We start from the raw sequence: 57,426 nt of genomic DNA, 5'->3' as shown, positions 1-57,426 counted from the left end.
CTTTATAAACTCCATACGCAGTTACAGGAGATGGATTTCCTGAAGAGCCAAATTCTGGTGAAATTCCAGTAACAAAATCAGTTTCCATGTGAATGGTATCCATATCCTCTACTGTAGTCCCAACATCTTCAGCAGTAATATAGCGACCATTTAACCCTTGAATGTAGCGTCCAAATGCACGGAACATTTCAGGATTCTTATCTTTTCTCGGGTCACCAATAATAACTGTTTTTCCTCCACCTAAATTCAATCCAGCTGCAGCATTTTTATACGTCATCCCTCTTGCTAAACGCAATGCATCTTCAATTGCTTCTTCTTCTGAATTATAGGTCCACATTCTAGTCCCACCAAGCGCAGGCCCTAACGTAGTATCATGAATAGCAATAATTGCTTTCAGTCCAGAATTTTTATCTTGACAAAATACTAATTGCTCATAATCATATTTCTCCATATAAGTGAAAATTTCCATATTGTATTCCTCCTAAAATGTTTTTGATGATACTAAAGCTAAAGATAAAGAATATAATTTACTCTCTGCTGAATCAGCACGAGAAGTTAAAACAATAGGTGCTTTTGCACCACTAACAATAGCGGCTACTTTTGCTTGCGAAAAATACATAAATGATTTATATAATGCATTTCCAACATCAATCGTTGGTACTAATAAGACATCTGCCTTACCAGCAACATCAGAAGTGATCCCCTTTTGTTTAGCTGCCTCAATTGATACTGCATTATCAAATGCTAATGGTCCATCAACAAGACACCCTTGAATTTGTCCACGCTTTTGCATTTGCGTTAAGATGGCAGCATCAATTGTAGATTGCATGGCTTCATTTACAACCTCTACAGGAGCTATTGAAGCAACTTTAGGCAAATCCAATCCAATTGCGCTAGCAACTTGAACCGTATTTTGTATGATCTCGACCTTTTCTTGAAGAGAAGGATCAATATTCATTGCAGCATCTGTCAAAAAGATCAATCTATCTTGTGATGGTACTTCAAATAAAGCCACATGCGACAACACACGCCCTGTACGCAAGCCGTATTCCTTGTGTAACACAGCTTTAAGAAGGGATTTAGTTGATACATTCCCTTTCATCAAAATCTGTGCTTGTTTATCATGAATTGCTTTGACTGCAGCAAGACTTACATCTGACGTTTCATGCTGTATTCTTATAGCTGATGAAGTTAAGTCTAATTCAACCTGTTTAGCAGCAGTTTTAATATCTGCTTCATTACCAACTAATAAAAAACTACATAGTTCTTCCGAAACAGCAGTTTTAACCGCTATAAGCACTTCAGTATCTGCAGCGTTTGCAACAGAAACAACTTGTTTCTGTTCTTGATGTACTTGGTTCTTTAAAGCTGCTAATGTTTTCATCTTGTTTTATACACCGCCTCATTTATTCCTTGCAAAAATCATGCCAACTCAATTATTTTGAAAGCGCTTTATTTTACTGTGTTTTAACTATGCAATTATTTGCATATTTGCAAGTTATTGCAGGTTTCTTTTTTCAATATTATATTTTTCTAGTTTGTAATATAAATTTCTAATTGAAATATCCAATTTTTTTGCTGTTTTAGTTTTGTTAAACCCACTTTGTTTATATACATTGGTTATTAATTCTTTTTCATATTGCTCTACCGCATCTTGAAGTGGTAGGTTCACTTCAAGTTCTTTGTCTTGTTGTAATGATTTAGGAATTGGCTGGAGATTAGGAATATGCTCCTGTTGAATAATCTCTTCATTCATTTCCATATAAATCATTGCTCGTCCAATAACATTTTCTAGTTCACGAACATTACCAGGCCAATGATAACCACTTAATAGTGATAAAGCTTCATCAGAAATAGCACGTACATTACGCCCATAATCCTGATTCATCTTTTGTATAATGTGATGCACTAAATCAGGTAAATCATTAATTCGCTCACGAAGAGATGGAATAAAAATTGGTAATTTATTCAATCTATAATACAAATCTTCCCGAAACGTCTTATTCATAATAGCTTTTTCTAGATTCACATTGGTTGCTGCAATAATTCGAACATCAATCATAAAGGGGTCCGTACCACCGACACGAACTATTTCGTTTTCCTGTAATACTCGCAATAGCTTTGCCTGCATATGTAATGATAATTCACCAATCTCATCTAAAAAGATACTACCCATGTTTGCTTCTTCAAATAACCCTTTTTTTCCGCCTCTTTTTGCGCCAGAAAATGCACCTTCCTCATATCCAAATAATTCACTTTCTAAAATGGACTCAGCGATTGCTGCACAGTTAACACGAATAAACTTATTATGTTTACGGTTGCTCTCATTATGTATCGCATGAGCAAACAGCTCTTTCCCAGTCCCTGATTCTCCTCTGAGTAATACGGTTGCTGGCGTCTTAGCTCCTACCTTAGCTTGTTCTAAAGCTAATTGCATTTCTGTCGATTTCCCAATGATGTCATCAAATGTGTATTTCGCTTCCAAATTACGAATGATCTGTCGTGCCCGTTTTAATTCGCTCGTTAAAGACTGAATCTCCGAAACGTCATGCAGCACTCCGACACTACCTTTAATTTTCCCATCAACAATTACAGGAGCAACATTAACTAACACTTCACGCTTCGCAGGTCCCACCCTCATTCGAACACCTCGAACTGGGCGACGGGTCTGCAACACCTTCATATGCATACTTTCTCCTTCAGAAATATCAACTGTTGCAGGCTCCCCAATAACATCGGATTCCTTTAACCCTGTTATTCTAGTGTAGGCTGGGTTGATCATTAATCCGATTCCATTTTCATCAACTACACTAATCGCTTCATCTGAAGACTGAATAATCGCTTCTAGCATTATTTTAATTTCCTTGAGGTCTGTATTCTCCTCAGCTAAGTTTAGTACCTCTGTAATATCCTTAAAAACTGCAAACGCACCAATCAGTTCATCATTAGCGTTAATTATTGGAAGCCTAGTAGTAATAACCATCTTCCCGTTTTCAAGTAATAATTTTTGATTAACCTCTTTCCTTCTACTCCGGAGAACCTGTGGTAACCTTGTATTAGGAATAACTTTTTCTATGTTTTTACCAACTAATTCGTCCTTTTTATAGCCAAGGATATGTTCAGCACTCTTATTTACAAATTGGAGTACTCCCATGTTGTTTATTACAATCATTCCATCTCTAATATTACTTAAAATTAGTTCTTGATTATTTGTTTGTTCGGTTAACTTATTAAGTAATGTTTCCTTTTCATCCAATAACTCTGCGACTACATAGGCAACCGTCCCGGGAATTACAACCGTTTCTTTCTTACGTCTATGTAGGATTTCTTGTAATACTTTCTCATTACCAGTTGCTTCTATAATGATGTCAACCTTCTCATAAACCCATTCCTTCCAGTTACTTCCAGTAGCAACATTATGATTAGCTGCTAACGTTAGTCCTTTTGCATTTGGATTATGATCGACAACTGCAATGACCTTCATCCTGTCCATTGGATATAACAGTTTAAATAATGCGCTTCCACCTTTGCCTGCCCCGACAATTAAAACACGCTTCATCTCATCCCACCTTGCAACATTCTGCATAATCACATCATACGTTAATCTGCACGATTTAGCAAATAATTTTAAAGTACCTATTTTCTTTATATTTTGATATACTTATTAAAGTTATAAATATGAGGAGAATTACACCATGTTTAGGTTAATAGCAGTATTATTTTTATTAATACCTGGGATCATTGCTGCATTCGGTATTAAACTGATGAGAGACACATTATTTAATGATTTTTACCCAATATTTTTCCATACTGGCATTCAATTTACAGTGGGACTAGTTCTATTTTTAGCTGGTTTATCATTTATTGCGGGATTCATCGTTTATAGAGACCGGAAGCGTCAACAAATTAAAGAAGATAAAACAAAACAAATATCACAAGATTAAACAACATTGGGGAGATCGTTATGAAAGTAGCAAAATTTGGAGGAAGTTCAGTAGCAAATGCAACTCAACTAAAAAAAGTAGGCGAAATTATAAAAAAAGATTCTGGACGAAAATTTATTGTTGTATCAGCACCAGGTAAAAGAAATAAACAAGATTTTAAGGTTACCGATATGTTAATTAATTTAGGTAATGCGTATGTCAACCATGAATCCTATGATGAGTTTTTATCTATTATTATCGGTCGTTTCCGTGAAATTACAACTGAACTTGGAGTTTCAGAATATATTCTAAAAGATATTGAACAAACCATCTATTCCGTATTAGAAAGAAATGAACCAAGTGATCAAAAGTTGGATGCGATCAAAGCGATTGGTGAAGATAGTAGCGCTAAAATTCTAAGTGAATATCTTAGAACAATTGGTTTAGAAGCAAGCTATTTAAATCCGAAAGATGCTGGAATAATCGTTAGTGATGAACCCGGTAATGCACAAATATTACCTCAAAGCTATTCGAAATTATATACACTTCGAAATCGACCTGAAATTTTAGTGATTCCTGGGTTTTTCGGATATACAATTGACGGAAAATTAATGACATTCTCTCGAGGTGGTTCAGATATAACCGGTTCAATCGTCGCTGCTGGTGTTCAAGCAAGTTTATATGAAAACTTTACGGATGTTGATTCTGTTTATACGGTTAATCCAAACATTGTTCATCAACCGAAAGAAATAACCTCACTTACGTACAAAGAAATGCGTGAGCTTTCCTATGCTGGATTCTCGGTCTTCCATGATGAAGCACTAATACCAGCGTTTAAAGAACGTATCCCAGTTTGCATCAAAAACACCAACAATCCCGATGCCCCAGGAACGTTTATTGTTGCAGAAAAAGAATCGAAAGAAAAATGTGTTGTTGGAATTGCTAGTGATACAGGATTTTCTACATTATTTGTAAGCAAATATTTAATGAACCGTGAACTTGGTTTTGGTCGTAAATTATTTGAAATTTTAGAGAGAGAAGATGTTTCATTTGAACATACACCATCAGGAATTGATGATTTATCTGTTATTATCCGTGATAATCAACTAACCCCTGAAAAAGAGTCTAAAATTATTTCTCGAATTAAAGAGGAATTAAAACCTGATACAGTAAAAGTTCATTATAATCTAGCAATGATTATGATTGTTGGTGAAGGCATGATGAATACGGTAGGAATTGCACAAAAAGCAACAACGGCATTAACAAAAGCAAATGTAAACATTAAAATGATTAACCAAGGTTCTTCCGATGTTTCCATGATGTTTGGAATTCAAGCTGATGATATTAACAAAGCAATTCAATCACTATACCACGTGTTTTTTGAAGATAATAAAAGATGAGATACAATATCCAAATTTTTAAAAGCGTATAAAAAAAGATTACTGTAAAATTACAGTAATCTTTTTTTATTTAACTTGCTTTATGATCTAGCCTTAACCTATCGGCTACCATTGCGATAAATTCACTATTGGTCGGTTTTGCCTTCGAAATACTAACTGTATAACCAAATAAAGCCGAAATAGAATCAATATTTCCTCTACTCCATGCAACCTCAATTGCATGACGAATTGCTCGTTCAACTCTAGAAGATGTTGTATTGTATTTTTTGGCAATGTCTGGATATAAAACCTTAGTAATCGAACCTAATAATTCAATATCATTGTACACCATTGTAATAGCTTCTCTTAAATACATATACCCTTTTATATGAGCTGGTACACCTATTTCATGAATAATATTAGTAATGCTTGCTTCTAAATCTTTTTTCCTTCTTTCCTTTTTATTACCAGTATTTCCTCTGCTCGATACAATTGGACTTCCTTTAACCTGACGAATTTGATCAGCCAAATTATCCAAATCAAATGGTTTAAGAACAAAATAAGATGCACCTAAATCAACTGCTTTTTTCATCACTTCTTCCTGTCCAAAAGCGGTTAACATAATAACGCTTGGATTATTCGTATCGCGACCCATATCACGAAGCTTATTAAGTACTGCTAAACCGTCCACATGAGGCATAATAATATCCAATATTAATACATCCGGGTTTAATTCGTTTAGCATAGCTAAACAATCTTTACCATTATAGGCCGTACCAATTACTTCAATGTCATCTTTTTCATCAAAATATTCTTCCATTAGTTGGACAAGTTCTTTATTATCGTCCACTAAACAAACCGATATCTTTTCCACGAAAGTTCCTCCTTTTATAATTCGAGCTTTTCCACTACTATGTATTCGACATAAGTTCGAAATATCCTTCTTTTATTTAAAAAACTTTGGATTTTTTTATTTTTTCTTTGATTTCCTTCGATTTACTATATATTTCGATGTGATTCGATTTTTTATGACAAATAATCAAGTTGCTTTGTCGAAAAATATTTTTGTTTATTATATCATGTAATTTACAATAATTCTTTAGATTTGATTAACTATTAGAAAACTTCTACTTTTTTATATTCAAAAAATAACTTGTAGTGTTTCCACTACAAGTTATTTTTAACTAGCTATATCATCTTTTTCTTGATAAATATCTACTCCTGCATCCTGTAACATCCATTCAATATGAACCCCATATCCTGATGTTGGATCATTAACAAATACATGAGTTACTGCACCAATTATTTTATCGTCCTGTATAATCGGGCTACCACTCATCCCTTGAACGATTCCACCTGTTGCTTCTAATAGCTTCGGATCTGTAATTTGAATGACCATCCCTTTTGTAGCTGGAGATTTTTGTGGAATACTACTTACTACTTCTACGTCAAATTCCTCCACTTTTTCTCCATCAATTACCGTTAATATTTTGGCCGGACCTTCTTTAACTTCATGTGATAATGCTATCGACATCGGTTTATCATAATTTCCGTTTGTAATTCCATTATCTAATTTACCGAAAATACCGAATGGGCTATTTTTAGTGATTGACCCTATCTTATTATCTTTCATCGAAAATTTAGCTTGTTTTTCACCAGGTGTTCCATTATTTCCCTTTTCAATAGAAGTAACGGAAGAACGAACGATTGTTCCATTATGAATTTCGATCGGCTTTTTCGTATCCATATCTGAAATCACATGTCCAAGTGCACCATATTTTTTTGATTCCGGTTCATAAAAGGTCATTGTTCCAATACCTGCTGCGGAATCACGAATATATAAACCAATTCGATATTCTTTTTCTTTTGGATCATAGACAGGCTTTAATTTGGTTTCAAATGTTTCTTCGCCTCTTTTGACTTTCAATGTTAAATCTTCACCATTATTGCCTGCTTCTTCTACTAATGGTTTTACATCTTTCATTTCCTTAATTTCATTGCCATTGATTTCTAAAATAACATCACCAACTTCAATTTTTGCATCTTCTCCAGGAGAAAGTGAACCATTTTCTCCGTTTACAATGTGATGACCAACAACAAGTACGCCTAGTGTATGAAGTTGAACACCAATAGATTGACCACCAGGGATAACCTTAATATCTTCAAGTACAGATACATCTACTTTCTTAATTGGAACTCCAGCAACTGAATACGTTAATTCACTTTCACCAGTATTTTCTGCGTAAAATTTTGTTGCATTAACTGCTTTAACATTATTAGATGCACTGACCTCAACTGAATCGCCTAATGTAGGTACATCAATAGGAGATTGGTTATTTACGGTTACAATTTCATTGGGGATCGAGATATATTTTTGAACTGGGGGCATAAAAGGAACTGCAAACAAAGCAATAAGGAGCACAACGCCCAATATCATTCGAATATTATTTGTCTTTTTCACGCAATTCACTCTCCTCGTTCCTAACCCATACCATTTTTATTTCTGTACTTCTAATTTTACCTTTTGGGCATTTTTTAAACTGGTGAGAGATTAGAAAAGATGGTAACATTTCCTGATTAATATTAAATCTTATCTATGAATAATGAATCGCATCATCAAAAACAGCTACATATATACTTCTCTTCTAAAAAAGCCAGATAAATCTGGCTCTTAAAGAATACTTATACATGTTGATTTTTAAAAGCAGAGGCTAAATCAAGTAATTCTTTTGCATGTTCTTTAGCTGTATCTGTTAGCTTTGTACCAGTTATCATCCTACTTAGCTCACTTATTTGCTCGTTTACAGTTAGTTCTGTTACCGTTGTAGAAGTTCGCTTATGATCATCATCTTTTACAATCAACTTATGTGTGTCTGCCATTGCTGCAACTTGAGGCAAATGTGTAATACAAAGGACTTGAGATTGCTTTGAAATTTGAAAGATCTTTTCTGCAATAGCCTGAGCAACTCGACCACTTACTCCTGTATCTACTTCGTCAAAAATAACACTTGTAACACCGTGGTGCTTTGCAAAAATCTTTTTAAGAACAAGCATAATACGAGAAAGTTCTCCACCAGAGGCTACTTTATTTAATTCTTTTAACGGTTCTCCTGTATTCGTTGAAATCATAAACTTTACGTGGTCAAATCCATTCTTATGTAATTGAACAGACGGATCCATTTCATCTTTTCGCAAATGTTGACTCTCTAGATCGGGATCAAAGGATATGGAAAATGAAGCCTTTTCTAAGTACAAGTCTTTTAACTCTACATGGACATCCTCTACTAATGACTTGGCTGCTTTCTTCCGTAAGTCGTGTAATTGGATTGCTTCTAAATAGGCATCGTATTCCAATTCTTTAATTTGTTCAGCTAAAATAGAAAGGTGAGAATCCTTATTTTTTAATTGCTCGATCTCTTCTTCTATCCTACCCATATAGGATAGTATTTCATTCACTGAACTTCCATATTTTTTTTTCAATCGATTAATTTCATTTAATCTAGACTCTATTTCATTTAGTCGGTTTGGATCGAATTCTAATGTCTCAAAAAAATTACGTAAATCCATGCTTATTTCTTCAATTAAATAATAATAATTAGATAATTCTTCAGCTTTTTTATCGATAGATTCATCATAGGAACAAACATCTTGTAACGACTGTTGCGCTAAATTTAACCAATCTATTCCCCTTTGTTCACCATATAATGCATAATATGCATCATGAACACCTTTGTAAATTCGTTCAAAGTTAGCTAATTGATCTCGTTCTTTTTCTAATTTAAGATCTTCATCCGGTGATAAATTTGCCTGTTCAATTTCATTATATTGAAATTCTAATAAATCCAATCTATGTGCCATTTCCTGCTCATTTTCATTTAAGTCTTTATACCGTTTTTTTAACGCCTGTAATTTATCAAATAAATATGTATACTCCTCTTTAACCTTCTCAATATGAACAGGATCATAAAGGTCCAGTAAATCAACATGAGCATCAGGGATCATAAGAGATTGGGTTTCATGCTGACTATGGATATCAATTAAAGTTTTTCCAAATTCCTTTAAAATAGCTAAGGTAACTAATCTCCCATTTACTCGGCAAATGCTTTTACCACTAGAAGTTATGATCCGCTGTAAGACCACTTGACCATCTTGGACTTCAATTCCAAATTGCTTTCCTACAGCATAAATCGGATGGTCGTGGGGATCGATAGAAAATAATCCTTCCATCTCAGCTTTTTCCTGTCCATGCCTTACATATTCTACGGATGCACGTCCGCCAGCTAATAATTGTACAGCATCTATAATAATTGATTTTCCAGCACCTGTTTCACCTGTTAAAACGGTAAGACCTTCATTGAACGTAATTGTTATTTGATCGATAATTGCAAAATTACGTATCGAAAGTTCTGTTAACATGTAATTTCACACCCCATCATATTAAGGATCATAGCATATGTAAAAAACGATCTTTAATATTTATTGTGTCTTCTTCTGTTCGGCAAATAATTAAGCACGTATCATCGCCACAGATTGTCCCCATTATTTCATTCCAATCAAGATTATCAATTAGAACACCAATAGCATGAGCATTACCTGGTAGAGTTTTAAGAACAATAAAATGACTAGTGTGCTCAATTTTAACAAAAGCGTCCATTATTAAACGCTTTAATTTATCTAATGGATTAAAACGTTGGTCTGCTGGCAAACTATATTTGTAATTACCACTAGGTGTAGGGACTTTCACTAAATGTAGTTCTTTAATATCACGTGAGACCGTCGCTTGTGTCACGTTATATCCGAGGTTCTTTAAACGATCAACAAGGTCATCCTGCGTTTCAATTTCATTTTCTGTAATTAATTCCCGTATTTTAATATGTCGTTGTATTTTACTCATAATAAACACCTCCATAGCCTTTATACTGTGTAATCTCCCAATAAAAGAAGGACTACAAAAGTTGCAGTCCATACTCATTTTTTCTCAGGTGATTTTAATGTACGATGAGCTTCTTCGACTACTAGGTCTATTTCGACATCGGACATCGAAATTCCTTCTTTTTCTTTTCTCCAACCAAAATAAGCTAAAAATTCAACATTACCTTCGCCACCTGTAATCGGTGAAAATGTCAATCCATACAATTCAAAACCTTCCTGAAAAGCAAAGCTAATAATGGTTTCTAGTACTTCTCGATGTACTTTTTTATCCCTTACAATTCCTTTTTTACCTACTTGGTCTCTTCCAGCCTCAAATTGTGGTTTAATTAATGCTATGACATCACTATCAACTACAAGTAATTGTTTTAGCACTGGTAAGATTAATTTTAAAGAGATAAACGAGACATCAATCGTTGCAAAATTTGGAAGTCCCTTTGTTAGCATATCCTTGGTTACATAACGAAAGTTTGTACGTTCCATCACAATTACACGCGGATCATTTCGTAATTTCCAATCCAATTGATTATAACCAACATCGATAGCATAGCATTGTTTCGCACCATTCTGTAATGCGCAGTCAGTAAAACCACCTGTCGATGATCCAACATCTACCATTATCTTATTCTCCACTTCAATAGGGAAGTGTTGTAAAGCCTTTTCAAGCTTAAGTCCACCTCTACCTACATAAGGAATTAAATTCCCTTTTACAGTGAGTGGAATATCTTCATCTATCTTCATTCCAGGCTTATCTAACCTAGTCTGTTCTGAATAAACAAGTCCAGCCATAACAACTCTTTTAGCTTTTTCTCTTGTTTCAATTAATTCTCTTTCTACTAATAAAACATCCAACCGTTTTTTACCCATAGTATTAATATCCTTTGTAAGATTAGAATTAACTATCTTTTTTTATTATCACCATTATTGGCAAATGAAAGTATTTTTATTTTTAAATTCTCTTCAATAAACGCAATTACTTTAGCTACGAAGAAGATAATAGTTGTTGAAGAATGAATTGCCAAAAATTTACCGACAGCTTTTCCACCTACGGTTAATGCTGCAACTAAGCTAGTCAATACAACACTTAACGTAATATGAATAGAAGATCCATCACCTTGTCCCATCAAGTTTGCTATTTGTAATACTACAATTGCAGAAGCTGTTCCACTAACAATTCCCGATATATCACCTATTACATCATTACAAAAACTGGCAAATTTGTCGGCATTACGAATAATATAGACAGCTTCTTTGGCACCTGGAACTTTTTCAGCAGCCATTGCATGAAATGGCACCTCATCTGCGGCGGTTGCAGCAATTCCAAGCATATCAAAAAATACACCTATAAAAACAATAAGTAAAACTATAAACAACCCTATTAACCACATTACTTGATTTAATAAGGAGGATGATACAACTGAAAAAATAGCCGCTAACACAAAAGTGATAACGGCAATCGTTAAACTAAATTTTATCGAACCTTTTATTTGTGATTTCATTCTTAACTCCATTAAGTTTATATTATTACTAATTATACATAGTATTATGTAAGAAGGAATGGTCAATTAAATGGTAAAAACTGTGGCTTAGGTCCAGTAGGTTTTCCCAAGTGAGTACCCCGTGTTGCCACGAGGGCGGTTCCCCTTTAAACCCACCTTAGCTTCGTCGCCGAATACTAGACTGGATTACCACTTAGTCCACACTATAATCCCATTTAATTGTCCATTGAACAGTCTAGGAGATTTCCTCAGCAGTCTTTAACCATTCCCTAGCCTCTTTTGCAGTACCGATTTCATAGAAATGTAATAGAAAATCTAGTGGCCACCTAGAAAGACTATTATTGCCTCTAATCCCCTCGAATACCACTCAAGGCAGGCTACGCTGCACGTTAGGTGTCCCTAACCACTTCATGCAGGTTCATACCCCATTCCATAATAGTTCCTAGGCTTAGCAACCACTACAGAGATGGGCCTCCGCGGTAATCGGGTCAACGCCCACATGCCTTTGTGGATCGCCCAAAAACCTTAACTCCCAGCATCGACCCAAGGCTGGGCGCCTCAAGCCAACACAAGGAACTTCATCGATGTGCCCTTTGGCGGATTTTTAGGCCCGCCTTCAGGAACGGAGGACTGACTAGAATACTGCACCATTCCTTTTGACTTTATTATAACACATTTTAGATAAAAAAGCATGTAGACTAGTGATCTCGTTGGCTAAAATAATCAGTTAATGCACTTAAAACTGATATATCTGCATCAGCCTTAGCTAATGCTTCTTTTGCACGATTAACATATTCATCTTTTCTACTTATTGCTCCATCTAAGCCTAAAAGCTTAGGGTACGTGCTTTTTAGGTTGTTTTCATCACTTCCTACCGCTTTCCCTATTTTATTCTCATCACCAATTACATCTAAGATATCATCTTGAACTTGGAAGATAAGACCAAGATAATAAGAAAATTCCTCTAAAGCAGTTAATTGTTTTTTGGTTGCATTACCTAAGAAAGCACCTGTCGTGATAGCAAACTTTAATAATTCTCCTGTTTTTAAATCATGTATAGTTTCCAATTCCTCTAAAGTAACCGCACGATCTTCAGCATCCATATCTAATATTTGGCCTGCTACCATCCCTTTAGGACCACTACTTTTGGAAAGCTTCTTAATGACTTCTACTTTTTCCGAATCACTTAGCAAGGGGTCATTGGAAATAATTTCAAAGCTATAAGTGAGTAACGCATCTCCAGCTAAAATTGCCGTAGCCTCATCAAAAGCTTTATGATTAGTTAACTTCCCTCTGCGATAGGTGTCGTCATCCATTGCGGGAAGATCGTCGTGAATTAAAGAGTAGGTATGTATCATTTCCAATGCTATTGCAGAAGATAAGGCTTTAGATACGTCATCTCCATAAGCTTCATAACTAGCCATCAATAAGATTGGTCTTAGTCTTTTGCCACCAGCCTCCATGGAATAGATCATGGATTCCTTTAGCTTTTGTGGAACTTCCAACTTATCGAAGTACGTCTTAATCTCCTCTTCTACCCTACTTTGTTTGGATGAAATATAATCGTTTAGTTTTACTTCCACAGTTAATTATCCCCCTGTAATTCAAATGGTTCTAGTTCTCCCTGTTCATTCATTATTTGGACCATTTTTTCTTGCACATTACTTAATTTATCGCTACATAATTTAGATAACTTCATACCCTCTTGATAGTAAGAAATTGCTTTTTCAAGAGGCACATCACCTTCTTCTAATTTTTCCACAATTGCTTCTAACTGTTCCATTGCTTCTTCAAAGGTTATCTCTTTCTCATTTTTTTCAGTCATTTCTACTCCCCTCCTCTATCTGTAAAACTTGACACTCTAACTTCCCGTCTTTCATCTCAATCGAAATTTTATCGTCAATAGAGACCTGGGTAGTTGTTTTGATAATATTTCCATCTGTATTATAAGGGATAGCAAATCCACGTTTCATAATTTCTAAAGGATTAAGTAAGCTTAATTTTTCCATCGATTGTTTGAGATTGATTGAATTCTTCTCAACGATTTGTGACATTCGACTTATGCTTTGCTTACGTAATTGAAGAAGATCCTTTTTAGCTTGTTCAAGTTGCTTCTTAGGGTGTTGATTGTGTAATCTAATACTCAGCTGTTTATATGCATCATGTAGTTGGCTTACATGATTTCTGCTGTACTTAAATAAGTTTTCTTGAAGTTTATCCAGCTGCTGCTCTCTTTGTTGAATCATTTGTTTAGGATAACGGAAAGCATAGGATTGCACCAGACGTTGTAGCATTTTATTATGATGATCTAGCTTTACGTTTAAAGCTCTAGTAAGTTGACGTTTTTGAGTTGTAACTTTATCTCTTAACTCAACGATAGAAGGAACTGCAAGCTCTGCTGCTCCTGTTGGGGTTGGCGCTCTTAAATCCGCAACATAATCACTTATCGTAGTATCCGTTTCATGACCAACCGCTGAAATAATTGGGATTTTAGAACGAAAAATTGCATCTGCAACCACCTCTTCGTTAAAACTCCATAATTCTTCAATCGATCCTCCACCACGTCCGATAATTAATACATCAAACACCACCTTTTCATTTGCCACCTCTATTGCATTCCGGATCGATTCAGCGGCACTAGATCCTTGAACTAAAACGGGAATTACCGTCGCCTGTACTACTGGATAACGTCTCTTTATCGTTGTAATGATATCTCGTACAGCAGCACCTGTTGGTGACGTAATAATCCCAATTGATTTCGGAAATAATGGAATTGCCTTTTTATGCACTTCTTCAAAATAACCTTGTTTACGTAACTTCTCCTTTAATTGTTCAAAAGCTAAATACAAGGAACCAATTCCATCCGGCTCCATTTGTTGTATGTAAAGCTGGTATTGACCATTCGATTCAAAAACACTGATTTCTCCTCGCAAAAGGACCTTCATCCCATTTTCTGGAGTGAATTTCAAGCGTCGATTATTTCCCGCAAACATGACAGCTTGGATTCGAGTTTGATCATCTTTAATCGTCAAATACATATGTCCTCTACTATGATGTTTAAAATTTGATATTTCACCTTTTAGCCAAACATCTCTTAAATGAGGATCCGTATCTATTTTTCGTTTTATATATTTTGTAAGAGCTGTAACCGTTAAATATTTTTCGCTCAATTACGTCAGTCCTTTTGCCGCTTTTATCGTATTATGTAATAACATTGCGATGGTCATCGGCCCTACTCCACGTGGCACAGGTGTAATATGTGAGGCTTTTTCTACAACACTATCAAAATCTACGTCACCTGTAAGTGATCCATCCTGCAATCTATTAATCCCGACATCAATTACAACAGAACCCTCTTTTACATGCTCTTCATTGATAACATTTGGCCGACCAACAGCAACAATCAATATATCAGCTTTTGTAGTAAATTCTTTTAAATTTTTTGTTTTGGAATGACAGTATGTTACCGTCGCATTTTCATTTAATAGTAGTTGTCCTATTGGTTTCCCAACGATATTACTACGGCCTATGATAACTGCATGCTTTCCTTCTATTGAAATATCTTTAGAGTGAAGCATCGTCATGATCCCAAAAGGGGTACAAGGAAGAAAGGTGTCTTGTCCAGTCATCATTCGACCAATATTCACTGGGTGGAAACCGTCTACATCCTTAGACGGAGAAATGGTCTCAATTACTTTCTGTTCTTGAATATGCTTAGGTAACGGAAGTTGAACTAAAATACCATGAACAGAATTGTTATCATTCAGCTCATTAATCAGCTGTAATAGCTCTTCTTCAGATACTGTACCAGGTAATTCAATCACTTTAGATTGGATACCTACTTCGGCTGAGGCTTTTTCTTTACCTTTTACATAAGATCTGGATGCTGGATTATCTCCAACTAGGACAACTGTTAAATGTGGAGTAACTCCATCTTTTTTTAACGCAATAACTTCATCTTTCATTTGATTTCTAAGTTCTTGTGCTAAATCTCTCCCATTGATTAACTCAGCAGACATTTCCATCTCCCCTTGTAATTTTTTATATGTTATTTATTGATAATTTTTGATAGAACGCCATTGACAAATTTCCCCGATTTTTCATCACCGTATCTATGAGCTAATTCGATCGCTTCATTGATTGAAACATTTGTGGGAACATCCTCTAGGAAGTTAATTTCATATGTTGCAATTCTTACGATCGTTCTTTCTACGGAGGCAAGTCTTTGGATAGTCCAATTTTCTAAATGATTGGATATCGTTTGATCTATATCATTTTTATGAGAAAAAACTCCCCTAACAAGCGACTGCAAAAACTCATCTTGTTCTTCCGCATCTAACAGTTCGTTAATTAATTCAGTTGGGTTCGTATCATTAATATCTAGTTGAAATAAAATTTGAAAAGCTTTTTCTCTTGCTGCGTGACGTTTCATCTACCATAACTCCTTTTATCTTATCTACCACAAATAATAACACGAAAATAATTGCAAAGCCACAAACAACCAATTTTATACACAATAAAATCAAGGTCAAAAGACAGTATGTCTTTTGACCTTGATTATTATTCGTTCGTATCTTCTGATTCTTCTTTTTCCATTTGAATTCCGACTACGTGAATATTAATTTCTGCAATCTCTAGTGCAGTCATCGTTTTTAATGTTTGTCTGATGTTTTCCTGTAGCTTTTGTGCTACCTCTGGGATTGAAACCCCAAAATCTAATACTACAAACAAGTCAATAACTATTCCGTTATCACCTAACTCAACCTTAACACCTTTACTATGTGTTTTCTTTCCAAATCGTTCTACAACACCCGTTGCAAAATTACCTCGCATCGAATATAAACCATCTACTTCTGATGCAGCAATACCAGTTATTACTTCAATTACTTCTGGAGCAATTTCTACTTTGCCTAATCCAGTATTTTCACTAACATTTACTAATGGTTGATCAGCCATTCTCTCACTCCTTATCTATTTTCACAAACATACAAACTCTTAGCATCTTATTCTTTTGCTGATTCGACAATTGGATGCTCTTCTAAAAAGTTTGTATTAAAATCCCCTTCAACAAATACATCATGATCCATAATGAGTTGATGAAAAGGAATTGTTGTGTGAACCCCTTCTACCACGAACTCACCTAGAGCTCTCTTCATACGATCAATCGCTTCTTCACGAGTAGGAGCATACGTAATTAATTTGGCAATCATGGAGTCATAAAAAGGTGGTATTTTATAACTAGGATATGCAGCAGAATCTACTCTTACCCCAAAACCACCTGGTGGTAAGTACATCTCTATTTTTCCTGGAGATGGCATGAAGTTTTTAAAAGGGTCCTCAGCATTTATTCTACACTCTATTGCCCAACCTTCAAATGTTACGTCTTCCTGATTAAAAGAAAGCGGTTCATTATTAGCAATTTTAATCTGTTCTTTTATTAAATCAATGCCTGTAACCATTTCAGTAACTGGATGTTCAACCTGGATTCTTGTATTCATTTCCATAAAGTAAAACTCTTTTGATTTTCGATCGAAAATAAATTCAATTGTACCTGCACCTCTATAATCTACAGCTTGGGCTGCTTTAACAGCTGCTTCTCCCATTTTTGCACGAATTTCTTCGGTTAATGCAGGTGAAGGGGTTTCTTCAACTAATTTTTGCAACCTTCGTTGAATCGTACAATCTCTTTCTCCTAAGTGGACAACATTTCCGTGGTTATCAGCGAGAATTTGAATCTCCACATGTCGGAAATCTTCAATGAATTTTTCAATGTATACACCTGGATTTCCAAAAGCTGTTTCGGCTTCTTGTTGGGTTACACGGATTCCTTTGATCAGTTCTTCCTCTGATCGAGCAACACGAATCCCCTTACCACCACCACCAGCAGTAGCTTTAATAATTACTGGATATCCAATATCATTAGCAATTTTAATTGCTTCTTCTTCATTTTTAATGATTCCTTCCGAACCTGGAACGATAGGGACATTCGCTTCCTTCATCGTTTCCCGAGCCACATCTTTTATCCCCATTTTTTGGATGGAATGTGGTGATGGACCAACAAAGGTGACATTACATGCTTTGCATATCTCTGCAAAATCAGCATTTTCCGCTAAAAATCCATAACCAGGATGAATTGCATCTACTTGGGTTAGTGTAGCTACACTCATAATGTTAGTAAAATTAAGGTAGCTATCTTTACTTAACGTTGGACCAATGCAATATGCTTCATCAGCTAACTGAACATGCAATGATTCTTTATCTGCTTCTGAATAGACGGCTACAGTCTCAATGTTCATTTCTTTACAAGCTCGTATTATTCGAACTGCAATTTCTCCTCTATTTGCTATTAACAGTTTTTTAATCATTACGCTCGTCCCCTTATTTGGTCTTTACTCTAAATAATGGTTGTCCGTATTCCACTAATTCACCATTCTCAACTAAAACTTCTACAATTTCACCTGAAACTTCTGCTTCAATTTCATTAAATAATTTCATTGCTTCAACAATACATACAACCGAATCTTTCGTTACATTACTTCCTACATTAACAAATGGATCACTTTCAGGGTTTTGTGCACGGTAAAGCGTTCCAACCATTGGTGAAGTGATTTCATAATCGTAGTCAACAGATTTCTGAGTAGGCTCTTCGTTTGATTCTGGTTTCACCTCAGGTGTAGTTGGAGCAGGAGCCTCCTGCGTCTGTACAGGCTGTTGTACTTGCTTCACTTCCTCTACTGGGTTTACTGGTGTTACTTGAACGGTATTTGTTTCCGTTGATTTTTTCATACTAACTGTAGTTCCATTTGTTTCATAAGTAAATTCATTAATAGTAGATTGATCTATTAATTTAATAAGTTCACGGATTTCTTGTACTTTTAACATATAGTTAGCACCCCTTTACTTTATACATTTATTATTAGGTCTTAATAACTCCTCTTAACATTTTACGATAAGTATGAGGTAAACATCAACAGTTAAGATAAAACTCTAAAGATTTCAATCGCTTACATTCTTATTATACCAATCTTGAATAGGCAGTGCGAATAGTTTTATAGTAGTTTCATTACGATTCATTCATAAGGACTCTTTTTGCAATGTTAAACTTCGTAGTTGATATAGAATGCGCAGTAACTTTCGCTTAAATTTAATTTCTTTCGTTCCTTACGAATCTAGTACTATAACACCGCTCCGGCAGAATACTTCGCTTTCCGCGGGCACATAAATAAAAGGCTGTCCCAGTTTTGAGATAGAGATCAAGATAAATGATCTTACTCCTTTGGGGCAGCCCTATTATTTCTTATTCATTAGCTTTCAGTAGTTGGTTGAAAATTTACATCTACAGGAATTTCACCAAACTCATCATATACCATACGCATGATCTGAACAGTTTCTTCTTTTGATAATTCATCTGCTTTTACATGAACGTGAACTACATCCCCATCATTTCTAACTAAAACATCCTGATATTCAGCATTTGCTAAAATAGATTCTTCAATAATTGTTTCCTTCGTAGTAATTTGATCAATGACATCCATGTCTTTTAAGGCTTGATTTTTTTCTTCTGTAGAAGCATTACTAGATGCTACAATTTCTTCTAATCGGCTTTTTTTCTCACTTCGCTCATCTTGCAAATCCATTCTAATAGTAGTAAATAATTCATCTCGACCAAGATTAGTCATGTCCCCTACTTCAGTATCATCCGTAGTTTCAGCAGTATCTGTGGAAGCTTCTTCCGTTCCATTCTCTGTAGCATCTTGTCCAGTGTCAATATAAGCTAGATCCTCATTATCAGGTGAAGTCATGTAATATACACTCAATACAATCATTAAGCTTAGCATTGTCAATAGCCATACTGTTTGTTTTTTTAACATCTTTCATCCTCCTTAATTTTTAGGCATTACGGAAACTCTATGTGTTGGAACATCCAATACTCTTGAAACAGCTTCGACGACCCATTGTTTTACAGTTGCATGGTCAACCCCTTTTGCTACAACCAATACGCCTCTTACCTCTGGTCGTTTCGTTTGTACAAGTAGTGGTGCTTCCTGATCTCCTTGCCTAATTGTAACCACTTGGGCTTCTTCGGTATTCTCCTCAATTTGTCTTGTTCCACCATTTTGGTCATTTTCATCAGTATGTTGCTGTCCAATAATTAGATTTTTCTCATAGACTTTAACATTTGTAGAATCAAGATTTACCATTACTTCTACTTCGGATACTCCACTAATCGCTTCTAGCATCATTTCTAGATCTTGTTTATAACTTCTTTCTAATTCATCTACATCAGCTGTAGCGGTATTTACTTCTGGATCAGAATCATTATCCTTTGCTGTTTGCTCTAATTTCATTTGCATTTCCTGATTTGTTGAATCTTCCTGGGATGAGGTACTAAATATATTTCCAACAAGAAGTAGTAGTAAGCTAACTAGACCAATTAAAATTAAATATGAAGTTTTCTTCGATGAACTAATCCTTGATTGAAAGAACTCTTGTAGTTTATTAATCAAGATGACCCTCCCTCCCAAAAAACGCTTAATTTCTTGTCTTTTAGTTCCCAAATCTCTTCTAAAAATCCTGAAATTTCCATTAGGTCTTCGTTATTCTCATCTACTACTGGATCTTTTGTATTAATTACTACATCATCAACTGCATATATTGCACCCTCCCCTTCTTCAGATTCTTGAATATAAACAATGACCTCTTCCAGATTTTCGAATGAGTAACTCGATTCAGCAGCAAACTTAAAATCAATATCTGAAATTTCTACCTGATGCTTTTCTATTAGTGGAGTATTCGCTAAATCTTTGAATTGGACAGCCATCTGTTCTAAAATATATGCATTCTGTGATGATTCTATTTCACTTTTTTGAATATCAATTAAATTTTCCATATTTTCTTCCCCATAATCATCTTCAAATATCTCCTGTAAAGACGTATTAAAAGCGTGTTGGAGGTCTATATTAAACAAGCTAAAAAATGGTTTTAAAAAAATTAATATTAGTAACAAACCAACCACAAACTTTATATATTTTTTCATAGATGATGCTGGTACTAAGAGGTCAATGATAGCTGCTAATATTATAAAAATGATAATTTGCGTAACCCATTCAATAAGTAAACTCATTTTTAATCATCCTATCGCAGTAGCAACGTAATATTACTTGCAATTACTATAATGGCAATAGCTAGAAAGAACATAAATGATACAGCCAACAAACAAGCTAACATATATATAATATATTTACTGATCGTATCCAGACATGTTATTAACGGTCCATCACCAATCGGTTGCATTGCTGCTGCTGCTATTTTATAGATTAATGCAATAGCAAATATCTTCAGGGCAGGAAATAGTGCGATAAAAATAATAATAGCTACCCCAACTATACCAACCGCATTTTTTAACAATAAGGAAGCACTTAAGACTGTATCAGCTGCATCGGTTATTGTTCTTCCAACTACTGGAATAAAGTTACCAGTAATAAACTTGGTGGTCTTCATAGCTACACCGTCTTGTATAGCGCTAGCAGCTCCTTGAACCGACATTACTCCTAAAAATATCGTTAGAAATGCTCCAAGTACTCCTAAGCTTACGGATTTAAATAGATCAGCTAATTGAGTAACTTTGTAATTTTCATTTAAACTACTTACGATAAGTAGTAACGCAGATAAAAATAGTAAAGGCAAAATAAAATTAGAAACGAGCACCCCGCTTAAATTAATTAGGAATATAATAATAGGGTGAAAAAAAGAAACGGATATAAAATTTCCAAACGTTGCCATCAACCCTAATACTAATGGGATCAACGCAATCATAAATCCACTCATCATGTCGATCGTTTCCTTCGTGTAGGACACGACAACATAAAAGCTATTTAACGCGATAAATATTAGTACGATATAGACTACAAAATAGGCAATCTTACTTACGGTACTTTGTTCAAATGCCGTATGCATGGTTTGCAGGAATACTGAAAAAAGTATAAGCAGTAACAACGTTCCGAGTAATTTACCATTTATCAATACTTCATGAAAAAGAAATTCCAATGCTCCTAATAATGTATTTTTAATAGAAAATGAATCTTTACTTTTAATAAATTCATATACATTTGTTTTTTGTAATTCCGGTAAGTAACCACCATAATCATTGACAAGGTCGTTCCAATACCGTTGCATGCCATCTAGAGAAATTTCTTCCATGATCATTTCCTCTAATGACTCTTCATCAAGTTCCTCTTCTGCTGAAACAACTGCTTGTACCAAAAAGAATAGCGGGATAACAAGAAGAATTATTCGACTATATCGTTTCATTCACTCCAATTACTCCCTTCCTTGAACACAAGCTTTATCAGCTGTTACGTAGATGGTATGAAATTTAATATTGCTTCAATTACTGCAGTTATAATCGGAATAGCTAATAAAAGAATAAAAACCTTACCAGCCAACTCAATCTTAGCTGCTACTGCTCCAAGCCCAGCATCCTTTGTAATGTTGGCACCTAGCTCAGTTATATAAGCAATACCTATAATTTTCAGAATGGTATTGATGTACATACCATTTATTGTCGCTCTTTGTCCGAGTGTTTCAATTAATTGAATAATTGCACCCAGTTGTTTGATGACAACCAGGAATATAACAATTCCTGTAACTAATATAATGAGAAAAGCAAAGGGGCCTTTTAAGTCTTTTAATACGATATAAAGGATGCTAGCGATAATTCCAAGCGTAACAATTTGTATAATATCCATATAGCACTACCCTTGGAATAAAAATACGGATCTGATCTGCTGAAATAAGTCAGAGAGTCCATTTATTACAATTACTAGCACAATAATAAAACCTACTAATGTTGCAAATTGCGCAATTTCCTCTTTACCCATTTGTTTTAAAATGGTGTGAATCAGTGCAACAATTATGCCTATTCCTGCTATTTGAAATAAAATGGATGCATCCATCTGCATAAAAATGCCCCTTCCCTTTTAGATAAGCAATAATACAATAAATAAACCACACAGAAATCCTAAACTCTTAGCCATTTTCCCATATCTATTTTGATCATCTATTGCATCCTCTAGCTCTCGTTCCAAATGACTAATTGTTAATTGAATATGTTTTTGCTGTTGCGAAAAGTCATGTTGGCCAAGTGTTCTTCCAAATTGATTTAATATTTCCTTTTCATTTGAAGATAAGGATGATGTTTCCATTAGATTTTTGACAGCATTTTCCCATGTTGCAAACAAATCAATTTCTCTTTTTTCCAAAGAAGCTGCTAAGTAGGAAAAAAAAGACTTACTTGGCTCGGGAATTTGTTTTGCTATCGTTGCAAATGCATCCTGTAACGGGAGCTGACTATATAAAATTTCAGCTTCTAATATTTGAAGCGCATTTTTAATTTGCCTTATCTGTTTTGGACGTTTGGTTAGATTTTGACTCCATTCAAAGCCAAACCACGTTGTAATTCCAATAAATAGAAGAGCACCAATCCATTTCATCTGGTTAGCACCCCAGTTTTCAGTAAAATATTTTCTTCTTTCTCGTTATATACTTTATGAACCATCCCAGGATTCCTATTGTTATCTAGTAGGATAATTCGCTTAAATACTCTGTGCTGTAGTAGAGGTTGTATAGACGGTCGCTTTTTAAGTTCATCTAATGATTGTCCATGAATTGTGCAAATAACAACTACACCTGCATTAATGGCTTCAAGTAATGCTTCTACATCTTTTTCACTACCAATTTCATCTACGACTAGAATTTCTGGGGACATGGAACGGACCATCATCATCATCCCTTCTGCTTTTGGACATGCGTCCATCACATCTGTACGAATACCTACATCATGCTGCGGGATTCCCTTAATGGAGGCAGCTATTTCTGACCTCTCATCAATTACTCCAACTTTTCTTGGAGAAACGTTTTTCCACCCTGATGCTATTATTCTTGTAATGTCACGAATTAAGGTAGTTTTACCTGATTGAGGTGCCCCAACAAACAACGTGCTTAAATATTTTCTCTCATATAGGTATGGAATAATAGACTTGGCTACCCCTATTTTTTGTTTTGCAATACGAATATTTAGAAACGAAATATGCTGAATTGCTTTAACGGATCCACCTAATGTATTTACCTTCCCAGATAATCCTACCCGGTGACCACCTTCTATAGTGATATATCCCTCTCGAAGCTCGTCCTCTAAGCGATATAACGAAAACTCACTTAATTGATTCACCATGTACATGCCATCTTTTCTACTAGGCTTAAACGTATGAAGCCATTCAACACCATCATCAAAGATGAATTCAATTGGTTGATTTAGACGTAAGCGAATTTCTTGTAGCTTGTCCCACCTGTTTTCGAGCTTTGTTTGTATTCCATACTGTATTTCATTGGGAAATAAGCGTAAGATCTCCTGCATATAACAGTCCTCACTTTTTTGTTGTTCCTTTATAGTAAAATGTATGTTTAGGAGTTAAATTTATGACATAGAAAAAAGATAGAATATAAAAAGCAGCCCTAGTTAGGACTGCTTTTTGAATTATATATATAATTATTTAGTTAGCTCTTGATACGTATTTTCCATCTGTAGTGCTAACAACTAATACATCACCCTGGTTAATAAAGAATGGTACCTGGATCGTAAGACCAGTTTCAAGAGTGGCAGGCTTTGTACCTCCACTAGCTGTATCACCTTTAATTCCTGGTTCAGTTTCAACTACCTCTAGTTCAACATTATTAGGTAACTCTACGCCAAGAATTTCACCTTCATAGGTCATAATAGAAACTTCCATATTTTCTTTAATATATTTTAATTCATGTTCAATTTGATTAGATTGTAATTCAATTTGTTCGTACGAGCTCGTGTCCATAAATGCATGTGAATCCCCTGAAGCATAAAGATATTGCATTTTTTTGTGTTCAACATGAGCTTTACTTACTTTTTCACCACCACGAAACGTTTTCTCTGAAATATTTCCATTACGTAAATTACGCAGTTTGGAACGAACAAACGCTGCACCTTTTCCTGGCTTTACGTGTTGAAAGTCCATTACCTGCCAAACATCATTATCCACTTCAATTGTTAATCCTGTTTTAAAATCGTTAACTGAAATCATTCATTTTCCTCCTTCTAACAAAAACCGTCACACTAATACTATAATTGAATTAATTCTTTTGGTGAAGTAGTTAATCGTTCATTACCGTTTTCTGTAATTACAATATCATCTTCAATTCTACAACCGCCAACATTTGGTACATAGATACCTGGTTCTACCGTAACTACCATACCTTGCTCTAGTTTTCCTTCGTTACGGTATGATAATCCTGGACCTTCATGCACTTCCATTCCTAATCCATGTCCAGTGGAATGTCCAAAGTATTCTCCATATCCTTTTTCCGTAATATAATCTCTAGTTAAAGCATCCGCTTCTTTACCAGACATTCCCGGTTTAATACCGTCCACTCCACGCAATTGTGCTTCAAGCACTGTATTATAAATGTTTCTTAATTCATCACTAATTTCTCCGACAGCAAATGTACGGGTGATATCTGAACAATATCCTTGATATAATGCCCCATAATCTAATGTAACTAGCTCACCAGATTGAATTTCCTTTGTGGATGCAACACCATGAGGCATAGCTGAGCGAAAACCAGAAGCAACGATAATATCGAAGCTTGAAGATGTAGCACCTTGTTTTCTCATGAAAAATTCAAGTTCATTCGATACATCAATCTCTTTAACTCCCGGCTTGATAAACCCTTGGATATGTTCAAATGCCTGATCCGCAATTTGAGCAGCTTTTTTCATGATGGATAACTCATCTTCGGTTTTGATTAACCTAATATTTTCAACTATCTCACTCGTTGGAACTAATTCTGCATCAATTACTTTCTTATAATTTTCATAAGTCGCATATGTCATATGGCTTTTTTCGAATCCTAAGCGCTTAACATTTAACTGCTTTAACTGATCCGCAATTTCTAACTCGATCAATTGTTTATGTTCGATTACGGTAAAATCTTTTGCTTGTTCAGTAGCTTGACCAGTATATCGAAAATCAGTTATAAAACGAGCATCGTCTTTGCTTACAATGGCAACCCCTGCTGTCCCCGTAAAACCTGTTACATACCTTCTATTAATAGGACTTGCGATTAATAGAGCATCTAAATCATTCTCTTGTAAAGCAGTTCTCAATTTAGTTAGTTTCTCCATCTTTTCATCCCTTTCCCTGTTTCTATTCCAATTCTCTATTGCGAATACCAAGTACTCCATTACTGTTCAGGCAATAGTGCTAATGCCGCTAAACGGTAACTTTGTTTTCCAAATCCAACAATCTGTCCATAACAGACCGAAGCCAGAAGTGATTGATGGCGAAAAGATTCACGACTATGGATATTTGAAATATGTACTTCTACTACTGGTGTTGATATTGCTTTAATAACATCGTGTAACGCAATGCTAGTATGGGTATATGCTGCGGGATTAAAAATAACCCCTTCGTACGTTCCATCTACACCTTGAAGAATATCAACTAATTCACCTTCATGATTTGATTGTTTACTGTCTAACTGATACCCAAATTTTTCAACTAGCTCACGTATTTCTGTTTCAATATCCGATAGTGTAAAATCCCCATACACTTCATTTTCACGTTTTCCTAATATGTTTATATTAGGTCCATTTAATAATAAGAGCCGCTTCAAGTACCATTCATCCCTTTATGATTTATAGTTGGACGTAATTAGTTTATCATAAACAGATTCATTTGGATAACCTTTTCGCCTGAAAATGTGTTACTTAGAGGCCTCTTTATCTGTATTTGTATGTTTCTTCATTACTGTATCACGATAGTCATAAGAAATAGAATACCCTATGAATGTTCCGTACAATATATATAAACAAATACATGAGACGATTGTATTTACATTTAAATCAACTAATCTTGGTATGTTGGGAAAAATCGGTTGAAATACATAAAATACGATTGCCCAAAGCACTAAACCATAAACTGCTCCAACCCAAATGGAATTGATCTTTCTAAATAACATATAATAAACTAATGCTACACCTATAGATATTAATCCCAATAATAAGATTGATACAACATCACCTAACCAGGTATCTGTCCATTCTGCTCTTAACCATGAGCGCAATAAAAATGATCTTGGTGATACCTCAGTAAAGCTAAAGTAATAATTAATCACACCAAATAGTCCCCATAGAAGGCCACCTACAAATCCTGTAATCAATGTTCGCCCAAGTAGTGTAGTTGATTGTTCTGGTTTATTTTGTTCCAGTCTTCTGTTATCACTCATTATATCAACCTCCATACTATAGTATGACCAATAGATATAAAACAACTCATGGATTTTTATCGAACTGTTTGAAAAATACTCTTTTCATAGACTAGTTATCAAGCAATATTTTTAGTAAAATGATAAATACAAGGGAATTTCGATCACTTTGAATAATATGGATAAAATAGGTAAGACTATACGTGATAGAGATCAACCAAAAAAATTACGTGTTAACCTCTTTAAATGGTCTAATACGTTTAGTTTTTCTTATACATAACATGTTTACCTTAGAAAGGAGACCCGTAAAAATGAATAAATTGTCTACGTTTATTTATATAATTATTGGTCTAGCAGCAATCGGCCTAATTTCGCAACTCTTTACAAATACTGTTGATTTTCTATTAAATATATTGATTATGGTAGGTTTTGGTGCTGCGATTTTTGCTGTAGTTTATTTTCTTTTTCTTAAAAAACGTGCTCCATCTACAGATATGAAAAAATATAAGCAGGCAGTTAGACAATCAAAAACAAAATATAAACAAAACACATCTATGAATATGAAGCCATCACAACATAGATCACAACAGGTTCCAATAAAGAAAAAAATTAAAAAACGCCCGAATCATTTACGGGTTATTGATGGAAATAAATCAAAACGAAAAAAGCGAGCTTCTAATTGAAGTTCGCTTTTTTAGGTTGACCAGTTCTTTAAAAATCCACTAGTTCTTTTCCTACCTTCATCGATTAGTTTCTTTTTCATTTCACTACTTATATTGAAATCAGTTGTTTCAATTTTCTTTACTGGAATAAATACAATATTTGCTTCCTCTGATTTAGATACATACCTAGCGTCATGTGCTTGCTTCATGGTTGAAAAAAGCGCATGTAGCATATCAAGTGCATTATGTATTTGTCTAGGTTGGATCATTTCTGTTGAATCACTTAGCTTAACTCCTAAAATTGGTCTTTTTCTTTTATTACGCTCTTGGTCAAATACCCATAATGGAAAGTTACTTAATAAACCGCCGTCAACAATAATACTCTTCTGTTTTGTTTTTCCAATAATCTTTTTAGGCATAAAAAAATAAGGAAATCCAGCGCTCATCCGTACTGCTTTAGAAACAAGAAACTGACTCGGATCAATTCCATATACCCGTTCTAAATCATCTGGTATGACTACTAGCTTTCCTAATGTTAAATCGCTGACAACAACTTTTAAATAACCAGGTTGAATGTCATTAAATGTGTATACATTCTTTTTAGCTAATTCATGATACAACCAGCTTTCAAATTTGTCTCCTCTATATATTCCGTTTTGAAAATATAATAACAACCATTTGCTACCTGGAATAAATTTGGTGAACGCTGGGGGATCGAAAAAAGTTTTTAAATCTAACTGGTCTAATGTATTTTTTATCTCCTTAACATTGTATCCGGCTGCTAGAAAAGAAGCTAATATAGCTCCCGCTGATGTCCCTGCAACTCTTTCTAACTTCAAGTTTCTTGCTTCCATACTTTCTAATGCGCCAATGAAAGCAAATGCTTTCACACCACCACCAGAGAAAACAGCATCTATTTTCATTTATTTTCCCCTTATATGCTTTTTTATAAATGTAAGCATTCACTGGGAAAAATAGAACCAATTATTGGTTATTCTAGTCAGAATCCTTCTGTATTTGTTTTAACTTTTGAATCCTAGATTCATCCGCTTTAAAATAATTTACCAAGTCGCCAATTCTGTCAATGGAATTCCAGCTTAAATGATGCTCAATTCCTTCTACATCGTTGTAGATATTCTCTTTTTCTACACCTATTATTTCAAGGAAATCTTCTAATAATTCATGACGAAACACTAATCGCTTTCCAATTTTATTCCCTTTATCCGTAAGTATAAATCCTCTGTATTTTTCATAATTCAAGTAATCATCTTTATCCAATTTCTGAACCATTTTCGTAACAGATGAGGGATGTACCATTAATGCCTCTGCAATATCCGAAACTCGAGCATACCCCTTTGTTTCAATTAAGTTATATATTTGTTCTATGTAATCTTCCATACTCGGTGTTGGCATGTAATCTCCTCTTTCGCAAAAAAAATTTATCTAGGGCAAAACTGTTTCTCTTTGAGGATACCGTAATTAAATATAATAAACAAGCTAAATCTTATAAAATGAATCTTCAATAGCTCCTTCCCCCTCATTATTGTTAGGTTCCGTGTTGGTGTGACCTAAGAGTCGCTACTCGAATCGGAAATACAGGATAAACTTGGTGTGAAAATCCTTAACGAATACCTAAGTTGGACCTATCTTGGTTAAAACAGTTAACGTTTTACCAAAAAAAGAAGAACTGATCGATTTTTATCAGTTCTTCTTAAGATTATTAGATTACAATCCACATTTCAGCTGTGCGCCACAGCTTGTGCATGTATTACATCCACCAATATCTTCAACGCTACCTTCTCTACAAACTGGACATGTATCTCCGACTTCTGAGCCGATCGTAACGTTTGTTTTGTCTAGTTCCTGAATTGTATCCATTAATACTACTTTTGGTTTCTCGGTTTCTTCATCAAATAATTCTGTTTGTTCTCCAAATGTATTTTCCTCTGCCTTTAGAGTTAATACTTGAGAGTCACGGCTTCCATCGACGTAAACCGTACCGCCTTTTGCTCCACCGTTATATAGCCTTTGGTATACTTGCTCAACTTGATTTACGGTATAACCTTTTGGTGCGTTAACTGTTTTGGATATAGAGCTATCTACCCAGCGTTGGATAACACATTGTGTATCAGCATGTGCTTCTGGATCTAGCTCCATCGCAGTCACGAACCAATTTGGAAGATTCTCTGGATCAGCATTTGGATTTCTATCGAGATATTCTTGAACAATATCCGCTTTTACTTCAATAAATTTACCTAGTCTTCCACTTCTGAAATAGGAGAAAGAGAAGTATGGTTCTAATCCTGTGGATACGCCAACCATTGTACCAGTGCTTCCAGTAGGTGCAACAGTTAGTAAATGGGAATTACGGATACCATATTTTAAAATATCATCTCGAATATCTTCTGGCATTTTCTTCATATAGCCAGTATTAATAAATGCTTCACGCAAGCTGTTTGTTTCTTCATCTGAATCCCCAACTAAAAATGGAAAGCTTCCTTTTTCTTTCGCTAGTTCAATAGATTCACGATATGCTGTTGTAGCAATCATCTCAAATATTTTATCAACTAACTGATTACCTTCTTCAGATCCATATTCTGTTTCACAATAAATCAATAAATCGTGAAGACCCATAACACCTAGTCCAATTCTTCTTTCACCTAGTGCTTGTTTTTTATTTTCTTCTAAGAAGTATGGTGTAGCATCAATAACATTGTCCTGCATTCTAACACCGATTCGTACAGTTTCTTTTAATTTTTCATAGTTAACGGTTTTTGACTCTTTATCAGCCATTTCTGCTAAGTTAACAGCGGCTAAGTTGCAGACACTGTATGGTGCGAGAGGTTGCTCGCCACACGGATTCGTAGCAACAACTTGATCACCATATGCTTTTGCATTCGTCATGTCATTTGCATTATCAATGAAAAAGATTCCTGGTTCTGCAGAATACGTTGCACAAACATTAATTAAATTCCAAAGCTCTTTTGCTTTTATTTTCCGATGTACACGTACACCATAGCCCATTTCTTCCCACTTACGAACATCACCAACATTGTGCCATTCTTCGTTATATGCCTTCATCTCTTCCGTTGTATAATTTTCTACATCAGGAAAACGTAGTTCATACATCCCATCGTTTTCAACAGCATCCATAAATTCTTTTGTGATACAAACAGAAATATTTGCACCTGTTAAGAATTCAGAATTTTGAACAGAGTACGTTCCGCCTGTTCTTAATTTTTCCTCTGCTTCTCGAATTGCAGCACTTGTAAAACCACCTTGACCAGGAATATTTTTGTAGTTAAGAATTCCTTGGTAAAGGTCTGTCTCAGTTTCTGTAAGGGGTGTGAATTTTAGTTTTTCTTGAGCTAAACGCTTAATTTGCTCATCCTCTGTGTTTTCAATTAGATAACGTAATATTCTAGGATTTTGCATTTTAGAAATAATGAATTCTATAATATCAGGATGAGAGTCCACTAACATTATCATTTGTGCCAAATGTTTCGCTGAATCGTTAATTCAGCTCTCTAAGTCACCTTAGAGTTCAGACCATATCTTACATCCTGTTTGGATGTCCTCGCGCTTCGGAATCACTTGATTCCTACTCTACTCACTTCCGCTTCATTAGCGTGCTTTCGATGGTCGTTGAACCTTCTCCATTTGAAAGGAGCTTGGCTGCTGATCGTCTTTATCCACTTGCTGTTTTTAAGCATTCACGCCTACCGTTTCCAGTTACGTTGTAGCCAGCAAGTCATGTATGATGCCTTTTATAAAATCAAAGTTATTTATGATATTATCTTCCCAAAATCGGACGATTCGAAATCCATTCCTTAGAGCAATCACATTTTTTTCAAAGTCAGTTTGTTTTCGTTTGACTTGCCAATCTGCTAGTTCTTTATAAAATTTAGGATTAGCATGCCAATAATCACCATCACACTCTATAATTCGTAAGAGCATTTTAAATCTTCTAGACGGTGAAAAATATTTTTTTAAGTATCTATCAAGTGATATGTCATGTTCCTTTAATAAATGTGATGTAAAACGACCTTGTTTATTAAGAGATATATTAAAATCACAAATTCTACAACTTTGACTTTCTTTAGCATCCTATAGTTTCATATGTTAATCATCCTAGAAATTATTTAATAGCGTGCACAATCTAGATGTATATAACATGTGTAAAACTAAAAAAGATTTTCCAGCAGTTCACGAGGTTTTTTTATAGACGAGGCACACTATGCTTCTTTACCACGTCTTGACCCACCCTGTTCCACTAAATGCGTTAGCTTTGCAATGTCATCTAACCATGATACAGATCCAGAAGACTTTCCATTAACACCTTTTGCTAACGTATTTCGAGGACGTAACGTTGATCCATTCGTACCAACACCGCCACCTCTACTCATAATTTCCATGACCTGTTTACGATGGTCGGAAATTCCTTCACGAGAATCCTTAATATAAGGCATTACATAACAATTGAAGTATGTAACATCTGTTTCAGCCCCTGCACCGTATAACACCCTACCAGCAGGAATGAAATTTAAGCTTGCTAATTCTTTGTTAAATTTTTCAACCCATTCTTGTTTCTTTTCTTCGGTTGTTTCAACACTTGCTAGCCCTGTTGCATTACGTTTAGCAATTTGCTCATAGAACACTTCTAAAGGCTTATCAATGACATCTAATCCTCGTTTCACCTCACCAGTAGTTGCCTCTTCACCATCCAAAACAGTTAGAAATTCTGGGTCAACCTTAATGATTGCTTCTTTGTTAATCCAATCAATAGATTTTACAAATCCATACCCACGTGCTGGAAATTTCGGATCTGCTTTTACAGTTAAAACGACGAAGTCACCTTCTTTTAACGTCTTTTTCTCTGTGTCTTTAAAAGCATAACGATCCAACATTACTAATCTCGATACACCTTTATGTGTTAATTTCATATCACCAGTAATTGGATGTACTTGTGGAAAAAGCTTGATATCCTCATTTAACATTTCCACATTAATACTATTCATTTTTTCAACAACCGCCGACATTACCTCACTCCTTACTAAATCTACTAACAATTGTTTTTAAATTATCATCTAAATATACCATATCATCTCAAACCAAATTACACAATATATTGTATCGTAAATTTTAAAAAACACTATATATTGTGTGCGGAACGAAATGATTCAATTTTGTCAACGATAGAAAATATATAAAATTAGAAGATAATCAAAGAGAAATAGAGTAAGAAGTGAATAATTACTATAAAAAAGAGAGTTTTGCTAGTTGATTTTTATTAAATCTTAGACATTATCTGAGTGTATTCGACAAACACTTCTATTTAGGGGATTTTTCATAGACCATCTTTCTTAAATAGAGCAAAAATTATTTTTCTCATAATGAGATAATAAAGTCTAACTAAAAAAACTTTGAAAAAATAAGAGAATCACCATATAATAGAACATGTACTAATGTGAAAGACGGGGGATAAAAATCATGGAATTTTTAATTATTGCACTCGTAATCCTTTTAGGTGTCGGCATATTTCGCTTTTTCAGGCAGCGTATGTATTTAAAAACATTAACGGAAGAACAATTTCGTGAAGGATATCGAAAAGCACAATTAATTGATGTTAGAGAACCACAAGAATTTGAAAGAGGCCATATCTTGGGTGCAAGAAATATTCCTGTAACCCAATTACGCCAGCGTTTAGTAGAATTACGAAAAGATAAGCCAGTTTACCTATACTGTCAAAGTGGGTCCCGTTCCGCACGAGCTGCACAGTTACTTCATAAAAAAGGTTATGAAGATATTAGTCAACTAAAAGGCGGATTCAAAAAATGGACTGGAAAAATTAAGACTAAATAATCAATCTAACTTATCTATAAAAACAACCTAAGGAGAAATAAAATTCACCTTAGGTTGTTTTTTTATTTTATATTCTACAATTCACGTAATATCGTACTGGATTATCACGTTCCACCTATTTATAATATCTTAAAACAGGTTTTCTCGCTGCAGTTGTTTCATCCATACGTTTAACTATCGTATTATGAGGAGCCTCTTGAACTAATTCTGGTTCCGATTTTGCTTCCTCAGAAATAGATAACATTGTATCGATAAAACCATCTAATGTTTCTTTTGACTCTGTTTCAGTTGGTTCAACCATTAACGCCTCTTCGACATTCAGTGGGAAATAAATAGTTGGTGGATGATAGCCATAATCTAACAGTCGTTTTGCGATATCTAGCGTACGAACCCCTAACTTTTTCTGTCTTCTACCTGATAACACAAATTCATGCTTACAATGTTGCGGATATGGCAAATCAAATTCTTGTTCTAATTTACGCATCATATAATTCGCATTTAACACAGCATACTCACTAACTCTCTTCAAACCTTCAGCACCCATTGTACGGATATAGGTATATGCTCGAAGGTTAATTCCAAAGTTACCATAATAAGGTTTTACTCTACCAATCGATTGTGGACGGTCATACTCAAATACATATTGATCCTCTTTTTTCGCTAAAATTGGTTTTGGTAAAAATGGCTCTAACTCCTTCGAAACCCCAACAGGACCAGAACCAGGTCCACCACCACCATGTGGGCCAGTGAATGTTTTATGAAGATTCAAGTGAACAACATCAAATCCCATATCACCTGGACGTGCATACCCCATAATAGCGTTTAAATTTGCACCATCATAGTATAGCTTTCCACCAGCTTGATGTACGATCTCTGCCATTTCCAAAATTTCTGTTTCAAAGAGTCCTAACGTATTAGGATTCGTTAACATTAACGCAGCTGTGTCATCGCCTACAACTTGTTTTAAATCATCCAAATCAACTAAGCCTTTTTCATTTGATTTCACCGTAACTGCTTCGAATCCAGCTACCGTAGCTGAAGCAGGATTTGTTCCATGTGCAGAATCTGGCACAATTACTTTTGTTCGGTTAAGATCACCATTTGCCTCATGAAAAGCACGGATCATCATAAGTCCTGTCCACTCACCATGCGCACCTGCTGCTGGCTGAAGGGAAACTTGATGCATACCCGTTATCTCACTCAATGAAGTTTGTAAATCATACATCATTTCCAATGCACCTTGGACTGTACTCGGATCCTGGTATGGATGTATATGACTAAATCCATCTAAACGAGCTACATCTTCATTAATCTTTGGATTATATTTCATCGTGCAAGAACCTAAAGGATAAAAACCAGAATCCACACCAAAGTTTCTGTTGGATAAACCAGTATAATGTCGCATAACCTCTAATTCACTTACCTCTGGTAGGTCTGGAGCAGTCTTTCGAATGTACGAATCCTCAAACTCTTCATCCAGATTTACTTCGGGTACATCTAGTTCTGGTAAGCTATAACTTGTTCTACCTTCTTTACTACGTTCAAATATTAAAGGAAAGTCTTTATTAGCCATGGATATCCCCCAATTCTTTTACAAAAGTATCGATTTCTTCTTTTGTACGAATTTCCGTTACAGCGACCAGCATATGATTTTCTAATTCTGGATAAACAAGCCCTAAATCATATCCTCCAATAATTCCTTTATCTAATAAACTATCATTTACTTCCTTCACAGGCATTGATAGTTTTACAATAAACTCATTAAAGATCGGTCCCTCTGATAATACTGTGAAACCAGCTTCTTCAAATTTCCTTTTGGCATAACGTGCTTTTTGCATATTTAATTCCGCCATTTTCTTCAAGCCATGCTTTCCAATGGAACTCATCGCTACCGAGCTAGCAAGTGCATTTAAAGCTTGATTTGAACAGATATTTGAAGTTGCTTTATCTCTGCGAATATGCTGTTCTCTAGCTTGTAATGTGAGCACAAACCCTCTTACTCCATTTTCATCCGTAGTTTGTCCAACTAACCTACCAGGTACTTTACGCATCAATTTAGTAGTCGTTGCAAAATACCCACAGTGCGGCCCTCCAAACTGTGCAGGGATTCCAAAGACTTGTGTGTCACCAACAACGATATCTGCACCAAACTCTCCTGGAGGAGTTAAATAACCTAAAGCCAGGGGATTACTAGATACGATTAACATCGTTTTCTTCTGTGTATCAATTATTTCTTTAACCTTTTCTAATGACTCGATTTGTCCAAAGAAATTTGGATATTGGATAACAACACTCGCAGTATTTTCATCCATCTCATTGGCTAACTGTTCTAGATCTGTAACCCCATTTTTATGATCGATTTCAACAATCTCCAAGTTCGGACCTTTACCATAAGATTCGATTACTGCTCTAGACTCAGGATGTACTGTCTTAGAAACTAAGATTTTCTTCCTTTTTGTTTGAGCAGCACTTAAATTTACTGCTTCTGCCAGAGCTGTCCCACCATCATACATAGAAGAGTTAGCTACAGGCATTCCGGTTAATTCTGATATCATCGTTTGGAATTCAAAGATAGCTTGGAGCTCCCCCTGTGAAATTTCCGGTTGATATGGAGTATAAGCGGTATAGAATTCAGATCTTGAGATGACATGATCAACTACAGACGGTATAAAATGATCATATACTCCAGCACCAAGAAATGAACTATTTTGTTTTAGGTTAGCATTTCTATTTGCCATCTCTGTTAGCTCTTTCTTAAGCTGATATTCATTCGCAGGCTTTTTCAGGTTTAATTCTCCATTAAAACGAACTTTCTTTGGGATATCCGAAAAAAGCTCATCCGTAGTTTGGACACCTATTGACTGTAACATGTCATTTTTATCTTCATTTGTCATTGGTAAATAACGAAATTCCATGTGTATACCCTCCCTTTTAGTTGTGTTTTAAAAATGATTTAGGAATCACTTTTGCTCTTAATGTACGTTTACGAACTTGTACAGAAAGTTCTGTACCTATTTCTGTAACATTTGCATTTACTAATACAAGTCCGATGTTTTTATTTAAAGTTGGAGATTGTGTTCCAGAAGTAACAAATCCAACCACTTGACCGTCATGGGTTACTTCATAACCGTGACGCGGTATACCTTTATCAATCATTTCAATTCCAACAATTTTTCTTGCTGGTCCATTTTCAAGTTGTTCCTTCAATCTTTCTTTACCTATAAAATCTACTGCCTTATCCATTTTTACGGCAAATTTCAGACCCGCTTCAATAGGTGTTATATCCTTTGATAGCTCCTGTCCATATAATGGCAGACTAGCCTCAAAACGTAATGTGTCTCTAGCACCTAGCCCAATCGGTTCAAGTCCTTTATCTTTTCCAACTTCCAATAATAGATCCCATAAATCACACCCACTAGCTGGATCTATATATATTTCAAATCCATCTTCACCTGTATAACCCGTGCGAGATACCAATGCACCGGATGGAATATTTGTAAAATGCACATTCTCTTCAAAACGGAAAAACTTAATCTGACTTAAATCAGTTTCTGTAATTGTTTGTAAAATTTCTTCTGCTAGTGGGCCTTGAAGAGCTAGTTGAACATAGTCTGATGAAACATTTATAATTGTAAGTTCTTGTTCACTATACGTGTTTTGTTCGACTAACCACTCGTAATCCTTGTCTGTATTCGCAGCATTAACAACTAATAAATAGTGGTCTTCTTCTAACATGTAAATCAAAAAGTCATCAACCGTTCCACCATTTTCGTAACACATAAGTGAATACTGTGCTTTCTTCGGTGTTAATTTTGATACATCATTTGTAACAACTTTCTGTAAGAATGCTAGACTTTCAGGTCCTTTTACGACTATTTCTCCCATATGGGATACGTCAAAGAGACCTGCTTTTGTTCTTGTTACCTCGTGTTCATGTTTAATACTTGAAAACTGAACTGGCAAATCCCATCCACCGAAATCAATTGTCTTTGCACCATATTTCTCATAAACAGGATACAAAGGGGTTCTCTTCAATTCACTCATATCACCACTCCTTTTTTGAAGATTAGCAAACATGGTTTTGCAAAGCCTTTCAACAATAGTGGTTGCTTTACAACACCATTTTTAAGCATAAAAAAATAGAGATTTTACTGTAATCAGAAAAATCTCTGTCCTTAAACCAGAAAGTTGCGTATCTACCGAATACCATCACTATAGAGGGATAGATACTTGCTTCGTGGGTGGTTTACATGAAGATGTAAACACTCTCCAGAGTTGCGTCCTACAAGAGTCTTTTTGCCTGAGAGATTCACGTGTTAACGCTTGCTCCTTCGGCGTTATTTATAGCTTTTAATACGTAGCTATAAATAATCTCTCCCCTTGTATTCATTCGCCTTTTATGAAAAATGATTATTTTGGTTATACTAACCTATGTATTGAATGTAAAACTCTATTTTTTAATCGCGTTCATTATACCATATAAACGCTTACCTGTGTCTTTTTTCTGAACATTATTTTCTATCTTTTTACTTGCATAAGTGAACAAAACAACTAGTGGGAATGAAATATTTCTACTGTTACCATTACACCTTATTAATTTTATTATAAAGGAAGTGTAGGATGAACAACATAACGATCAATTACGACTCAACATTTATTTCAAACCTACAAAATTCCCTTGAAAAAGATGGACCATTTTCATCTTGGGAACTTTTTAATATGGCTTATCAAGCAGAACAAACAACTATGACAAAAGAATTCTATGGCTTACGAGCATTAGAATTTCTTCCAAATATTGAGTTTTTACCTCACCAAATTGACACGGCAAAGCAGGCTATTGAGCTAATGAATGGTAGAGCGATTTTAGCTGACGAAGTTGGTCTTGGTAAAACAATTGAAGCTGGATTAATTTTAAAAGAATATATGATCCGTGGGTTAGTCAAGAAAGCATTAATTCTCGTACCGGCTTCATTAGTTAATCAATGGGTAAAGGAATTGAATGAAAAATTTTATATTCCAGCTGTTGCACATCGAAAGAACTACAATTGGGATCAATATGAAATTGTTGTTTCATCAATTGATACGGCAAAGCGAGATCCACATCGTGAAGCTATATTGGATATTGACTATGATTTTCTGTTAATCGATGAAGCACATAAACTAAAAAACCATAAAACAAAAAACTATGAATTCGTTCGTTCTTTAAAGAAAAAATACTGCCTACTATTAACAGCTACTCCAGTTCAAAATAAACTTATTGAAATCTTTAACTTAGTATCTATTCTAAAGCCTGGGCATTTAGGAAACTATGATTCATTCGTTCAACAATATGGAAAGGATCGTAAGAAAATAAATCAGGATATTTACTTAAAGCAACTCATACAAAAAGTAATGGTTCGTAATACAAGACACGGGACTTCGTTAAATAATGCTAAAAGACATATTGAAACCGTATGGGTTGATTTTTCTGAAGAAGAGCAAGAAGTATACCGACAATTAGATACGACCGTTCAACCTTTTTCAACCTTTTCAAAAATAACGTTTCTTCGAGAGATTTGTTCTTCAAGGGAAGCGTGTTATCTGTCTTTACAAAAACTAGCAAACAATGATAACCAAGACTATTTGAAACCAATTATAGAAAAGATTGAACAGCTACCACACCATGCAAAAGCGGAAAAAGTAGTAGAATTGATTAAACAGATTGGAGATGAAAAGGTAATAATATTTACGGAGTACCGTGCATCGCAGCTTTATTTACAATGGTATTTGCAACAACATGGCATTACTTCAGTTCCATTTAGAGGTGGATTTAAACGTAGGAAAAAGGATTGGATGAGACAACTGTTTAAAGATCGCGCTCAAGTCTTAATAGCTACAGAGGCTGGTGGCGAAGGTATTAATCTACAATTTTGTAACTATATGATTAATTATGATCTACCTTGGAACCCAATGAGGTTAGAACAACGTATTGGCCGAATTCATCGCTATGGACAGGAAAAAGATGTTCATATTTATAATTTTGCCATAAAGGGTACGGTTGAAGAGCATATTATGAAACTTCTTTATGAAAAAATAAATTTATTTGAGCAAGTAATTGGTCATTTGGATGATATTCTTGCAGAACTAGAAATTAAAGACCTTGAGACAGAGATTCAATCTATTTTTAATGACTCATCTTCCACTGGTGAAGCTAAAATAAAACTAGATAACTTAACTTCCATTATTAGTAACACTCACAATACTGAGCATGAGGAGCAACAACAATATGGCAATATCTAACTTAAATTCATTTTTAGAAGATTATTTTACTGCACATCATTGTAAAATCCTAAACAACGAGAATGGATTGTTACAAATACAATTAACAGAAGAAATGGACAAAGCTTTAATGAATCGTCCATTTTATTGGCATTACATTAAAAAAATGGGGCATCCAGGTGATCCCATGCAACTAACATTACGTACGAATCCAACTCACCCTGATCCAAAAGGGGAAAAAATTCACTTTGGCAGCCCTCGTCTACAGCAAATATTAAACCATTTAAAAAATAATGAACGTTTTACCAAACTTTTTCAACGTGTTCAAGCGACTACAAATACTGCCTTACATCCATGGCTGGTTACAAATATAAAAATAAGTTATATCGGGAAGCAGAAAAAGGATGAACTATTCTCCCTTGGATTAAACTTAGTAAACGGGGTAATGAAATCAGAGATGATGGAGCAATTAAACCAAATCGATTTGCAAGCAGCAATATCTGATTATTGCTATACCATCTCACCATTAATTAAAGTAGAGAGTGGATTCAACCGTATTAAAACTGTTTTAGATGACTATCTTCAAAACCAAGAACACCATTGGGCAACAGAATCATTAAAGGAACTAAAAAAAGAAATCGAATTACTAAAGCATTTTTATCATGACCAGACCGAACAAGAAGAAGTAAGAATTCAAAAGGAAATTGAAGAAATCACCGACAGATACCATCCCAAAATTGAAGTCTCTGTCATTAATGGTGGAATTTTTTACTTGAAACCTGAATTCCATCATATAGAAAAAAAATAGCAGGTCCATATTTGGGCCTGCTATCACTCTTTCTTAAAAGAAATTCTAATCGCTAAAGGTATAGCACCAAACCATCGATTCACTGGTTTATTTTGCTGCTTTTTAGCTTTATACGTTTCTCTTCTTTTTCTTTTTTCCTCTAAAGGTAAATCAATATAGGAAACGAATTTTTCCGTCATTGTTCTAATATAATCATTTGACATAGTAATCATCCTTTTAGAATTTCTTTCCTATATTTTTCACGATTTGGTTTGTAGTTATACGTATATTCATGAATGATTTCATGTGCAATTGCTTCGATGTCTTTTTGGGTAGTATCTATTACAAGATCTGCGTATTGTTCATACATAATAACTCGTTTAATATATAACTTTCTTCGATCGGCTAAACTCTTATCCCATAATGGTCTAAAGGAGTCTTTCTCCAATCGAGTAGTGATTTCATCAAAATTCGATTGTAAATAAATGATTACCCCATTTTTTTGCATCCATTTTACATTTTCATCCTTCTCTACAATGCCTCCTCCAGTCGATACGATCTCGGCTGTCACTGTATGTAAAATATCGGTCTCATATTTGCGAAAAGCATTTTCTCCTTCCTCTTTAAAAATCGCTGGTATTTTTTTTTGATACGTTTCCTCTATTAATGAATCCGTATCTATGTACGAAGTATTTAAAATTAGACTAAGCTTCTTTCCTACCGTTGATTTACCGCTTCCCATAAAGCCGATCAAAAAAAGTTTATCCATAATTTCACACCTTTTAAAAAAATTAATTAAAAAAGAAGGAATTTGCCAATTTATGTCGAATGGTTTTTTAAGTAAGTAAAATTCAATAAGGAGGTGCACTTCCATTGAACCCCACTGCAGTATTTGCAGAAAAGCTTCTATTATCCGCAATCTCCCATCAAGCATCAGACATTCATTTCTATCCATTCCCTAACAAAACAAATATCTATTTCCGTATTCATGGTAAACGAACAATTTACAAAACGATGCTAACATCACAATATGAACTACTGCTTACCTACTATAAGTTTACAGCAGGAATGGATATAGGTGAAGTTAGAAAACCTCAGGATGGTGCTATTTCGCATCAGGTTGACACCGAAAAATTCGCTCTTCGCCTATCAACCCTCCCCGTCAACCAATTGGAAAGCTTAGCAATACGAATCTTACCCCAAGAAGAAACTATTCCAATAAACCAACTTTTTCTATTCCCAAATCAACTATCTATATTAAAAAAATGGATAACTAACCCCTCAGGTCTCATTTTGCTCACTGGACCAACCGGGAGTGGAAAGACTACTACGTTATACGCTCTACTACAATCGCTTTTAGAAGAAAGCTCCTACCAGACCATAACACTCGAGGATCCTATTGAAAAGAAGCTGAATGATATTTTACAGGTGCAAATAAATGAAAAGGCAGGAATTACGTATCAATCAGGTTTAAAAGCAGCATTAAGACACGATCCAGATATTATCATGGTCGGAGAGATACGTGATCAGCATACAGCAAAATTTGCATTTGATGCCTCACTAACCGGTCACCTTGTACTAAGTACATTGCATGCTAAGAATACGATTGGTACTATTCATCGCCTGTTTGAATTGGGACTAAGCAATTCAGATTTAGCACAATCATTAATTGGAATAGCATCCATACAGCTGCTACCTATAAATATCAATCAGTCGGTACAAAGACGTGCAGCCATTTTAGAACTATTAGACGGTCCGTTGTTAGAAAATACATTAAAAGGATTACGTACCAGTCTAGAAGATCATCGACACTCGTTTAATTATTTACGAAAGAAGGCTTATGCTTATGGGTTTATCTCAGAAGATACGTATTACTCCTTTTAAGAAAAAAACGCTAAAAAGTGACCTTCAACTCCGATTTTTACACAGACTTGAACGATCATTATCAAGTGGTTATCCACTACTAGATGCATTGGAAACCATTAAATGGGATCAATCACTTGTAAAAGAAGCAGAACAAATGATCCTTATGCTAAAAAATGGAGAATCTATAGACAAAGCTTTTAGCCGCTTAGGATTTCATCATTCCATCACCTCTTTTTTATTATTTACTAGATCAAGCGGAAACTTATCAGAAAGCTTAGTAAAGTGCAAAGATATGTACCAAAAACGCATCACTTATACCAAAAAATTTGAACAAATAATTCGCTATCCCATCATCCTACTTATTATCTTTTCCCTCTTATTATTCTTCTTAAATCGTACTATTCTACCTTCATTTGAAAATATGTTCCACACCAATCCAGAGACAAATACAAGTATCCATTTATCCATGGAGATTATTGCTTTTATGAATCACTTCACCTTAGTTATTTTTGCACTAGTAGTTGGAACTGTTATCTTTTGGCTTCACAAAAAGAAAAGTATTCCTATAGAAAAACGCATTATCATTTATCAATCCATCCCTATATATAAAAGCTATTTAAGGATGCAAACCTCTTTTTTATTCGCAACTCATTTAAGCTCTCTATTAAAAACTGGAATGTCTTTAAAAGATATTTTTAATGCTTTAGAAAATCAGGAAAACTTACCTATTATCTCCCATTACGCTAAACATGTGAACAAAAACTTAGGTACAGGAGTTCATTTAACAAATGTAATAAAACAAATTCCACTATTAGATAAACAACTAACAATCATTTTTCAAAAAAACACCAATACGTTTAATTTAGAGAAGGATCTTAGCATTTATGCTGAATTATTACTGGAAGAAATTCACCAAAAGATACTTAAAATATTTACTTATATTCAGCCTATATTTTTTATCATATTAGCCACGTTTATTATTTTTATCTATCTATCATTAATGTGGCCAATGTTTCAATTAATGAATACCATATAAAAGGAGACGATTACATTATGTTAAAAAATAATAAAGGTTTTACTTTAATAGAAATGCTAATTGTATTAATGATTATTTCCGTATTAATCATCCTGTTTATCCCAAACTTAGGCGATAAATCAAAGTCAGTATCTGATAAAGGATGTGACGCTTTAGTTACTGTTGTACAAGCACAGGTTGATACCTACCTTCTCGATAATGGACATACTCCGGTGAATTTAGATGAATTAATAGATGAAGGATATCTTCTAGCCGATCAAACTACTTGCCCAAATGATGAGGATATCATTTATGAAAACGGTAAAGCATCTGTCCCAAATTAATGGTATTAAAGGCACCCCCTTTGGATTTACCCTAATAGAAGTATTGATGGTGCTTTCTATCTATTCTATACTGCTATTACTATGTACACCCATAGTACTTTCTGTTATTTCCAATCAACAAGAAAAACAATTTTTTGAAACCCTTCAATTCGATGTATTATATTTACAAAATATGTCTATTGGTTCCGATGACTACAATCGTATGGTATTAGATACTGAATACTATTCTATAATACTTGGAAATACACAAGAAGTCCGTACAACTCGGAAACTCCCTCCAGGCTGGTCGCTTGAAAAACGCACTTTAGATTTTATTTCATTTAATGCTAATGGTTCTATTCGAAAAGCTGGAACGATAGCAATCCATACAAAGACTGACACATATAAAATAATTTTCCCAATTGGAAAAGGACGAGGTTATATTGAGAAAGAATGATGGATTTAGTGTTACAGAGGTGCTTGTAGCAACAGCTATTGTCCTTTTGATTGTTGGTACAGTTGTTCCCATTAATTCCTTATTAGATAAAGAGCGATTAACGATCCGAGAACGCCGAATGATTACCTTAACTTTACATGATGAAATGCAGCCTCATTTGTGGAGTGATGATTATGAACTTCCTTATACAAAAGAAGAGGTATTAGGTAACAAGCAACTACTATTTCATTTTTCATTAGAGGAAGATCTCATTAAAGGATGTGTTGACTGGAAAAATGCCAAAAATAAACAAGAAACCATTTGTTTATATGGTTATCAGGAACAATGAAAAAGGGTTTACGATGTATTCTATGCTGTTTATACTTTTATTAATTTCCATAATCACCCCATTATTAGCCTATCTAGTTAAGACCATTGATTACGAATCTGACTACGAAGAAGTTTCCATACAACAATTTTTTCACATTATACAAAACGAGATGATCAAGGCTGTAAATGTCGAGGAAGTGACTACAGAATCGATCACTCTATTAATGCCTACTGGCGAAATTGCATCAATAAAAAAATATAACGATCTTATACGGAGACAGGTTAACAATCAAGGGCATGAAGTATATGTGAGAAATATAAAACAAATAAACTTTAAACAGCTTCATTATGGAATAGAAATAAAACTAACTACTATGCATGGTGATCAATATAAAAAGGAGCTTATTATTTATGAATAGTCAAAGAGGTTTCATCTTACCATCGGTTATGTTTATTTCTGTTTTTGTATTTATTATCGTATTAGCAAATACGTACACGTTTCAAAGTAGTGTACAGATAACTGACAAAGTGATCGAGAATATTAAAATTGAGACCCTATTTCAGATGGGGTTAGCGAGGTTTAAAAACGATTATGCAAATTTAGGTTATACTACAGAAGAACAAACGATTGAATATGAATTTCCAAATGGAAATACCCAAATAACATATTTATATATGAACGAAAATCAAATCCTCCTTAACCTCAACATAACAACAGAGAATCAATCTAAATATACACTCACAAAACAATTACATCTCAATTCAACTGAATAAATACCATCTTCTTTCAAATAATAATACCAAATTCAGTTGTGTACATTTTTCAACAAATTCTCTTAAATGATCACTTTATAACAGATATTTACTATAATTAAAGTAATAATTATAGTGAGGTGGTCATAATGGAGAACACATTAAAGGTTACAAACGTCTTAAGTGATCCAACAAGGTTTAATATTTATGAGTATATTATTAAACACCGAAAAGATGTTACTGTTATTGAAATCGCTGATGAATTTGATATCCACCCAAATGTAGCAAGATTGCATTTAACAAAGCTTGAAGATATTAATTTGCTTGTTTCTTTTTCACAGAAGACTGGGAAAGGTGGAAGACCAAGTAGGCTATATCGTCTCTCGGATGAAGTTGTGGAATTAAATTTTCCACATCGCGATTACAAAATGCTTTCTTCTATAGCTTTAGAAGCTTTTATCGAGTTAGGAGAGCCTGGTAAAAAAGCTCTCTTTAAGACAGGGAAAAAATATGGTTCCCAAGTTATGGAGCGATATCAAACTAGCTCGACTATACCACTATCAACTGAACAAAAAATTCAAATTCTAGAGGATGCTGGGATCATCTTAGGCATGTATCCTAATTTTACGTATCAACCAGGTAATAATACGATTACTTTTCAAGTAAATAATTGTCCTTTCAAAGAAGTAGCCTCCAAGGATCAATCAGTTGTGTGCCATATGCATCAAGCATTTCTAAAAGGAATGTTTGAAGCATTATTTACAAATGTAGAACTTGTTGAAACTGAAAATATATTTTCAGGTTGTGACCATTGCAGCTATCATGCAAAACTTGCAAATCTTTAATGTGATTCATTTACATTATTTGAATCCTCGTTTATAATAACAATGATGATGAAGACACCATAAAGGAGGGGAAAGCATGGATCGAATGTTTCGAGTGCTTGCCTTTTGGACGGGTATATTTACAGTTATGTTTTATGTAGGAGATATGCAGAAAACAGCACTACTCTTCCTAGTTCAAACGGCTTTTTTCCTAACAGTAAGTTACTTAAAACTATCTGAACGTATGTATATGTACTTGTTTGGAGCTTATTGTACTGTATTTATGATTGGATTTACTTGGTATTCAGAGTTTATTTTAATACCTGGCTTCCACTAAAAAGCAAAACAAAAACCCTGCTTACATAACTTAATCGCAGGGTTTTTGTTTTTTAAGTTATCCCTGTTGACATGATGTTAAATTACATTTATAGTTATAATTGTAGCTTAACTTTTATCCCTAACCAACAAAGAGCAGAGCACATCCCCCCTAAACCCCTTCTTTTAAGAAGGGGTTTAATTATGCCTTAATAAATGGATTATGTCGTTTTTCTGCTCCTATGCTTGTTTGTGGACCATGTCCTGGGTATACCTCAAAATGGTCTGGTAACGAATACAGCTGTTGCTTTATACTGTCCTCTAGTTGTTTGAAATCTCCGCCTGGTAAATCTGTTCTTCCAATGCCACTATGAAACAATGCATCACCGCTAACTACCAAGGAATCCTCCTCGAACACAATGCTAACACTACCTGGAGAGTGTCCTGGTGTATGTAATATTTCACATGAAAATTTAGCTATACTTAATGTACCAGGCTCAAAGAATTTATCTGGACCATTTGTCGATATTTCTTCACCAATAAAACTCCTTGAACCATTTAATGTGGGGTCTGTTAACCATTCCTTCTCTAATTCATGTAAATAAACGTCTAGTTGGTAATAATTCCGTAACTCCTCAACTGCACCTATATGATCAAAATGAGCATGAGTTAAGAGGATTGCTTTTGGTCTTAGTTGTTCACGATTCAAAAATGAAACGACTTGACTAGCATCACCACCTGGATCAACTATCAAGGCTTCTTGTTCTTTGTATAAAATAAAACAATTTGTTCCTAATGGTCCTAAGGGCATACTTTTGATTTTCATATTTTCTCCTCCGTCTTTGCAATGAAATGTTCACAAATTTGACTTATAATAACTCGACAAAATAAACAAATTATACTAAAATAAAGTATAAGTGTTGGTTAAATACATAATAATACAAATACAATTCCGATTTCAATCATTTCTAGGAAGTACATAAGGAGGATGTTATCATGTCACAACATATCGTTTTAGCAATTATGTTATTAATTGTGGCACTAGTTTCTGTAGTTTCAGTTGTTCGTCAACTAAAATTTAAAAACTTTTTTGCTTTAGGATTTTCAGCTATTTCTGCTTTGTCCTTTGGATTCTTTTCGATAGCAACGATTATTCAAGTAGTTAAAGATGCAATGTAATTTTAAAAGTGAACTGCCTTTTTGGCAGTTCGCTTTTATTTTCTAATAATACTGACGTAGCTTTCCTTGGACCTGCGATTACTCGGCCCACCGAAAATCTTTGTCCTGCTGGAGCAAAGGAATCGGTGAGACCCTACCTAGATTTCAATAGCGATAAACTATGCGAACAGAGCTAACAATAAAAAAACTGCTCGAAAGCAGCTTTTTTATTGTTCGTCAAAATCAACAAAGCGAAATAAATCGCCGTAAATTATATTATCCGATAACTTTAATTCGTTTTCTACTTTTTGCTTTACTGGTGAACATGCATTTTCTTCACCATCATTATTTAAACTATTACTTTCACTAGCAATTGGCTCCCCTGTTTGACGATCATAACAAACTCCACTCGTATAGATATAATCATCACTTACAAAGTCACCATTTCTCATTGCTATAAATCCTTTTCGATCATTATGGAATAGATCATTTCCAAAATATATATCTTGATCAGTATCAATACCTAACATGTGTAATAACGTTGGTTTAATGTCTATTTGACCTGCAATTTCTGATTTAATTTCGCCATTACCATGTCCAGGAATGTGTATAAATAACGGCACTCTTTGTAATTGTACATAGTCATATGGGGTAATTTCATCCATTTCTAAATACTGACTCATTGCCTTGTTGTGATTAGCACTAATTCCATTATGATCACCCATTATAATAATAATGGTATCTTCATATAAACCCGCTTCTTTCAATTGATCAAAGAATTGCTCAATCGCTTCATCCATATATCTTACTGTTGGAAAATAATTATTAAGTGTATTGGAATTAGAATCATATGGTTCAATTGATTTATCTTCTTGATCAAGTTCAAATGGAAAATGATTGGTTAATGTAATAAATCTAGTATAAAAAGGTTGCTCTAGAGTTTGTAAATACTTTATCGATTGCTCAAAATAAGCTTTATCTTTTAATCCCCAGCCGACTGAATTTTCATCCGAAACTTCATAGGATTCTTGATCGTAAAAATAGTCATAATTTAAACTTTCATACATTTGATCACGATTCCAAAAGCTTTTATTATTGGCATGAAAAACAGCGGAATAATAGTCATTCTCTTTTGCTATCTCAGGGATTGCATGATATTCATTTTGACCATGTGTAAAGAAAACAGCACCCCTTGATAATGGATATAAGGAATTATCTACTAAAAACTCCGAGTCTGAGGTTTTCCCTTGTTCGGTCTGATGATAGAAGTTCTCAAAATAATAGGTATCTTCATCATTAACTAATCTGTTCATAAAAGGAGTAATTTCCTGTCCATTCACTTCATTATTGATAACAAAGCTTTGGAGTGACTCAGCCCATATGGTAATTACATTCTTTCCTTCAGCAACACCAAACAGTTCTGATTGTTCATTACTTCTAACATGATCCTCAATATAGCCCTTAATTTCTGGAAGTTCATTTCCATCAGCTAAAACACGCTGTGACTTAACTTTCGATTGAAGAACAATATCGTAAATATGATAATTAAATAGTCCAATGTTTTTTACTAAATATTCTCGGTCAAATGCTCTCGTAAATAATTGTGGTCTTTCTAGCTCAGCGAGAAAGAAGTTACCTGCAAGTAATGCAAATGACATGGTCACCGCAAATACTTTTCCTCTCTTGTTAAAAATTATTTGCTCACTAGTTTGTTTTTTACGAGTGAAATACCAAATGATTATAACATCTAAGAACCATAACACATCATAGGCTTTTATTAATGTTAAAATACTAGAACCTAAATCGGCTGCATTACTACCTTGGAATAACTGTGGTAATGTAATGAAGTCTGTATAGGAACGATAGAATACTAGATTCGCAAAAATAATAAACGTACCAAATAGTGCTGCATATCTTATATATTTCATTTGTCGTGATTGTTTTTTAAACCAAACACTTATAGCAAATAAAATAAAAGCAGAAACAAATGGATTAATGAGCAAGATGAACTCCTGCATAACATTCTCTAATTCGATTGAAAACATAAAACGATAGACGATATACGTCTTCAAACCGAATAACAATGCTGCAATGACATACATTGGAATTCTTCCCCAGTTAATTTTCATTTCAGATCCTCCTACAAATTCTCCCCATCACGTAATCATATCTATGCTTGTTTTTATAAATCGTTACGGCAGTGTACAAGCGTCTAACGCGCGTATAATATATATGACGTGTATTTTCCCATAAAAGTTTCAATTTCCTTAATAAAAAATGACATTTTGGTGAAAAAGTGCAAACTAAAATGTAATATTATTTAATTTTTGTTTCACCAAATAAGCCGCTCCAATAATCCCCGCATCGTTACCTAATTGTGCAATTTTTATTTCACATGCTTCACTTATTCTAGGTAAAGCATATTTTACAAATGCATCATTTATTCCTGCTATTAATTGATTACCAGCTTTGGAAACACCACCACCTACTAATACTTTAGATGGGTTAATAATAGTCGCCATGTTTGCAATAGCAAATCCTAAAATATCTGTTGTTCGTTCGACAATATTAATACAAACTTGATCTCCTTGATTAGCAAGGTCAAATATATCCTTTGATGTGATAGCTCCCTTTTCTTGATATGTTTTATTTAATAGACTGGTAGGTTCTTTTTCTATTGCTTTCATTCCTTGGCGAACAATCCCTGTGGCAGAAGTAACTGTTTCAAGGCAACCTTTTCGCCCACAATTACATGTATAACCATCACGCTCTACTGTAATATGACCAATTTCACCTGCTGTTCCATTTTCCCCATTTAAGATCATTCCGTTAGCAATAATGCCCCCACCAACACCAGTACCAAGTGTAATGGCAATAACGTTTTTAGCCTGGTTTCCAGCACCTTTCCAGTTCTCTCCTAGGACTGCAATGTTTGCATCATTCTCAACAAATACAGGTAGGTCAGACAAAGCCGTTAAGTCGCTTGCAAGATTAAAATCTTTCCACCCTATATTAACCGCTTCATGAACTATACCATTTTTTCCATCAATAAAACCAGGAGCCCCTACACCAATTCCTTTAATATTAGCTTTAGTAATGTTGGATTTGGATAATTGGTCTTGAATGGAATCCCATAGATCTTGAACAATTGTCGCACCTTGACTCGATGTGTTTGTTGGAATTTCCCATTTATCAATAATTTTTCCATCCAAGTCGATAAAACCTAATTTTATGGTCGTGCCACCAATATCTACGCCAATCATTAACTCTTTCATGAAGATCGCCCTACTTTCATTTAAGTTGTGATTTTTCTCGTCTTATAATCATCATTGCAGTAGTATATTCCTCTACTTGAATTAATTTAGAGTTGTATAGCTCTTGTATCTCCATCTCCATCAACTCAAGGTCAGCTAATCGTTCTCCAACATAAATAATAATTCCAAATCGCTTTAATAATTGTTGTACGTCATAAAAATTTTTCATATTTTTTCACCAAAGTAATTATAGCAAGTTCTCCACAAAACAACAATCCAGATCTTCTTATCGATCTGGATCTTGTGGGTCTAATAATGTTGGTCGCTTACTTTTTAGTGGAATAGGAGATCGAACTAATACATCACGAAATGCATGGAATGAGAAAGGCAAAAATGGCCATAGATATGGTGAATGGAAAGATTTCATGCGAGTTAAGTAAATAATCCATATAGTTATTCCTGCTATATAGCCTGGTACACCAAACATCGCAGTGGTAAGTAATAAAAATATCCTCACCAATCTATTCGCAAGACTCAATTCATAACTGGGGGTTGCGTATGTCCCAATTCCAGCTATCGCTAAGTATAAAATAACCTCGTATGAAAATAGCCCAACCTCAATGGCAACCTGTCCAATAAGTATTGCAGCAACCAATCCAATTGCTGTTGCTAGAGAAGTGGGTGTATGAATCGCAGCCATTCGCAGCATATCAATTCCTATTTCTGCAAGTAAAAATTGAGCTAATAGTGGAACGGCACCATAATCATTAGGTCCAATATACTCAAGTCCTCTAGGTAATAAATCAGGATTGATGGATAGTAAATAATATAACGGTAAAATAAATATTGACGCAATAACTGCAATAAAACGTACCATGCGTAAATAGGCACCTACCAACGGTTTTTGACGGTATTCTTCTGCATGCTGTAAATGATGCCAATAAGTCGATGGAGTGATCATAACACTAGGTGAACCATCAATAATAATCAATACATGGCCTTCATATAAATGGGTAGCCGCCGTATCTGGCCTTTCTGTGTAACGAACCGTTGGAAATGGATTCCAATGGCGACCACTTATAAATTCTTCTACCGTTTTCTCAGCCATCGGAAGTCCATCTGTATCGATCATCTTTAAACTCTCTTTCAATTCATCCACTCGATCTTGATCAGCAATATCTTTTATATAACATAGACAAAGGTCCGTTTGTGAGCGCCTACCGACCTGTAAATATTCCATACGTAATGACCGATCTCTTACTCTTCTTCTTGTTAATGCCGTATTAAAAACAATCGTCTCTACATAACCATCACGTGAACCTCTTACCACTCTTTCTAAATCCGGTTCCCCAGGAGATCGAACTGGATATGTTCTAGCATCGATAATGATAACTTTATCAATGCCTTCAACTAATAATGCTGTCGGTCCTCCTAAAACTAGATCTGCAGCTTGATTCAAGTCATCCACCATTTCCAATTCTACATATGGAAGATATGTCTTAATAAGTTTGGTAAGTGGATCTGGTTCTAAATCTTTAGGCTCTATTTTTGCAAGTAATTTCATAAGTAAATGCATGATATCATCTTTAACAAATCCATCTATAAAAAACATTGCCATATTTCTTCCCGCATACTCCACATCTAAATGGACAATGTCAAAACTTTCATCAATGCCTAGCCTATCATGAATATATGTAACGTTTTCTGTATATGAGGAAAATAGTTCCTGTTTATCTTTTTCCATATCATCACCAAACATTTCAATAAATTTATATCTTTAGTTTGGTCTTATCCCCGTATTCTATTCAGCGCTTTATATGGAATCATATAAGCTTGTCTTCCCTCATATATTGACTATAAAAGATCCTAGAGGGTGAAAAAGTATGCGTAAAAAATTAGTTCCGACCATCATTTTTTCCATGATTACAGCATTAGGTATTTTATATATATTATCTAATAACTCTGTTCAAGTAATCACCTATTTTCCACTTGATGAATTAACTTCATATGAAAATGCAGCTACTTCTTTGGATATTAATTCAGAAAACAAGAGTACCTATGCGATTGATTGGACAAGCCAATCCAAAAGTGAGCAAGAAATCTATTTACGACAAGATGTTTCTGTCTTATATGTAAATGGTAAATTAATAGGTATTCGTAGTAAGTGGGAGCAAAATACGGACACAATACGATTGAATCAGCAATTACAGTATAATGTGGATGCATATTGGGAAGCTATTTCGTATCACCACGGAGAAATTCACCATCCAGAAGATTCCATTAGAAGTATACAACAAATGACCTCTGATCAATTATATGTTTATAAAAGAGGTGATAATGGGGTTCAATCCTTTAGAATTCCAAAAACAAAACAAGAGGAGTTTAAAAAAGAGAAACTTGATAAAGAAAGGAAACAACAACTACTGAAACATTGGCAAGGATTAACTTCACATTTTTCCATTGATACAACACAATATGATATGATTCCATTAACCGAATTATATAAATACGAAGAAAGTTTACCTGGGTTATCTAAAGAAGCTTCCGCCAAAGTTATTGGCCAATTATGGGAAGGATTATATAAAAATTACATTATTCCCATCACTGACTCAGAGAATGTAACTAGTTATATACCATTACTATTAATGGATAAGGAAAAGACACATCTATATGTACTTTTTGAATTAAATGGAGAAAAAGAACAATTGATCCAAAAAATATCGACTAACTAAAGTGTGCGAGGAACACTTTAGTTAGTCCAGTTCCTCTCTATAATTTCCCTGTACAATTCTTGATATGCTTCATCATTCGGTCTAAGTTCGTATGCTTTTCTAATGATATCTCCAGCCCGTTCATCACCGTTATTAAAATACAGTAAGGCGAGGTTATAATAAGCTTCAGGTATTTCCTCCGATGCACGCTGTTGGAGGCTTATACTTCGTTCTAGATCCTCAATCGCCAAGTCGATTTTATTTAATCCTATATAGGCATAAGAACGTTGGAATAATAGTAGCGGTTCAAACTCATCTTTATTGTTTAGTCCTAACGTAGCATTATCTATAACTGATTCATATTCTTTTTCCTTTATCAGTTTTTCAATATATGCTAACTGAAACTCGGAGCTATTTTTATTATGTTGAATACCAAATAAGATCAATCCAACTAATAACACAATAAATATGATTATGAAAGCGAATGATTTCATTGTCTTTCTTTGTTTCGGTAACTGTACAATTGCTGCTCCAATAAACCCTGCAATTAGGCCACCTATATGGGCCCCTGCATCCACCTGAGGTACAACAAAACCAAACACTAGATTGATAGCTATGATTACCAACAACCCAGTTCCTATCGTTTGGAAGAAAATACGCTTATACATCAAACCAAAATATAGTAATGCACCAAACAACCCAAAAAGTGCTCCTGAAGCTCCTGCAGAGACATTAACGGTGAAGGCAAAACTAGTAATTCCTCCACCAACGCCAGCTAGAAAGTAGATCACTAAAAAGCGCCAAGATCCATAGATCTTTTCTACTAATGTACCTAAATAATAAACTGCTAACATATTCATAAACAAATGTAGGAACCCAATATGTAAAAACATCGAGCTAACAATCCGCCACCACTCACCATCAATAATAGCTGGATTGAACTTCGCACCATATTTTATTAACGTGTCAGTTGATGTACTTTCACCATTAATTTCAAGGAATAAAAACATAATAATGTTTATAGCTAATAATACATAAGCAAAAAATGGCTTTCCATAGGAATAAACGTCAGTAACTTCATTCCTTCTCTTTTGCAATGCTTGCTTTAATTGTACTTTATAATAGTCTATATATTGTTCCATTTCTATATCAGAAGGAAACTCCTGTGGATTAAGACTAAACGTATTATTTAGAGATGAGTGTAACCTCTTTAGTTCATCAGTTGTATTGTTTTCCGTTACATAATAAACGTTCATTTTAATTTTTTTTCTATCTTTTAATTGCATTGGTTTTTTTAACATTTCCCAATCATCAACAGGAGAATGTGTGGCAATGTATAGATTATGAATCTCAATATTGCCACGGAGTAATCGTTTCATTGCCTTAGCCTTTTGAAAAACTGTTGCAATGTCTGTTTTTAAGTGGTTTTTCCAGTCAAACTCTTTATGTATAATGCGAACAACTGTTGAAGTCTTATTTTCATATTTACTCAACCAAATTTCTTCCAAGTTTGTATCGATATGTAATACCTCAAATCGATCATTTTCAGTCAACTGATTGGCGAGCTTATGTAATATAAACCGTTCATGAACATACATGTAGCTACCTCCCCCCTCCTACCATACATACATCATACCAAAACAATTGATATTTATCTTTTTTTAGCACCCATTAGCAAACTAGGATTTTGCTATTCCTTTATAACAAAACCCTTAGTGCACTCATGTAACATAAGAAAGAAGTTGTTAAAGAACAACTTCTTTTACTGTGATGTATTTGTTGATTGATTAAATAAATTAGGTAATATTTTGTTACGTATATTAGGCATGTTCATGGACAAGGTAACTACTAGTTTACGTAAAAAACTAACTGCAAGTATTGTGTTCATCACACGATATCGCCATCTATAAAGCATGGAAATAACAGTAACAACACAAGTTAGAAAAACAACTATTCGCATCTAAACACCTTCTTTTTATGTTAGTGTTCTTAGTTATTTTCTTCTCTGCAAAAATTATTCATTTGATAAGTGATTCTTCAATCAGTGGGGCTATTACAGCCAGTTATACGGGGAACAAAACTCAACTAACTGTTTTTACCTTAGCAGTACGTATACCTGTTTCTGTAACTAAATGCTTGACCGGTAAATCAAATGTCTCTGTTGGCACTTCATGCACGAGTTGTACTTCACTTACTAAGGACACTGTCTCTCCTGTATAGTTTGCTAATAATCGATCATAATATCCTCCACCAAATCCAATCCGAAAACCATAACGATCGAATAATAAACCAGGTACTATTAATAAATCAATTTGATCAAATTCAATTTTATTTGTCTGTTTGGGATCTGGTTCCAATAAATTATAATAAACAACTTCTAATTGATTAAAATTTACTAACTGATAAAAGTCCAATTTCTTATCAGAAGGGATACACTTTGGTACTGATATAATTTTATCTGCTTTCCATCCTGCTTCAATAATTTTTTTGGTGTTCCATTCAAATCCTTGCGATACGGTGATCCCAATTGTATTAGCTTTATTCCATTGGTCCGAATGTAATAAATTATGTATTAGCTGCTCTTCAATCTTTTGCCTTTCCGCTATTGATAGATTTTTTAATTTTGAAATCGTAGCTTTTCTTAATTCTTTTTTCTCCAAAAGCTCCACCCCTCGCTCTATTTATTATAAAGTAACTTTACCATACCTTTTGTATATAAAAAATCCTTTAGGAACTATTCCTAAAGGATTTTTATTAACTATTATTTATTTAGTCTCACGGTGCAACGTGTGCTTTTTAAGACGCGGACAATATTTTTTAAGCTCAATACGCTCAGGATTTGTACGCTTGTTTTTTGTAGTAATATAGTTACGATCTCCTGTTTCTGTACAAGCTAATGTGATATTTACTCTCATGATTTTCCCTCCAAACTATAAAAACTTGCTTTATAGGCATCATTTGTTTCATCTCAGACTTATTTATAATAGCAGAAGTTTACTAATCAATCAAGTCGCTAATGGAAAAAATTAATGGTTTTCTCTTTCCAATTTCTATGGTATAACTAGTAATGTATATGAAATGGAGGTAAACAAATGATTTTTGCAGGAATGTCTATAATTATTGTTGCGATTGCATTATTTATTCTATCGTTCTTCCTAACTGATAAGTTTGAAAAACTAGAAAATGAAGTAGAACAGCTATCAATCTCTACTATGCAGGAAACATATCAACTTAAGAAAAAAGTAAAAATCTTGGAAGAGGAATTACTTGCAGAAGATATGTCGGCTGAAATTGCAGCAACAGAAGAACCACGTGATTTCTAAAAATATTTTTGTATAAGTAGGGTGAAAAATGATGAAACATACCATTCGAGCATTCGCGATAGGTTTATTTTCCGCTGGATTAAGTATGCTTATTGTCCATTACTTCGATGAAGGTACAAAACAAGACCTTTCAGAAATTCCAGTAGAAGATATTATTGATCAATTAAAAGAAGACGGCTATCGAGTATTAACAGAATCGGAATTCATTACGTTGACAGTTGGAAACAATGATAGTGACGAAGAAGTTTCTGAACAAAATGATGAAGAGAATAACGAAACGGAAGTAGCCAAGGCTGACGACGATAACAATGAAGAAGAAGCAAAAGAAGATACCGAAGATTCAGCTGAAAACGAAGAAAAGAATGATGAATCTAGGGAAGAGCAAGAATCCGTAAAATCTTATACTCTAACAATAGAGTCAGGAATGCCTTCTTCTGTAATCGGAACTGAGTTAGAGAAGAATGGAATTGTCGATGATGGTCGAGAATTAAATCAATATTTAGATGATGAAGGATACAGTCTTAG

65 protein-coding genes, 2 pseudogenes and 2 riboswitches (2 of these 69 only partly in view) are annotated in these 57,426 nt (G+C 34.5%); of the genes and pseudogenes, 19 read left to right on the top strand and 48 right to left on the bottom strand.

The window, feature by feature from the left end; all coding sequences use genetic code 11:
* From bcd to GMD78_RS02070, 3 genes are all read right to left on the bottom strand, one after another.
* Positions 1–469: the 5' end (the start) of a branched-chain amino acid dehydrogenase gene (gene bcd / locus GMD78_RS02080; protein ID WP_155666647.1), read on the bottom strand. It extends 626 nt beyond the left edge of the window; the window shows 469 of its 1,095 coding nt (coding positions 1–469); the start codon lies at positions 467–469; the stop codon falls past the left edge of the window.
* Between the two features lie 12 nt (positions 470–481).
* Positions 482–1,384 carry a phosphate butyryltransferase gene (yqiS, locus tag GMD78_RS02075; protein WP_155666645.1) on the bottom strand — a complete coding sequence of 301 codons (903 nt, stop codon included), beginning with the start codon at positions 1,382–1,384 and terminating at the stop codon, positions 482–484.
* A gap of 114 nt (positions 1,385–1,498) precedes the next feature.
* Positions 1,499–3,559 carry a sigma 54-interacting transcriptional regulator gene (locus tag GMD78_RS02070; protein WP_155666643.1) on the bottom strand — a complete coding sequence of 687 codons (2,061 nt, stop codon included), beginning with the start codon at positions 3,557–3,559 and terminating at the stop codon, positions 1,499–1,501.
* Between the two features lie 136 nt (positions 3,560–3,695).
* Between GMD78_RS02070 and GMD78_RS02065 the strand changes: the two genes are divergently transcribed.
* Positions 3,696–3,944: a DUF2627 domain-containing protein gene (locus tag GMD78_RS02065; RefSeq protein WP_155666641.1), complete on the top strand. Its 249-nt coding sequence runs from the start codon at positions 3,696–3,698 to the stop codon at positions 3,942–3,944.
* 20 nt (positions 3,945–3,964) lie between these two features.
* A complete protein-coding gene (locus GMD78_RS02060) occupies positions 3,965–5,323 on the top strand; it encodes an aspartate kinase (protein WP_155666639.1) in 1,359 nt (452 codons plus the stop codon).
* Between the two features lie 70 nt (positions 5,324–5,393).
* On the opposite strand, the gene spo0A is transcribed toward GMD78_RS02060, so the two are convergent.
* The 26 genes from spo0A to GMD78_RS01930 all read right to left on the bottom strand — a co-directional run bounded on the left by spo0A (position 5,394) and on the right by GMD78_RS01930 (position 27,045).
* Entirely contained in the window at positions 5,394–6,176 is a 783-nt protein-coding gene (gene spo0A / locus GMD78_RS02055) for a sporulation transcription factor Spo0A (RefSeq protein WP_425495036.1), read from the bottom strand.
* A gap of 306 nt (positions 6,177–6,482) precedes the next feature.
* A complete protein-coding gene (gene spoIVB, locus GMD78_RS02050; RefSeq protein WP_425495035.1) occupies positions 6,483–7,763 on the bottom strand; it encodes a SpoIVB peptidase in 1,281 nt (426 codons plus the stop codon).
* A 221-nt stretch (positions 7,764–7,984) separates the two neighbouring features.
* Positions 7,985–9,718 carry a DNA repair protein RecN gene (recN, locus tag GMD78_RS02045; RefSeq protein ID WP_155666637.1) on the bottom strand — a complete coding sequence of 578 codons (1,734 nt, stop codon included), beginning with the start codon at positions 9,716–9,718 and terminating at the stop codon, positions 7,985–7,987.
* A 28-nt stretch (positions 9,719–9,746) separates the two neighbouring features.
* Positions 9,747–10,196: a transcriptional regulator AhrC/ArgR gene (ahrC, locus tag GMD78_RS02040; protein ID WP_155666635.1), complete on the bottom strand. Its 450-nt coding sequence runs from the start codon at positions 10,194–10,196 to the stop codon at positions 9,747–9,749.
* A 74-nt stretch (positions 10,197–10,270) separates the two neighbouring features.
* Positions 10,271–11,098: a TlyA family RNA methyltransferase gene (locus GMD78_RS02035; protein ID WP_155666633.1), complete on the bottom strand. Its 828-nt coding sequence runs from the start codon at positions 11,096–11,098 to the stop codon at positions 10,271–10,273.
* A 32-nt stretch (positions 11,099–11,130) separates the two neighbouring features.
* Positions 11,131–11,730 carry a CNNM metal transporter family protein gene (locus GMD78_RS02030; RefSeq protein WP_155666630.1) on the bottom strand — a complete coding sequence of 200 codons (600 nt, stop codon included), beginning with the start codon at positions 11,728–11,730 and terminating at the stop codon, positions 11,131–11,133.
* Between the two features lie 698 nt (positions 11,731–12,428).
* Complete coding sequence (locus GMD78_RS02025) at positions 12,429–13,313, bottom strand: polyprenyl synthetase family protein (RefSeq protein ID WP_343042062.1); 885 nt, start codon at positions 13,311–13,313, stop codon at positions 12,429–12,431.
* 2 nt (positions 13,314–13,315) lie between these two features.
* Entirely contained in the window at positions 13,316–13,555 is a 240-nt protein-coding gene (locus GMD78_RS02020) for an exodeoxyribonuclease VII small subunit (RefSeq protein ID WP_155666628.1), read from the bottom strand.
* Positions 13,548–14,900 (bottom strand): exodeoxyribonuclease VII large subunit, encoded by a 1,353-nt coding sequence (xseA, locus tag GMD78_RS02015; protein ID WP_155666626.1) that lies wholly within the window; start codon positions 14,898–14,900, stop codon positions 13,548–13,550. The genes GMD78_RS02020 and xseA overlap by 8 nt, the downstream gene beginning before the upstream one ends.
* On the bottom strand, positions 14,901–15,749 hold the full coding sequence (gene folD / locus GMD78_RS02010; RefSeq protein ID WP_155666624.1) for a bifunctional methylenetetrahydrofolate dehydrogenase/methenyltetrahydrofolate cyclohydrolase FolD: 849 nt from the start codon (positions 15,747–15,749) through the stop codon (positions 14,901–14,903). It lies immediately after the preceding gene.
* Between the two features lie 29 nt (positions 15,750–15,778).
* Positions 15,779–16,162: a transcription antitermination factor NusB gene (gene nusB / locus GMD78_RS02005; RefSeq protein ID WP_155666622.1), complete on the bottom strand. Its 384-nt coding sequence runs from the start codon at positions 16,160–16,162 to the stop codon at positions 15,779–15,781.
* 128 nt (positions 16,163–16,290) lie between these two features.
* Positions 16,291–16,686: an Asp23/Gls24 family envelope stress response protein gene (locus tag GMD78_RS02000; RefSeq protein ID WP_155666620.1), complete on the bottom strand. Its 396-nt coding sequence runs from the start codon at positions 16,684–16,686 to the stop codon at positions 16,291–16,293.
* A gap of 47 nt (positions 16,687–16,733) precedes the next feature.
* Positions 16,734–18,095 (bottom strand): acetyl-CoA carboxylase biotin carboxylase subunit, encoded by a 1,362-nt coding sequence (gene accC, locus GMD78_RS01995; RefSeq protein WP_155666618.1) that lies wholly within the window; start codon positions 18,093–18,095, stop codon positions 16,734–16,736.
* A 13-nt stretch (positions 18,096–18,108) separates the two neighbouring features.
* Positions 18,109–18,612 carry an acetyl-CoA carboxylase biotin carboxyl carrier protein gene (gene accB, locus GMD78_RS01990; RefSeq protein WP_155666616.1) on the bottom strand — a complete coding sequence of 168 codons (504 nt, stop codon included), beginning with the start codon at positions 18,610–18,612 and terminating at the stop codon, positions 18,109–18,111.
* 422 nt (positions 18,613–19,034) lie between these two features.
* Positions 19,035–19,601 (bottom strand): SpoIIIAH-like family protein, encoded by a 567-nt coding sequence (locus tag GMD78_RS01985; RefSeq protein ID WP_155666614.1) that lies wholly within the window; start codon positions 19,599–19,601, stop codon positions 19,035–19,037.
* 12 nt (positions 19,602–19,613) lie between these two features.
* Complete coding sequence (gene spoIIIAG / locus GMD78_RS01980) at positions 19,614–20,237, bottom strand: stage III sporulation protein AG (RefSeq protein ID WP_155666612.1); 624 nt, start codon at positions 20,235–20,237, stop codon at positions 19,614–19,616.
* Positions 20,234–20,854, bottom strand: coding sequence for a stage III sporulation protein AF (spoIIIAF, locus tag GMD78_RS01975; protein ID WP_155666610.1), 621 nt, complete (start codon positions 20,852–20,854; stop codon positions 20,234–20,236). Before spoIIIAF ends, spoIIIAG begins: the two co-directional genes overlap by 4 nt.
* Positions 20,855–20,865: 11 nt before the next feature.
* Complete coding sequence (spoIIIAE, locus tag GMD78_RS01970; RefSeq protein ID WP_155666608.1) at positions 20,866–22,041, bottom strand: stage III sporulation protein AE; 1,176 nt, start codon at positions 22,039–22,041, stop codon at positions 20,866–20,868.
* 44 nt (positions 22,042–22,085) lie between these two features.
* Entirely contained in the window at positions 22,086–22,478 is a 393-nt protein-coding gene (gene spoIIIAD, locus GMD78_RS01965) for a stage III sporulation protein AD (protein WP_155666606.1), read from the bottom strand.
* Positions 22,479–22,484: 6 nt separating this feature from the next.
* Positions 22,485–22,691 carry a stage III sporulation protein AC gene (gene spoIIIAC, locus GMD78_RS01960; protein ID WP_155666604.1) on the bottom strand — a complete coding sequence of 69 codons (207 nt, stop codon included), beginning with the start codon at positions 22,689–22,691 and terminating at the stop codon, positions 22,485–22,487.
* 18 nt (positions 22,692–22,709) lie between these two features.
* Complete coding sequence (gene spoIIIAB, locus GMD78_RS01955; protein WP_155666602.1) at positions 22,710–23,222, bottom strand: stage III sporulation protein SpoIIIAB; 513 nt, start codon at positions 23,220–23,222, stop codon at positions 22,710–22,712.
* Positions 23,219–24,145, bottom strand: coding sequence for a stage III sporulation protein AA (spoIIIAA, locus tag GMD78_RS01950; RefSeq protein WP_155666600.1), 927 nt, complete (start codon positions 24,143–24,145; stop codon positions 23,219–23,221). The genes spoIIIAB and spoIIIAA overlap by 4 nt, the downstream gene beginning before the upstream one ends.
* A 136-nt stretch (positions 24,146–24,281) precedes the next feature.
* Positions 24,282–24,842 (bottom strand): elongation factor P, encoded by a 561-nt coding sequence (efp, locus tag GMD78_RS01945; RefSeq protein WP_155666598.1) that lies wholly within the window; start codon positions 24,840–24,842, stop codon positions 24,282–24,284.
* 38 nt (positions 24,843–24,880) lie between these two features.
* Entirely contained in the window at positions 24,881–25,942 is a 1,062-nt protein-coding gene (locus GMD78_RS01940) for a M24 family metallopeptidase (RefSeq protein ID WP_155666596.1), read from the bottom strand.
* Between the two features lie 59 nt (positions 25,943–26,001).
* Positions 26,002–26,433, bottom strand: coding sequence for a type II 3-dehydroquinate dehydratase (aroQ, locus tag GMD78_RS01935; protein WP_155666594.1), 432 nt, complete (start codon positions 26,431–26,433; stop codon positions 26,002–26,004).
* Between the two features lie 90 nt (positions 26,434–26,523).
* On the bottom strand, positions 26,524–27,045 hold the full coding sequence (locus tag GMD78_RS01930) for a YqhR family membrane protein (protein ID WP_155666592.1): 522 nt from the start codon (positions 27,043–27,045) through the stop codon (positions 26,524–26,526).
* 290 nt (positions 27,046–27,335) lie between these two features.
* Between GMD78_RS01930 and GMD78_RS01925 the strand changes: the two genes are divergently transcribed.
* Entirely contained in the window at positions 27,336–27,707 is a 372-nt protein-coding gene (locus tag GMD78_RS01925) for an SA1362 family protein (protein ID WP_246187537.1), read from the top strand.
* A gap of 11 nt (positions 27,708–27,718) precedes the next feature.
* Here the strand turns inward: GMD78_RS01925 and GMD78_RS01920 are convergent, their stop codons facing one another.
* The 5 genes and pseudogenes from GMD78_RS01920 to GMD78_RS01900 form a co-directional block, all read right to left on the bottom strand.
* On the bottom strand, positions 27,719–28,609 hold the full coding sequence (locus GMD78_RS01920) for a patatin-like phospholipase family protein (RefSeq protein ID WP_155666588.1): 891 nt from the start codon (positions 28,607–28,609) through the stop codon (positions 27,719–27,721).
* A 73-nt stretch (positions 28,610–28,682) separates the two neighbouring features.
* Positions 28,683–29,099 carry a transcriptional regulator MntR gene (mntR, locus tag GMD78_RS01915; RefSeq protein ID WP_155666586.1) on the bottom strand — a complete coding sequence of 139 codons (417 nt, stop codon included), beginning with the start codon at positions 29,097–29,099 and terminating at the stop codon, positions 28,683–28,685.
* A 312-nt stretch (positions 29,100–29,411) separates the two neighbouring features.
* Positions 29,412–31,181: pseudogene (locus tag GMD78_RS01910) on the bottom strand (vitamin B12-dependent ribonucleotide reductase); the annotation flags it as partial.
* A gap of 237 nt (positions 31,182–31,418) precedes the next feature.
* Positions 31,419–31,643: a PDDEXK family nuclease gene (locus GMD78_RS01905; RefSeq protein WP_155666582.1), complete on the bottom strand. Its 225-nt coding sequence runs from the start codon at positions 31,641–31,643 to the stop codon at positions 31,419–31,421.
* A gap of 284 nt (positions 31,644–31,927) precedes the next feature.
* Positions 31,928–32,725: pseudogene (locus tag GMD78_RS01900) on the bottom strand (ribonucleotide reductase N-terminal alpha domain-containing protein); the annotation flags it as partial.
* 451 nt (positions 32,726–33,176) lie between these two features.
* Here GMD78_RS01900 and GMD78_RS01895 point away from each other — a divergent pair.
* Positions 33,177–33,548 (top strand): rhodanese-like domain-containing protein, encoded by a 372-nt coding sequence (locus GMD78_RS01895; protein WP_155666578.1) that lies wholly within the window; start codon positions 33,177–33,179, stop codon positions 33,546–33,548.
* 115 nt (positions 33,549–33,663) lie between these two features.
* On the opposite strand, the gene gcvPB is transcribed toward GMD78_RS01895, so the two are convergent.
* From gcvPB to gcvT, 3 genes are read right to left on the bottom strand one after another with little or no spacing between them, the layout of a single operon-like run.
* Complete coding sequence (gene gcvPB, locus GMD78_RS01890) at positions 33,664–35,121, bottom strand: aminomethyl-transferring glycine dehydrogenase subunit GcvPB (RefSeq protein ID WP_155666576.1); 1,458 nt, start codon at positions 35,119–35,121, stop codon at positions 33,664–33,666.
* Positions 35,114–36,463, bottom strand: coding sequence for an aminomethyl-transferring glycine dehydrogenase subunit GcvPA (gcvPA, locus tag GMD78_RS01885; RefSeq protein ID WP_155666573.1), 1,350 nt, complete (start codon positions 36,461–36,463; stop codon positions 35,114–35,116). Before gcvPA ends, gcvPB begins: the two co-directional genes overlap by 8 nt.
* A 16-nt stretch (positions 36,464–36,479) precedes the next feature.
* On the bottom strand, positions 36,480–37,592 hold the full coding sequence (gene gcvT, locus GMD78_RS01880) for a glycine cleavage system aminomethyltransferase GcvT (protein ID WP_155666571.1): 1,113 nt from the start codon (positions 37,590–37,592) through the stop codon (positions 36,480–36,482).
* Positions 37,593–37,715: 123 nt separating this feature from the next.
* A riboswitch (glycine riboswitch) is annotated at positions 37,716–37,823 on the bottom strand.
* A gap of 3 nt (positions 37,824–37,826) precedes the next feature.
* Positions 37,827–37,938, bottom strand: a riboswitch (glycine riboswitch).
* A gap of 230 nt (positions 37,939–38,168) precedes the next feature.
* Between gcvT and GMD78_RS01875 the strand changes: the two genes are divergently transcribed.
* A complete protein-coding gene (locus tag GMD78_RS01875) occupies positions 38,169–39,827 on the top strand; it encodes a DEAD/DEAH box helicase (RefSeq protein ID WP_155666569.1) in 1,659 nt (552 codons plus the stop codon).
* Complete coding sequence (locus tag GMD78_RS01870) at positions 39,814–40,614, top strand: YqhG family protein (protein WP_155666567.1); 801 nt, start codon at positions 39,814–39,816, stop codon at positions 40,612–40,614. The genes GMD78_RS01875 and GMD78_RS01870 overlap by 14 nt, the downstream gene beginning before the upstream one ends.
* A 23-nt stretch (positions 40,615–40,637) precedes the next feature.
* On the opposite strand, the gene GMD78_RS01865 is transcribed toward GMD78_RS01870, so the two are convergent.
* Together GMD78_RS01865 and GMD78_RS01860 are read right to left on the bottom strand one after the other, a co-directional pair.
* The gene (locus tag GMD78_RS01865) at positions 40,638–40,817 is read right to left on the bottom strand and encodes a YqzE family protein (protein ID WP_155666565.1); all 180 of its coding nucleotides are present in this window, start codon (positions 40,815–40,817) and stop codon (positions 40,638–40,640) included.
* Positions 40,818–40,822: 5 nt separating this feature from the next.
* Positions 40,823–41,362 (bottom strand): shikimate kinase, encoded by a 540-nt coding sequence (locus GMD78_RS01860; protein WP_196493690.1) that lies wholly within the window; start codon positions 41,360–41,362, stop codon positions 40,823–40,825.
* A 104-nt stretch (positions 41,363–41,466) separates the two neighbouring features.
* Here GMD78_RS01860 and comGA point away from each other — a divergent pair, with 104 nt between their 5' ends.
* The 9 genes from comGA to GMD78_RS01815 all read left to right on the top strand — a co-directional run bounded on the left by comGA (position 41,467) and on the right by GMD78_RS01815 (position 46,477).
* Positions 41,467–42,477, top strand: coding sequence for a competence type IV pilus ATPase ComGA (gene comGA, locus GMD78_RS01855; protein ID WP_155666561.1), 1,011 nt, complete (start codon positions 41,467–41,469; stop codon positions 42,475–42,477).
* On the top strand, positions 42,440–43,495 hold the full coding sequence (comGB, locus tag GMD78_RS01850; RefSeq protein WP_196493689.1) for a competence type IV pilus assembly protein ComGB: 1,056 nt from the start codon (positions 42,440–42,442) through the stop codon (positions 43,493–43,495). The genes comGA and comGB overlap by 38 nt, the downstream gene beginning before the upstream one ends.
* 17 nt (positions 43,496–43,512) lie before the next feature.
* Complete coding sequence (gene comGC, locus GMD78_RS01845) at positions 43,513–43,818, top strand: competence type IV pilus major pilin ComGC (RefSeq protein ID WP_155666557.1); 306 nt, start codon at positions 43,513–43,515, stop codon at positions 43,816–43,818.
* A complete protein-coding gene (gene comGD / locus GMD78_RS01840) occupies positions 43,787–44,254 on the top strand; it encodes a competence type IV pilus minor pilin ComGD (RefSeq protein WP_196493688.1) in 468 nt (155 codons plus the stop codon). The genes comGC and comGD overlap by 32 nt, the downstream gene beginning before the upstream one ends.
* A complete protein-coding gene (locus tag GMD78_RS01835; RefSeq protein WP_155666553.1) occupies positions 44,241–44,582 on the top strand; it encodes a prepilin-type N-terminal cleavage/methylation domain-containing protein in 342 nt (113 codons plus the stop codon). The genes comGD and GMD78_RS01835 overlap by 14 nt, the downstream gene beginning before the upstream one ends.
* Positions 44,530–44,982, top strand: coding sequence for a competence type IV pilus minor pilin ComGF (locus tag GMD78_RS01830; RefSeq protein WP_155666551.1), 453 nt, complete (start codon positions 44,530–44,532; stop codon positions 44,980–44,982). Before GMD78_RS01835 ends, GMD78_RS01830 begins: the two co-directional genes overlap by 53 nt.
* Positions 44,975–45,337 (top strand): hypothetical protein, encoded by a 363-nt coding sequence (locus GMD78_RS01825; RefSeq protein ID WP_155666549.1) that lies wholly within the window; start codon positions 44,975–44,977, stop codon positions 45,335–45,337. Before GMD78_RS01830 ends, GMD78_RS01825 begins: the two co-directional genes overlap by 8 nt.
* 128 nt (positions 45,338–45,465) lie before the next feature.
* Complete coding sequence (locus GMD78_RS01820; RefSeq protein WP_155666547.1) at positions 45,466–46,161, top strand: helix-turn-helix transcriptional regulator; 696 nt, start codon at positions 45,466–45,468, stop codon at positions 46,159–46,161.
* 76 nt (positions 46,162–46,237) lie between these two features.
* Complete coding sequence (locus tag GMD78_RS01815; protein WP_155666545.1) at positions 46,238–46,477, top strand: DUF2626 domain-containing protein; 240 nt, start codon at positions 46,238–46,240, stop codon at positions 46,475–46,477.
* 180 nt (positions 46,478–46,657) lie between these two features.
* Here the strand turns inward: GMD78_RS01815 and GMD78_RS01810 are convergent, their stop codons facing one another.
* The gene (locus GMD78_RS01810; protein ID WP_155666543.1) at positions 46,658–47,281 is read right to left on the bottom strand and encodes an MBL fold metallo-hydrolase; all 624 of its coding nucleotides are present in this window, start codon (positions 47,279–47,281) and stop codon (positions 46,658–46,660) included.
* A gap of 170 nt (positions 47,282–47,451) precedes the next feature.
* Here GMD78_RS01810 and GMD78_RS01805 point away from each other — a divergent pair, with 170 nt between their 5' ends.
* Positions 47,452–47,634: a DUF2759 family protein gene (locus GMD78_RS01805; protein ID WP_155666541.1), complete on the top strand. Its 183-nt coding sequence runs from the start codon at positions 47,452–47,454 to the stop codon at positions 47,632–47,634.
* A 206-nt stretch (positions 47,635–47,840) separates the two neighbouring features.
* Here the strand turns inward: GMD78_RS01805 and GMD78_RS01800 are convergent, their stop codons facing one another.
* From GMD78_RS01800 to GMD78_RS01785, 4 genes are all read right to left on the bottom strand, one after another.
* Positions 47,841–49,742 carry an LTA synthase family protein gene (locus GMD78_RS01800; protein WP_155666539.1) on the bottom strand — a complete coding sequence of 634 codons (1,902 nt, stop codon included), beginning with the start codon at positions 49,740–49,742 and terminating at the stop codon, positions 47,841–47,843.
* Between the two features lie 174 nt (positions 49,743–49,916).
* A complete protein-coding gene (locus GMD78_RS01795; RefSeq protein WP_155666537.1) occupies positions 49,917–50,888 on the bottom strand; it encodes an ROK family glucokinase in 972 nt (323 codons plus the stop codon).
* Between the two features lie 16 nt (positions 50,889–50,904).
* Positions 50,905–51,096 carry a YqgQ family protein gene (locus tag GMD78_RS01790; protein ID WP_155666535.1) on the bottom strand — a complete coding sequence of 64 codons (192 nt, stop codon included), beginning with the start codon at positions 51,094–51,096 and terminating at the stop codon, positions 50,905–50,907.
* A gap of 57 nt (positions 51,097–51,153) precedes the next feature.
* Positions 51,154–52,611, bottom strand: coding sequence for a spore germination protein (locus GMD78_RS01785; protein WP_155666935.1), 1,458 nt, complete (start codon positions 52,609–52,611; stop codon positions 51,154–51,156).
* Between the two features lie 139 nt (positions 52,612–52,750).
* Here GMD78_RS01785 and GMD78_RS01780 point away from each other — a divergent pair, with 139 nt between their 5' ends.
* Positions 52,751–53,599, top strand: a complete 849-nt coding sequence (locus GMD78_RS01780; RefSeq protein ID WP_155666533.1) for a hypothetical protein — start codon at positions 52,751–52,753, stop codon at positions 53,597–53,599.
* Between the two features lie 17 nt (positions 53,600–53,616).
* Here GMD78_RS01780 and GMD78_RS01775 read toward each other — a convergent pair whose 3' ends face one another.
* The 4 genes from GMD78_RS01775 to rpmG form a co-directional block, all read right to left on the bottom strand.
* Positions 53,617–55,176: a rhomboid family intramembrane serine protease gene (locus GMD78_RS01775; RefSeq protein WP_155666531.1), complete on the bottom strand. Its 1,560-nt coding sequence runs from the start codon at positions 55,174–55,176 to the stop codon at positions 53,617–53,619.
* A 164-nt stretch (positions 55,177–55,340) separates the two neighbouring features.
* A complete protein-coding gene (locus GMD78_RS01770; RefSeq protein WP_155666529.1) occupies positions 55,341–55,538 on the bottom strand; it encodes a hypothetical protein in 198 nt (65 codons plus the stop codon).
* A gap of 121 nt (positions 55,539–55,659) precedes the next feature.
* Positions 55,660–56,247: a 5-formyltetrahydrofolate cyclo-ligase gene (locus tag GMD78_RS01765; protein ID WP_343042060.1), complete on the bottom strand. Its 588-nt coding sequence runs from the start codon at positions 56,245–56,247 to the stop codon at positions 55,660–55,662.
* A 96-nt stretch (positions 56,248–56,343) separates the two neighbouring features.
* Positions 56,344–56,493, bottom strand: coding sequence for a 50S ribosomal protein L33 (gene rpmG / locus GMD78_RS01760; protein WP_019377954.1), 150 nt, complete (start codon positions 56,491–56,493; stop codon positions 56,344–56,346).
* 177 nt (positions 56,494–56,670) lie between these two features.
* On the opposite strand from rpmG, the gene GMD78_RS01755 reads away from it, so the two are divergent.
* Both GMD78_RS01755 and GMD78_RS01750 read left to right on the top strand, forming a co-directional pair.
* The gene (locus GMD78_RS01755; protein WP_155666525.1) at positions 56,671–56,901 is read left to right on the top strand and encodes a hypothetical protein; all 231 of its coding nucleotides are present in this window, start codon (positions 56,671–56,673) and stop codon (positions 56,899–56,901) included.
* Between the two features lie 31 nt (positions 56,902–56,932).
* Positions 56,933–57,426: the 5' portion of a hypothetical protein gene (locus GMD78_RS01750; RefSeq protein ID WP_155666523.1), read on the top strand. The gene runs 73 nt beyond the window's last position; the window shows 494 of its 567 coding nt (coding positions 1–494); it begins with the start codon at positions 56,933–56,935; its stop codon lies off the right edge, out of view.

This window comes from Ornithinibacillus caprae, assembly GCF_009728145.1.
GTDB lineage: Bacteria > Bacillota > Bacilli > Bacillales > Amphibacillaceae > Ornithinibacillus > Ornithinibacillus caprae.
This window is presented reverse-complemented; position numbering and strand designations above follow the sequence as displayed.

Excerpts from the sequence above, each read along its gene's own strand:
- yqiS (WP_155666645.1), bottom strand. The coding sequence starts at position 1,384 with ATGAAAACATTAGCAGCTTTAAAGAACCAAGTACATCAAGAACAGAAA.
- GMD78_RS02070 (WP_155666643.1), bottom strand. The coding sequence starts at position 3,559 with ATGAAGCGTGTTTTAATTGTCGGGGCAGGCAAAGGTGGAAGCGCATTA.
- GMD78_RS02065 (WP_155666641.1), top strand. The coding sequence starts at position 3,696 with ATGTTTAGGTTAATAGCAGTATTATTTTTATTAATACCTGGGATCATT.
- GMD78_RS02060 (WP_155666639.1), top strand. The coding sequence starts at position 3,965 with ATGAAAGTAGCAAAATTTGGAGGAAGTTCAGTAGCAAATGCAACTCAA.
- recN (WP_155666637.1), bottom strand. The coding sequence starts at position 9,718 with ATGTTAACAGAACTTTCGATACGTAATTTTGCAATTATCGATCAAATA.
- ahrC (WP_155666635.1), bottom strand. The coding sequence starts at position 10,196 with ATGAGTAAAATACAACGACATATTAAAATACGGGAATTAATTACAGAA.
- GMD78_RS02035 (WP_155666633.1), bottom strand. The coding sequence starts at position 11,098 with ATGGGTAAAAAACGGTTGGATGTTTTATTAGTAGAAAGAGAATTAATT.
- GMD78_RS02030 (WP_155666630.1), bottom strand. The coding sequence starts at position 11,730 with ATGAAATCACAAATAAAAGGTTCGATAAAATTTAGTTTAACGATTGCC.
- GMD78_RS02020 (WP_155666628.1), bottom strand. The coding sequence starts at position 13,555 with ATGACTGAAAAAAATGAGAAAGAGATAACCTTTGAAGAAGCAATGGAA.
- folD (WP_155666624.1), bottom strand. The coding sequence starts at position 15,749 with ATGTCTGCTGAGTTAATCAATGGGAGAGATTTAGCACAAGAACTTAGA.
- nusB (WP_155666622.1), bottom strand. The coding sequence starts at position 16,162 with ATGAAACGTCACGCAGCAAGAGAAAAAGCTTTTCAAATTTTATTTCAA.
- GMD78_RS02000 (WP_155666620.1), bottom strand. The coding sequence starts at position 16,686 with ATGGCTGATCAACCATTAGTAAATGTTAGTGAAAATACTGGATTAGGC.
- accC (WP_155666618.1), bottom strand. The coding sequence starts at position 18,095 with ATGATTAAAAAACTGTTAATAGCAAATAGAGGAGAAATTGCAGTTCGA.
- accB (WP_155666616.1), bottom strand. The coding sequence starts at position 18,612 with ATGTTAAAAGTACAAGAAATCCGTGAACTTATTAAATTAATAGATCAA.
- GMD78_RS01985 (WP_155666614.1), bottom strand. The coding sequence starts at position 19,601 with ATGTTAAAAAAACAAACAGTATGGCTATTGACAATGCTAAGCTTAATG.
- spoIIIAF (WP_155666610.1), bottom strand. The coding sequence starts at position 20,854 with ATGAGTTTACTTATTGAATGGGTTACGCAAATTATCATTTTTATAATA.
- spoIIIAE (WP_155666608.1), bottom strand. The coding sequence starts at position 22,041 with ATGAAACGATATAGTCGAATAATTCTTCTTGTTATCCCGCTATTCTTT.
- spoIIIAD (WP_155666606.1), bottom strand. The coding sequence starts at position 22,478 with ATGGATATTATACAAATTGTTACGCTTGGAATTATCGCTAGCATCCTT.
- spoIIIAC (WP_155666604.1), bottom strand. The coding sequence starts at position 22,691 with ATGCAGATGGATGCATCCATTTTATTTCAAATAGCAGGAATAGGCATA.
- spoIIIAB (WP_155666602.1), bottom strand. The coding sequence starts at position 23,222 with ATGAAATGGATTGGTGCTCTTCTATTTATTGGAATTACAACGTGGTTT.
- spoIIIAA (WP_155666600.1), bottom strand. The coding sequence starts at position 24,145 with ATGCAGGAGATCTTACGCTTATTTCCCAATGAAATACAGTATGGAATA.
- efp (WP_155666598.1), bottom strand. The coding sequence starts at position 24,842 with ATGATTTCAGTTAACGATTTTAAAACAGGATTAACAATTGAAGTGGAT.
- GMD78_RS01940 (WP_155666596.1), bottom strand. The coding sequence starts at position 25,942 with ATGGAGAAACTAACTAAATTGAGAACTGCTTTACAAGAGAATGATTTA.
- GMD78_RS01930 (WP_155666592.1), bottom strand. The coding sequence starts at position 27,045 with ATGAGTGATAACAGAAGACTGGAACAAAATAAACCAGAACAATCAACT.
- GMD78_RS01925 (WP_246187537.1), top strand. The coding sequence starts at position 27,336 with ATGAATAAATTGTCTACGTTTATTTATATAATTATTGGTCTAGCAGCA.
- GMD78_RS01920 (WP_155666588.1), bottom strand. The coding sequence starts at position 28,609 with ATGAAAATAGATGCTGTTTTCTCTGGTGGTGGTGTGAAAGCATTTGCT.
- mntR (WP_155666586.1), bottom strand. The coding sequence starts at position 29,099 with ATGCCAACACCGAGTATGGAAGATTACATAGAACAAATATATAACTTA.
- GMD78_RS01905 (WP_155666582.1), bottom strand. The coding sequence starts at position 31,643 with ATGCTCTTACGAATTATAGAGTGTGATGGTGATTATTGGCATGCTAAT.
- GMD78_RS01895 (WP_155666578.1), top strand. The coding sequence starts at position 33,177 with ATGGAATTTTTAATTATTGCACTCGTAATCCTTTTAGGTGTCGGCATA.
- gcvPB (WP_155666576.1), bottom strand. The coding sequence starts at position 35,121 with ATGGCTAATAAAGACTTTCCTTTAATATTTGAACGTAGTAAAGAAGGT.
- gcvPA (WP_155666573.1), bottom strand. The coding sequence starts at position 36,463 with ATGGAATTTCGTTATTTACCAATGACAAATGAAGATAAAAATGACATG.
- gcvT (WP_155666571.1), bottom strand. The coding sequence starts at position 37,592 with ATGAGTGAATTGAAGAGAACCCCTTTGTATCCTGTTTATGAGAAATAT.
- GMD78_RS01875 (WP_155666569.1), top strand. The coding sequence starts at position 38,169 with ATGAACAACATAACGATCAATTACGACTCAACATTTATTTCAAACCTA.
- GMD78_RS01870 (WP_155666567.1), top strand. The coding sequence starts at position 39,814 with ATGGCAATATCTAACTTAAATTCATTTTTAGAAGATTATTTTACTGCA.
- GMD78_RS01865 (WP_155666565.1), bottom strand. The coding sequence starts at position 40,817 with ATGTCAAATGATTATATTAGAACAATGACGGAAAAATTCGTTTCCTAT.
- GMD78_RS01860 (WP_196493690.1), bottom strand. The coding sequence starts at position 41,362 with ATGGATAAACTTTTTTTGATCGGCTTTATGGGAAGCGGTAAATCAACG.
- comGB (WP_196493689.1), top strand. The coding sequence starts at position 42,440 with ATGGGTTTATCTCAGAAGATACGTATTACTCCTTTTAAGAAAAAAACG.
- comGC (WP_155666557.1), top strand. The coding sequence starts at position 43,513 with ATGTTAAAAAATAATAAAGGTTTTACTTTAATAGAAATGCTAATTGTA.
- comGD (WP_196493688.1), top strand. The coding sequence starts at position 43,787 with ATGAAAACGGTAAAGCATCTGTCCCAAATTAATGGTATTAAAGGCACC.
- GMD78_RS01830 (WP_155666551.1), top strand. The coding sequence starts at position 44,530 with ATGCCAAAAATAAACAAGAAACCATTTGTTTATATGGTTATCAGGAAC.
- GMD78_RS01825 (WP_155666549.1), top strand. The coding sequence starts at position 44,975 with ATGAATAGTCAAAGAGGTTTCATCTTACCATCGGTTATGTTTATTTCT.
- GMD78_RS01820 (WP_155666547.1), top strand. The coding sequence starts at position 45,466 with ATGGAGAACACATTAAAGGTTACAAACGTCTTAAGTGATCCAACAAGG.
- GMD78_RS01815 (WP_155666545.1), top strand. The coding sequence starts at position 46,238 with ATGGATCGAATGTTTCGAGTGCTTGCCTTTTGGACGGGTATATTTACA.
- GMD78_RS01810 (WP_155666543.1), bottom strand. The coding sequence starts at position 47,281 with ATGAAAATCAAAAGTATGCCCTTAGGACCATTAGGAACAAATTGTTTT.
- GMD78_RS01805 (WP_155666541.1), top strand. The coding sequence starts at position 47,452 with ATGTCACAACATATCGTTTTAGCAATTATGTTATTAATTGTGGCACTA.
- GMD78_RS01800 (WP_155666539.1), bottom strand. The coding sequence starts at position 49,742 with ATGAAAATTAACTGGGGAAGAATTCCAATGTATGTCATTGCAGCATTG.
- GMD78_RS01795 (WP_155666537.1), bottom strand. The coding sequence starts at position 50,888 with ATGAAAGAGTTAATGATTGGCGTAGATATTGGTGGCACGACCATAAAA.
- GMD78_RS01790 (WP_155666535.1), bottom strand. The coding sequence starts at position 51,096 with ATGAAAAATTTTTATGACGTACAACAATTATTAAAGCGATTTGGAATT.
- GMD78_RS01785 (WP_155666935.1), bottom strand. The coding sequence starts at position 52,611 with ATGGAAAAAGATAAACAGGAACTATTTTCCTCATATACAGAAAACGTT.
- GMD78_RS01780 (WP_155666533.1), top strand. The coding sequence starts at position 52,751 with ATGCGTAAAAAATTAGTTCCGACCATCATTTTTTCCATGATTACAGCA.
- GMD78_RS01775 (WP_155666531.1), bottom strand. The coding sequence starts at position 55,176 with ATGTATGTTCATGAACGGTTTATATTACATAAGCTCGCCAATCAGTTG.
- GMD78_RS01770 (WP_155666529.1), bottom strand. The coding sequence starts at position 55,538 with ATGCGAATAGTTGTTTTTCTAACTTGTGTTGTTACTGTTATTTCCATG.
- rpmG (WP_019377954.1), bottom strand. The coding sequence starts at position 56,493 with ATGAGAGTAAATATCACATTAGCTTGTACAGAAACAGGAGATCGTAAC.
- GMD78_RS01755 (WP_155666525.1), top strand. The coding sequence starts at position 56,671 with ATGATTTTTGCAGGAATGTCTATAATTATTGTTGCGATTGCATTATTT.